The sequence below is a fragment of the Streptomyces thermoviolaceus genome (assembly GCF_045209695.1).
In the GTDB taxonomy this organism is placed as follows: Bacteria; Actinomycetota; Actinomycetes; order Streptomycetales; family Streptomycetaceae; genus Streptomyces; species Streptomyces thermoviolaceus.
In genome coordinates, this window is the sequence record NZ_CP109280.1 from 55,891 (window position 1) to 113,208 (window position 57,318).

51 protein-coding genes and 2 pseudogenes (1 of these 53 only partly in view) are annotated in these 57,318 nt (G+C 72.3%); 28 read left to right on the forward strand and 25 right to left on the reverse strand.

All coding sequences use genetic code 11. The features are described from left to right. Positions 1-224: 224 nt before the first annotated feature. The 4 genes from OG899_RS00295 to OG899_RS00310 all read right to left on the reverse strand — a co-directional run bounded on the left by OG899_RS00295 (position 225) and on the right by OG899_RS00310 (position 4,414). The gene (locus tag OG899_RS00295; protein WP_373296668.1) at positions 225-932 is read right to left on the reverse strand and encodes a restriction endonuclease; all 708 of its coding nucleotides are present in this window, start codon (positions 930-932) and stop codon (positions 225-227) included. 296 nt (positions 933-1,228) lie between these two features. Continuing rightward, positions 1,229-2,101: a carbohydrate ABC transporter permease gene (locus OG899_RS00300; RefSeq protein WP_125497230.1), complete on the reverse strand. Its 873-nt coding sequence runs from the start codon at positions 2,099-2,101 to the stop codon at positions 1,229-1,231. A gap of 11 nt (positions 2,102-2,112) precedes the next feature. Next, entirely contained in the window at positions 2,113-3,060 is a 948-nt protein-coding gene (locus tag OG899_RS00305) for a carbohydrate ABC transporter permease (RefSeq protein WP_168132151.1), read from the reverse strand. 13 nt (positions 3,061-3,073) lie between these two features. Further along, the gene (locus tag OG899_RS00310; protein ID WP_229814293.1) at positions 3,074-4,414 is read right to left on the reverse strand and encodes an extracellular solute-binding protein; all 1,341 of its coding nucleotides are present in this window, start codon (positions 4,412-4,414) and stop codon (positions 3,074-3,076) included. Between the two features lie 260 nt (positions 4,415-4,674). Between OG899_RS00310 and OG899_RS00315 the strand changes: the two genes are divergently transcribed. From OG899_RS00315 to OG899_RS00325, 3 genes are all read left to right on the forward strand, one after another. Further along, entirely contained in the window at positions 4,675-6,519 is a 1,845-nt protein-coding gene (locus OG899_RS00315) for a glycoside hydrolase family 2 protein (protein ID WP_125497232.1), read from the forward strand. A gap of 95 nt (positions 6,520-6,614) precedes the next feature. Further along, positions 6,615-7,634 (forward strand): LacI family DNA-binding transcriptional regulator, encoded by a 1,020-nt coding sequence (locus tag OG899_RS00320; protein ID WP_125497233.1) that lies wholly within the window; start codon positions 6,615-6,617, stop codon positions 7,632-7,634. Positions 7,635-8,067: 433 nt separating this feature from the next. Continuing rightward, entirely contained in the window at positions 8,068-9,021 is a 954-nt protein-coding gene (locus OG899_RS00325) for an alpha/beta fold hydrolase (RefSeq protein ID WP_229814294.1), read from the forward strand. A 145-nt stretch (positions 9,022-9,166) separates the two neighbouring features. Here the strand turns inward: OG899_RS00325 and OG899_RS00330 are convergent, their stop codons facing one another. Then, positions 9,167-9,826 (reverse strand): DUF4232 domain-containing protein, encoded by a 660-nt coding sequence (locus tag OG899_RS00330; RefSeq protein WP_125497235.1) that lies wholly within the window; start codon positions 9,824-9,826, stop codon positions 9,167-9,169. Between the two features lie 216 nt (positions 9,827-10,042). Between OG899_RS00330 and OG899_RS00335 the strand changes: the two genes are divergently transcribed. Next, entirely contained in the window at positions 10,043-10,285 is a 243-nt protein-coding gene (locus OG899_RS00335) for a bacterial transcriptional activator domain-containing protein (protein ID WP_229814425.1), read from the forward strand. Positions 10,286-10,292: 7 nt separating this feature from the next. Here the strand turns inward: OG899_RS00335 and OG899_RS00340 are convergent, their stop codons facing one another. The 6 genes from OG899_RS00340 to OG899_RS00365 all read right to left on the reverse strand — a co-directional run bounded on the left by OG899_RS00340 (position 10,293) and on the right by OG899_RS00365 (position 17,427). Next, the gene (locus OG899_RS00340; RefSeq protein ID WP_229814298.1) at positions 10,293-11,288 is read right to left on the reverse strand and encodes a carbohydrate kinase; all 996 of its coding nucleotides are present in this window, start codon (positions 11,286-11,288) and stop codon (positions 10,293-10,295) included. Beyond that, positions 11,285-12,694 carry a sugar porter family MFS transporter gene (locus tag OG899_RS00345; protein WP_125497237.1) on the reverse strand — a complete coding sequence of 470 codons (1,410 nt, stop codon included), beginning with the start codon at positions 12,692-12,694 and terminating at the stop codon, positions 11,285-11,287. The genes OG899_RS00340 and OG899_RS00345 overlap by 4 nt, the downstream gene beginning before the upstream one ends. Positions 12,695-12,708: 14 nt before the next feature. Next, complete coding sequence (locus OG899_RS00350; RefSeq protein ID WP_125497238.1) at positions 12,709-13,707, reverse strand: zinc-dependent alcohol dehydrogenase family protein; 999 nt, start codon at positions 13,705-13,707, stop codon at positions 12,709-12,711. 794 nt (positions 13,708-14,501) lie between these two features. Next, the gene (locus OG899_RS00355) at positions 14,502-14,975 is read right to left on the reverse strand and encodes a hypothetical protein (protein ID WP_125497239.1); all 474 of its coding nucleotides are present in this window, start codon (positions 14,973-14,975) and stop codon (positions 14,502-14,504) included. A 156-nt stretch (positions 14,976-15,131) separates the two neighbouring features. Continuing rightward, positions 15,132-16,622, reverse strand: coding sequence for a Na+/H+ antiporter NhaC (gene nhaC / locus OG899_RS00360; protein ID WP_229814300.1), 1,491 nt, complete (start codon positions 16,620-16,622; stop codon positions 15,132-15,134). A 145-nt stretch (positions 16,623-16,767) separates the two neighbouring features. Further along, positions 16,768-17,427, reverse strand: a complete 660-nt coding sequence (locus OG899_RS00365; RefSeq protein ID WP_125497240.1) for a GntR family transcriptional regulator — start codon at positions 17,425-17,427, stop codon at positions 16,768-16,770. Between the two features lie 227 nt (positions 17,428-17,654). Here OG899_RS00365 and OG899_RS00370 point away from each other — a divergent pair, with 227 nt between their 5' ends. Beyond that, a complete protein-coding gene (locus OG899_RS00370; protein WP_229814302.1) occupies positions 17,655-18,599 on the forward strand; it encodes an asparaginase in 945 nt (314 codons plus the stop codon). A 148-nt stretch (positions 18,600-18,747) separates the two neighbouring features. Here OG899_RS00370 and OG899_RS00375 read toward each other — a convergent pair whose 3' ends face one another. Next, positions 18,748-19,965: an FAD-dependent monooxygenase gene (locus tag OG899_RS00375; RefSeq protein ID WP_168132149.1), complete on the reverse strand. Its 1,218-nt coding sequence runs from the start codon at positions 19,963-19,965 to the stop codon at positions 18,748-18,750. 563 nt (positions 19,966-20,528) lie between these two features. Between OG899_RS00375 and OG899_RS00380 the strand changes: the two are divergent. Next, positions 20,529-21,198 (forward strand): annotated as a pseudogene (locus tag OG899_RS00380) (glycosyl hydrolase family 95 catalytic domain-containing protein); the annotation flags it as partial. Next, complete coding sequence (locus OG899_RS00385; RefSeq protein WP_125497248.1) at positions 21,195-22,421, forward strand: SGNH/GDSL hydrolase family protein; 1,227 nt, start codon at positions 21,195-21,197, stop codon at positions 22,419-22,421. The pseudogene OG899_RS00380 and the gene OG899_RS00385, both read left to right, overlap by 4 nt. A gap of 185 nt (positions 22,422-22,606) precedes the next feature. Here OG899_RS00385 and OG899_RS00390 read toward each other — a convergent pair whose 3' ends face one another. Together OG899_RS00390 and OG899_RS00395 are read right to left on the reverse strand one after the other, a co-directional pair. Next, on the reverse strand, positions 22,607-23,518 hold the full coding sequence (locus OG899_RS00390) for a pyridoxamine 5'-phosphate oxidase family protein (RefSeq protein ID WP_168132148.1): 912 nt from the start codon (positions 23,516-23,518) through the stop codon (positions 22,607-22,609). Between the two features lie 54 nt (positions 23,519-23,572). Further along, positions 23,573-24,034 carry a VOC family protein gene (locus tag OG899_RS00395; RefSeq protein ID WP_125497250.1) on the reverse strand — a complete coding sequence of 154 codons (462 nt, stop codon included), beginning with the start codon at positions 24,032-24,034 and terminating at the stop codon, positions 23,573-23,575. Positions 24,035-24,173: 139 nt separating this feature from the next. Here OG899_RS00395 and OG899_RS00400 point away from each other — a divergent pair, with 139 nt between their 5' ends. Further along, entirely contained in the window at positions 24,174-24,752 is a 579-nt protein-coding gene (locus OG899_RS00400) for a CGNR zinc finger domain-containing protein (RefSeq protein ID WP_229814427.1), read from the forward strand. A gap of 63 nt (positions 24,753-24,815) precedes the next feature. On the opposite strand, the gene OG899_RS00405 is transcribed toward OG899_RS00400, so the two are convergent. The 3 genes from OG899_RS00405 to OG899_RS00415 form a co-directional block, all read right to left on the reverse strand. Further along, a complete protein-coding gene (locus tag OG899_RS00405) occupies positions 24,816-25,538 on the reverse strand; it encodes a TetR/AcrR family transcriptional regulator (protein ID WP_125497252.1) in 723 nt (240 codons plus the stop codon). Between the two features lie 145 nt (positions 25,539-25,683). Further along, positions 25,684-26,583, reverse strand: coding sequence for an SDR family oxidoreductase (locus OG899_RS00410; RefSeq protein WP_168132146.1), 900 nt, complete (start codon positions 26,581-26,583; stop codon positions 25,684-25,686). A 145-nt stretch (positions 26,584-26,728) separates the two neighbouring features. Next, a complete protein-coding gene (locus OG899_RS00415) occupies positions 26,729-27,472 on the reverse strand; it encodes an SDR family oxidoreductase (protein ID WP_125497254.1) in 744 nt (247 codons plus the stop codon). 374 nt (positions 27,473-27,846) lie between these two features. Here OG899_RS00415 and OG899_RS00420 point away from each other — a divergent pair, with 374 nt between their 5' ends. Both OG899_RS00420 and OG899_RS00425 read left to right on the forward strand, forming a co-directional pair. Beyond that, positions 27,847-28,854 carry a helix-turn-helix domain-containing protein gene (locus OG899_RS00420; protein WP_168132145.1) on the forward strand — a complete coding sequence of 336 codons (1,008 nt, stop codon included), beginning with the start codon at positions 27,847-27,849 and terminating at the stop codon, positions 28,852-28,854. 130 nt (positions 28,855-28,984) lie between these two features. Continuing rightward, entirely contained in the window at positions 28,985-29,311 is a 327-nt protein-coding gene (locus tag OG899_RS00425) for a hypothetical protein (protein ID WP_125497256.1), read from the forward strand. A 167-nt stretch (positions 29,312-29,478) separates the two neighbouring features. Here the strand turns inward: OG899_RS00425 and OG899_RS00430 are convergent, their stop codons facing one another. The 3 genes from OG899_RS00430 to OG899_RS00440 form a co-directional block, all read right to left on the reverse strand. Next, a complete protein-coding gene (locus OG899_RS00430) occupies positions 29,479-30,435 on the reverse strand; it encodes a hypothetical protein (RefSeq protein WP_125497285.1) in 957 nt (318 codons plus the stop codon). 2 nt (positions 30,436-30,437) lie between these two features. Further along, positions 30,438-31,046 carry a TetR/AcrR family transcriptional regulator gene (locus OG899_RS00435; RefSeq protein ID WP_125497257.1) on the reverse strand — a complete coding sequence of 203 codons (609 nt, stop codon included), beginning with the start codon at positions 31,044-31,046 and terminating at the stop codon, positions 30,438-30,440. A gap of 92 nt (positions 31,047-31,138) precedes the next feature. Then, the gene (locus OG899_RS00440; protein WP_168132144.1) at positions 31,139-32,053 is read right to left on the reverse strand and encodes an MBL fold metallo-hydrolase; all 915 of its coding nucleotides are present in this window, start codon (positions 32,051-32,053) and stop codon (positions 31,139-31,141) included. A gap of 141 nt (positions 32,054-32,194) precedes the next feature. Here OG899_RS00440 and OG899_RS00445 point away from each other — a divergent pair, with 141 nt between their 5' ends. The 3 genes from OG899_RS00445 to OG899_RS00455 are packed head-to-tail and all read left to right on the forward strand — an operon-like array spanning position 32,195 to position 34,439. Beyond that, positions 32,195-32,404, forward strand: coding sequence for a hypothetical protein (locus OG899_RS00445; RefSeq protein WP_125497259.1), 210 nt, complete (start codon positions 32,195-32,197; stop codon positions 32,402-32,404). Further along, positions 32,391-33,821, forward strand: a complete 1,431-nt coding sequence (locus OG899_RS00450; RefSeq protein WP_125497260.1) for an amidase — start codon at positions 32,391-32,393, stop codon at positions 33,819-33,821. The genes OG899_RS00445 and OG899_RS00450 overlap by 14 nt, the downstream gene beginning before the upstream one ends. Before the next feature lie 54 nt (positions 33,822-33,875). Further along, positions 33,876-34,439 carry a TetR/AcrR family transcriptional regulator gene (locus OG899_RS00455; RefSeq protein WP_125497261.1) on the forward strand — a complete coding sequence of 188 codons (564 nt, stop codon included), beginning with the start codon at positions 33,876-33,878 and terminating at the stop codon, positions 34,437-34,439. Between the two features lie 69 nt (positions 34,440-34,508). Here the strand turns inward: OG899_RS00455 and OG899_RS00460 are convergent, their stop codons facing one another. Both OG899_RS00460 and OG899_RS00465 read right to left on the reverse strand, forming a co-directional pair. Beyond that, the gene (locus OG899_RS00460) at positions 34,509-35,276 is read right to left on the reverse strand and encodes an N-acetyltransferase (RefSeq protein WP_125497262.1); all 768 of its coding nucleotides are present in this window, start codon (positions 35,274-35,276) and stop codon (positions 34,509-34,511) included. Positions 35,277-35,683: 407 nt separating this feature from the next. Beyond that, the gene (locus tag OG899_RS00465; protein ID WP_373296091.1) at positions 35,684-35,995 is read right to left on the reverse strand and encodes a VOC family protein; all 312 of its coding nucleotides are present in this window, start codon (positions 35,993-35,995) and stop codon (positions 35,684-35,686) included. Positions 35,996-36,440: 445 nt separating this feature from the next. Between OG899_RS00465 and OG899_RS00470 the strand changes: the two genes are divergently transcribed. The 4 genes from OG899_RS00470 to OG899_RS00485 all read left to right on the forward strand — a co-directional run bounded on the left by OG899_RS00470 (position 36,441) and on the right by OG899_RS00485 (position 43,064). Next, positions 36,441-38,585, forward strand: coding sequence for an amylo-alpha-1,6-glucosidase (locus tag OG899_RS00470; protein ID WP_168132143.1), 2,145 nt, complete (start codon positions 36,441-36,443; stop codon positions 38,583-38,585). 278 nt (positions 38,586-38,863) lie between these two features. Next, a complete protein-coding gene (locus OG899_RS00475) occupies positions 38,864-39,967 on the forward strand; it encodes a glycosyltransferase family 4 protein (protein ID WP_206345788.1) in 1,104 nt (367 codons plus the stop codon). Between the two features lie 347 nt (positions 39,968-40,314). After that, on the forward strand, positions 40,315-41,814 hold the full coding sequence (locus OG899_RS00480; RefSeq protein WP_373296092.1) for an MFS transporter: 1,500 nt from the start codon (positions 40,315-40,317) through the stop codon (positions 41,812-41,814). 242 nt (positions 41,815-42,056) lie between these two features. Beyond that, on the forward strand, positions 42,057-43,064 hold the full coding sequence (locus tag OG899_RS00485; RefSeq protein WP_189343412.1) for a zinc-dependent alcohol dehydrogenase family protein: 1,008 nt from the start codon (positions 42,057-42,059) through the stop codon (positions 43,062-43,064). A gap of 52 nt (positions 43,065-43,116) precedes the next feature. Here the strand turns inward: OG899_RS00485 and crcB (OG899_RS00490) are convergent, their stop codons facing one another. The 3 genes and pseudogenes from crcB (OG899_RS00490) to crcB (OG899_RS00500) all read right to left on the reverse strand — a co-directional run bounded on the left by crcB (OG899_RS00490) (position 43,117) and on the right by crcB (OG899_RS00500) (position 44,350). Continuing rightward, positions 43,117-43,491, reverse strand: coding sequence for a fluoride efflux transporter CrcB (gene crcB / locus OG899_RS00490; RefSeq protein ID WP_125497265.1), 375 nt, complete (start codon positions 43,489-43,491; stop codon positions 43,117-43,119). Further along, a pseudogene (locus tag OG899_RS00495) lies at positions 43,488-43,883 on the reverse strand (DUF190 domain-containing protein). Before OG899_RS00495 ends, crcB (OG899_RS00490) begins: the two are co-directional and overlap by 4 nt. Beyond that, positions 43,868-44,350, reverse strand: a complete 483-nt coding sequence (gene crcB, locus OG899_RS00500) for a fluoride efflux transporter CrcB (protein WP_168132141.1) — start codon at positions 44,348-44,350, stop codon at positions 43,868-43,870. Before crcB (OG899_RS00500) ends, OG899_RS00495 begins: the two are co-directional and overlap by 16 nt. Before the next feature lie 427 nt (positions 44,351-44,777). On the opposite strand from crcB (OG899_RS00500), the gene OG899_RS00505 reads away from it, so the two are divergent. The 11 genes from OG899_RS00505 to OG899_RS00555 form a co-directional block, all read left to right on the forward strand. After that, positions 44,778-45,335: a DoxX family protein gene (locus tag OG899_RS00505; RefSeq protein WP_125497267.1), complete on the forward strand. Its 558-nt coding sequence runs from the start codon at positions 44,778-44,780 to the stop codon at positions 45,333-45,335. A gap of 305 nt (positions 45,336-45,640) precedes the next feature. Continuing rightward, positions 45,641-45,964: a putative quinol monooxygenase gene (locus OG899_RS00510; protein ID WP_125497268.1), complete on the forward strand. Its 324-nt coding sequence runs from the start codon at positions 45,641-45,643 to the stop codon at positions 45,962-45,964. A gap of 519 nt (positions 45,965-46,483) precedes the next feature. Continuing rightward, positions 46,484-49,792: a GH92 family glycosyl hydrolase gene (locus tag OG899_RS00515; protein ID WP_373296669.1), complete on the forward strand. Its 3,309-nt coding sequence runs from the start codon at positions 46,484-46,486 to the stop codon at positions 49,790-49,792. A 211-nt stretch (positions 49,793-50,003) separates the two neighbouring features. Next, positions 50,004-50,810, forward strand: coding sequence for an SAM-dependent methyltransferase (locus OG899_RS00520; RefSeq protein WP_373296094.1), 807 nt, complete (start codon positions 50,004-50,006; stop codon positions 50,808-50,810). A 160-nt stretch (positions 50,811-50,970) separates the two neighbouring features. Further along, positions 50,971-52,194 carry a Tm-1-like ATP-binding domain-containing protein gene (locus tag OG899_RS00525; RefSeq protein WP_125497269.1) on the forward strand — a complete coding sequence of 408 codons (1,224 nt, stop codon included), beginning with the start codon at positions 50,971-50,973 and terminating at the stop codon, positions 52,192-52,194. A gap of 202 nt (positions 52,195-52,396) precedes the next feature. Next, positions 52,397-53,224, forward strand: a complete 828-nt coding sequence (locus OG899_RS00530) for a phosphoenolpyruvate hydrolase family protein (protein WP_125497270.1) — start codon at positions 52,397-52,399, stop codon at positions 53,222-53,224. Positions 53,225-53,588: 364 nt separating this feature from the next. After that, a complete protein-coding gene (locus OG899_RS00535; protein WP_168132140.1) occupies positions 53,589-53,768 on the forward strand; it encodes a hypothetical protein in 180 nt (59 codons plus the stop codon). Then, complete coding sequence (locus OG899_RS00540; RefSeq protein ID WP_168132139.1) at positions 53,765-54,736, forward strand: ThiF family adenylyltransferase; 972 nt, start codon at positions 53,765-53,767, stop codon at positions 54,734-54,736. Before OG899_RS00535 ends, OG899_RS00540 begins: the two co-directional genes overlap by 4 nt. 121 nt (positions 54,737-54,857) lie before the next feature. After that, positions 54,858-55,244 carry a VOC family protein gene (locus tag OG899_RS00545; RefSeq protein ID WP_125497272.1) on the forward strand — a complete coding sequence of 129 codons (387 nt, stop codon included), beginning with the start codon at positions 54,858-54,860 and terminating at the stop codon, positions 55,242-55,244. 192 nt (positions 55,245-55,436) lie between these two features. Next, complete coding sequence (locus OG899_RS00550; protein WP_168132138.1) at positions 55,437-56,912, forward strand: aminotransferase class V-fold PLP-dependent enzyme; 1,476 nt, start codon at positions 55,437-55,439, stop codon at positions 56,910-56,912. Between the two features lie 198 nt (positions 56,913-57,110). Then, on the forward strand, positions 57,111-57,318 hold the start of the coding sequence (locus tag OG899_RS00555; protein WP_168132137.1) for an RNA polymerase sigma-70 factor. It continues 734 nt past the right edge of the window; 208 of the gene's 942 nt are visible here — the first part of the coding sequence; it begins with the start codon at positions 57,111-57,113; its stop codon lies off the right edge, out of view.

Sequence of the window (57,318 nt, forward strand, 5' to 3'; positions counted from 1 at the left end):
GCGCGGTGCTTTGGGTGCCTGAGAGTTCTCGAGGTGCCTGAGAGCAGAAAGCCTGCCGGTCAGGCCGAGGGCGTCGCCTGCTGCCGTCGCCGCGCCCGCTCAGCGGGAGCAGGGACTCCAGGTAAGCGCCTTTGACCACGGCGCCCAGCAGGTCGCGGTGCGCGGCGACGGTGTCCTGGCGGTGTGCCGGGCCCAGCGCGTCCTTCGTGAACGCGCGGCCGTGGTTACGAACACCGCACGTCGGCGCCGTGTTCGGGACGGGCGGTGCCGACGGACTTGTGCATGTCCTGCGAGGACACGCTCCGGTGCGGCGCGTACTTCTTGCACTGGACGACCAGCTTACGACCGTCGGCCAGACAGCCGGTGACATCCGCGCCCAGGTCACCGCGTCTGCCGGTGACAAGGACGTCCGTGCACCCGTCCCGACGGCACAGCCGACGACGACGTCGACGAGAAGGAGCACCAAGCCATCGCACCTGGCCGAACAGTACGTGGTGGCTCGGTGACCGTTTCGGAGCCCTTTCTGTCTCCACGTCGTACGCGCTCCGCGCCGCGATGACCGCACCAGCGCTCACACCGTCGAATGCCGACTCGTCCCACCCTGACGGCCCGAGCCGCCCCGGACGACGATCGGCCCGCCGAGCACATCGCCGCGCCGGCCGACAGGGCGCGCCATTCCTCCAGGCCGTACCATCGGCCGATGCGACAGCAGACAGAAGCCGACGATCGTTCGACGCCTGCACCACCGAACTGCGACGTCTGCAGCCCGCGCAGCAGTGGCGATGGTGGAAGAGGTTGGTGCCGCTGTGCCGCGGGAGTTCACCGCTGACAATCACCAGGTCTTCGTGGAGATGGTCGCCAGGCCGCTGGCCGGTGGATTCCCGCCTCGCCGGCCGCTGAGGCAACTCCCGGCCGAGCGCTGCCCGGAACACGCATCCACGCTGTCACCCCGGTCGGACCGCCACAGCGCTGGGTCGACCTCTTCCACGACAGTCTCGAATCGGCGGCCTGCGACCCCCGGACGGAACGGCACAGCTCGCTCGCGGACATGTCGCCCGCCAGGTGGCGCGGGCCATTGAGGCCGGCAGGCCGGGCCGGGTCCGGGAGCACATGACGTTGCTCCCGGACACACCGCTTGACGGCGCGGCAGGTGTGCCGTCTCTGTACCGTCTGCGGGCACCGTCCGGGTGTCCCGCGCGGCGCCGCCCGTCCTGCCGATGCAGCGACATCACTTGATGCCGGTCGTGGTCACACCCTCCACGATCTGCCGCTGGAAGATCAGGAACACCGCGATCAGCGGGAGGAACCCGAGGACCGAGGACGCCATCACCTCGGCGTACTGGATGTTGGTGTTGCTGAGCAGGGAGGCCAGACCCACCGGAACGGTCTGGGACTTGGTCTGGCTGAGCACGAGCAGCGGCCAGAGGAAGGAGTTCCAGGTGGTGATGAACGTCAGGATGGCGACCGTGGACAGGGCGGGACGGCACAGGGGCATGCAGACCCTGGCGTAGATCCGCCACCAGCCCGCTCCGTCGATGCGGGCCGCCTCGATCAGGGCGACGGGGATGCCGGCGAAGAACGACCGGAAGACGAACACCGAGATCGGCGCGGCGATGGACGGCAGAACCAGGGCCCAGAAGGTGCCGAGCAGGTGCAGCGAGCGGTACTCGATGAACTGCGGCAGCACCAGGGCTTCGCTGGGCAGCATCAGCCCGGCCGCGACCAGGGCCAGTACGACGTTCCGGCCGCGGAAGCGCAGGAACGCCAGGGCGAAGCCGGCCATGGAGCAGAAGGCCACGGTGAAGATCACCGCGAGGACCGAGATGACCAGGCTGTTGAGGTACCAGGTGCCGATCGGATACGTGTCCCAGGCGTAGGAGTAGGCGTGCAGGGACCATCCGCCGGCGAACGGTGAGGTCGGTTTCTGGGTGATCGACGCGTCCGAGCGCAGGGAGGTGGCGATCGCCCAGAAGAAGGGCACCAGCCATATCAGGGCGAACAGGGTCAGGCACACGGCGCACAGGCGGTTGAAGAGCGTGGCGCCGTGGGTCGGCGGCGCGTTTTTCGCCGTGGCCGGCCGCGGCTGGGTGATGGTGGTCATGATTCCTCCGCTCAGGCCGCGGTGCGGGTCGCACGGCGGTGGCGCAGCCCGTACCAGGCCGCCGAGATCACGACGATGACGACGAAATAGACCAGGGTGGCGGCGGCACCGTAGCCGCCCCGGTACGAGGTGAAGCCGGTGTCGTAGATGTACTCGATGACCGGGCGGGTGGACTGGTCGGGGCCGCCGCCCAGCAGCAGGTAGATCTGGTCGAAGACCTTCAGCGAGGCGAGGATCTGCAGGATCAGCACCAGGCTGGTGGTCCGGCCCAGCATCGGCACCGTGATGTGACGGATCTGCTGCCAGGGACTCGCGCCGTCGATGGCCGCCGCCTCGTACACGTCGGACGGCACGTCCTGGATCGCGGCGGTGTAGAGGACGAAGTTGAAACCGAAGGTCCACCACAGGGTCATCAGCGTCACGGCCGTCCAGCCGCCGGAGGTGGAGCCGATGAAGTCGGGCACCGGCAGTCCGACCGCGTCGAAGATCTTGGGGATGAGGCCGATCTGCGGGGTGTACATCCACAGGAAGATCAGCGCGACGATGGAGGACGGCACCACGTAGGGGGCGAAGAACGCCAGGCGGTAGAAGACGCGGCCGCGGCGCACGCGGGAGGCGAGGATGGCGGCGGCCATGGTCAGGATCACCAGCGGGGGTGTGGTCAGCAGGGTGAAGAGCACCGAGTGCCACATGGCGTCCCAGAACTGGGGATCGCCGATCACCTCGGAGTAGTTGGACAGGCCGACGAACTCGCCCAGGCCGTCCTTGACGGTGGTGGTGTTGAAGAAGCTGAGCACCACGCCCACGAGGAGTGGGCCGATCAAGAACACGAGGTGGATCACGAAGAAGGGTGCGGTGAGCAGTGCACCGGCCCGGCGTTCGGAGCGGTGCGGCCGGCCGGCCGGGTGTGTCCCGGTGTGTGCCGTGGGTGCCGGTCGCGTCGCGGCGACGGTCGTCATGGGTGACTGCCTCCTACTTCATCGTGACCGGCGGTCGGGCCGTGGTGAACCGCTCGAGATCGGCGCGCAGGGCCGACACCGTGCCCCGGGGGGTGATCCGCCCGGCGAGGGCCTCGATGATCGTTCCGCCCACGACGTTCTGGAAGTCCGATCCGGCGCCGGTGTACCAGGCCTCCGGGTCGTACTGGGCGTCGAACGCGGCCTGCACGTAGTGGCGCTGGGGAGAGAGGTCGAGGAAGGCCTTGCTGCGCTGGGTGGGCAGCCAGGCGGGGATGTGTCCGCCCTCGGCCCACACGGCGCTGTTGTCGAGCAGGCCCTTGATGAACAGTGCCGCGTCGCGGGTGCGGGTGTCCGAGCGTGCCGTGTTGCGCGGGACGACCAGGGCGTGCGAGTCGGCGTAGGCCACCGGTTCCGGGCCCAGCAGCGCCGGGAACGGCACGACGTCGAAGCGCAGGCCCTTGACCTGCCGGTACGACGGTATCTGCCATTCGCCGTCGAACAGGAAGCCGGCCTTGCCGGTGCTGAACAGGGCGTTGGCACCGGAACCGTTGAGGTTGCCCGGCATCAGTCCGCCGCCGGTGAGGCGCTGCAGGAAGGCGACGGTCTCCTGGACCGCCTCGTCGTCGAGGGCGATCGTGGTGCCGGAGTCGGTGACGACCGGGCCGGCGAGACCGGAGTAGATCATGCTGAAGCAGCGCCATGCCGTCGACGGGTCGGCGGTGATCGACATCACTGCCCCGTACTGGGCTCCGCCCGCGGTCTTCATGGCCCTGACCGCGGCGACGAAGTCGTCGGCGCCCTGGAGCCGGACGAGGCTGCCGCCGGAGTCGAGCAGCCCCGCCCTGCGGGCCAGGTCGACGTTGTAGTAGAGGACGAAGGGGTGGGTGTCCAGGGGGACCGCGTACACGGTCCCGTCGACCGTGGCCTTGCGCCAGGCCGCGGGGGTGAACTTGTCGGCGGTGACACCCAGTTCGCTCAGCCCGGTCCGTTCGATGGGCTCGAGCAGGCCGGACGCGGCCAGCAGCGGGAGCCGTGACAGGTGCGCGACGCCGACGTCCGGCGGCGTCCCGCTCGCGGTGGCCAGGGCGAGTTTCGTGTAGTACGGGTTGCCCCAGCCGAGGACGGTGGCCTCCACGGACGTGCCCGGGTGGTCCTTCCGGAACCGGTCCTCCATCGCCACCATGTTGGCGCCGTCTCCGCCGGTGAACAGGTTCCAGAAGATGACGTCCGCGGTGTTGGGCTGGGAGCCGGTCAGGCCGGATGCGAGCGGGGAGGAACATGCCACGAGCCCCCCGGTCAGGGCAAGCCCGCCGCCGAGGGCGAGGAGCCGCCGGCGCGCCATCGCTCCACTCATGAAAGTGTGCACCTCGTTGTGTCGGAAGTGGCGTCGATGGCGCAGACCCTGGCACACACCTTTACATCGATGCAATAGATCGCCCGCAAGAAGTCAGGTCTCGGATGCGCATCGAAAACGACACTGCGGGGCTACCTGGCCGACCACCACGGTTCTCCGTCCGGACCGCTCTTGCATCGATGTAAACGATCACCCATGATGTCAGCACTTCGACCGTGGCACGCCGACGCCGGGTTCGCCGGGCGGCATAAGGAGGATCTGTGGAGTTGAGCCAGCAGGACGGGACGTATCCGAGGCCGATCCTGCAGCGGGAGCAGTGGCACAGCCTCGACGGCGTCTGGGAGTTCGGCTACGACGACACCGACGAGGGCGAGGGCGCCGAGTGGTTCGCCGAGGGGGTGACGGGCGCCTTCGACCGGGAGATCACCGTTCCGTACCCGCCCGAGTCCCCCGCCTCCGGCATCGGCGAGACCGCACCGCACCCGGTGGTCTGGTACCGCCGCCGCATACCCCACGACGTCCTCGCGGCCGGCGACGGCCGGCGGACGCTCGTGCACTTCGGTGCCGTCGACCACCGGGCGAAGGTGTGGCTGGACGGCCGGCTGGTGGCCGAACACGTCGGCGGCCAGACCCCGTTCACCGCGGATGTCACCCATGCTCTGCGGTCCGGTGCCGACGAGCACCTGCTCGTGGTGCGGGCCGAGGACCAGCCGGCCGACCTGGCACAGCCGCGCGGCAAGCAGGACTGGCAGGACCGGCCGCACGAGGTCTGGTACGAGCGGACCACCGGCATCTGGCAGACGGTGTGGGTGGAGACGGTGCCCGCCCAGCACGTCACCGACCTGGCCTGGATCCCCGATCCGGCACGCGGTGTGGAGGCCGAGGTCACCCTGGCCCGGGTGCCGGACGCCCCGCTGCGGGTGGAGATCGAGCTGAGCCTGGACGGGAAGGTGCTGGCCGAGAGCACCACCACCGTGCGCACTCCGCGCAGCCGGATCGACCTCGTGATCCCCGCTCTGCGCAACGGCATCGACCGTGAGCAGCTGCTGTGGAGCCCGGAGCGGCCGACCCTGCTGGACGCCCGGGTGACGGTGCGCGACGCCGTCACCTCCGCGGTGGTCGACACGGTGGACAGCTACGTGGGTCTGCGCAGCGCGGGTGTCGGCCGCGGTGCCTTCCTCCTCAACGGCCGCCCCTACTACGTCCGTTCGGTGCTCAACCAGGGCTACCGTCCCGACACCCTGATCGCCAACTCGGGCACGCAGGAGCTGCGCCGCGAGGTGGAGCTGATCAAGGCGATGGGTTTCAACGCCGTCCGCGTCCACCAGAAGGCGGAGGATCCGCGTTTCCTGTACTGGGCGGACCGGCTGGGTCTGCTGGTGTGGGGCGAGACCGGGGCCGCGTACGAGTTCGGCACCGAGGCCGTGGAGCTGCTCACCCGTGAGTGGCTTGAGCTGGTGCGCCGGGACCGCAGCCACCCGTCGGTCGTCACCTGGGTGCCGATCAACGAGAGCTGGGGTGCCTCGGACATCCCCCGCGACTCCGCGCAGCGGCACTACTCCCTCGCCCTGGCGAACCTGACCCGGGCGCTGGACCCGACCCGGCCGGTGATGTCCAACGAGGGCTGGGAGCACACCGACAGCGACATTCTCGGCGTGCACGACTACTCCTCCGACCCGGCCGTGCTCACGGCCCGCTACGGCGACGCCGCCGCGGTCGGCCGGCTGCTCGACGGTCCCGGTCCGCAGGGACGTGTGCTGTCGGTGGGCGAGACGCAGAAGCAGCGGTACGCCGCCGGCGACGTCCCGTTGATGATCACCGAGTTCGGCGGTCTGTCGGTGAACGCCGACGACGACGCCTTCACCTACACCCGGACCGACTCCGCGGCGCAGTACGCGGATCTGCTGGGCGAGCTGTTCGGTGCGCTGCACGCCAGCCCGGTCGTGGCCGGCTTCTGCTACACGCAGTTCATGGACACCGCGCAGGAGACCAACGGCCTGCTGTCCGCGGACGGTTCGCCGAAACTGCCGCTGGAGACCGTCCGCCGCATCGTCACCGGCGCGCAGCCGGCCCACGAGGAGAAGGAGTCCGGGTCCGCCTCCTGACCGCCACGCAGCCTCGCGTCCGGATCGTGCCCGGGAGCCCGGCGCGATCCGGACGCGAGGCTCTAAGATCCCACCGGAGCGGAAGGAAGTGGAGCGTGGCGACCAGGCCCAGGATCAAGGACGTCGCGGAGTACGCCGGCGTCTCCCCCAAGACGGTCTCCAACGTGATCAACAACTTCGAGCATGTCTCGGAGCACACGCGGGCCGCGGTCCGGGAGGCCATAGAAGCCCTGGGGTACCGGGTCAACCTGGCGGGCCGGCAACTGCGTCAGGGGCGCACCGGCATGATCACGCTGGCGGTCCCGGAACTGGACGTCGCGTACTTCTCGGAACTGGCCAAGCATGTCATGGCGGCGGCCGACCGGCGCGGCCGCACCGTTCTGCTGCACCAGACCGGTGCCGTGCGGGAGCGCGAGCTGTCCGCTCTGCACGGGTTCGACGCCCAGTTCACCGACGGGATCATCCTCAGTCCGCTGTCGCTCACGCCGCGCGACCTGGCCACGCGGGACGCCCGGCTGCCGCTCGTGCTCCTCGGAGAACGTCAGGCACCGGGGGCGGTGGACCATGTCGGCATCGACAACGTCGCCGCCGCCCGTGAGGCCACCGAGCACCTGCTCGCCCGCGGGCGGCGCACCATCGCCGTGATCGGCGGTGCCCTGCGGGGGCGGCAGGGCACCGACAGGCTGCGTACCCGCGGCTACCAGTCGGCGCTGCGCGCCGCCCACGTCCCGTTCCGGCAGGACCTGGTCGTTCCCGTGGAGCACTACCACTGGCAGGACGGCGCCCGGGCCGCGGCGGCCCTGCTGGCCCGGCAGCCACGGCCGGACGCCCTGCTGTGTCTGAACGACCATCTCGCCCTCGGTGCTCTGCGCGCCCTGCACGAGGCCGGACTGCGTGCCCCGGACGATCTCGACGTCGTCGGCTTCGACGACATCGAGGCGGCACGTTTCAGCGTGCCCAGCCTCACCACGATCGCTCCCGACAAGGAGGCCATCGCGGACGTCGCGGTGTCCCTGCTGCTGGACCGGATCGACAATCCGGGCACCAAGGAACCCTCCGACCACATCGTCGACCACCGGTTGACCGTGCGGGAGAGCACCGGGGGAGGCGTCTGACGGGCCCCGTGGGCACGGTCCACCGGCGTTTCCACCGCACCTCGAACCGGTGGAGGCACGCCCCTGAGCCGCGACCGGGGTGCCGGCCGGGCCCCGGCCTCCGGCATCGGCGGTACCTCCCTCCCCCGGATCAGGCAGGCCCCGCCCGACCTGGTTCCAGGGCGATCACCGAGACCGCTCCGGGGTGAGCACAGGCGCACTGGCCGGTCGGCGCCGACCACCGAGGATCGCGGCCGGTGTCGCGCTCCGATCGGACACTCGCTCACCGGTATGCCGACTGCCACTCCGACGCCGTAGCGGATTCACCCGACCGGGCGTCACCGGCGGGCCGCAGGGGCCCGGTCGCGTGAACGCTGGGGGTTCCGTGGACCCTACCCGGAGCGAGGCCGACATGACGGAACCTGCGATACATGCCCGACGGATGCGCGGCAGCGTGCGGCGTGCAGCGGCGGCGGGGAGCGCGGCGGCCGCCCTGTGCGCCCTGACCACGGCGCCGGTGGCAGCGGACAGCGCCCCCGGTGCCGCCGCTTCCGGTGCCCCGACCGTCGTGCTGGTGCACGGGGCCTTCGCCGACGGCTCCAGCTGGAACGGTGTGATCGAGCGGTTGGAGAGCCGTGGCTACAGGGTGATGGCGCCGGCCAATCCGCTGCGCGGCCTGTACAGCGACGCCGCGTACATCGCCTCCGTCCTGAAGACGGTCGAGGGCCCGATCGTGCTGGTCGGGCATTCCTACGGCGGTGCGGTGATCAGCACCGCGGCGGCCGGGAACGAGCAGGTGAAGGCCTTGGTGTACATCACCGCGCTGATGCCCGACGTCGGGGAGAGCGCCATGTCGCTGTCCGCCCGCTTCCCCAGCGACCTGGGCACCGCCACGACCTCCGTGCCCTACCGGACCACCACCGGCAGCGGCACCGACGTCTACCTCAAGCGGGACAAGGTGCACCCGGTGTTCGCCAACTGCCTGTCAAAGGAGCAGGCGGACCTGCTGGGCGTCACCCAGCGCCCGGCCGCCACGGCGGCGCTCGGCGAGACGGCCAAGGTCGCGGCGTGGAAGGAGATCCCGTCCTGGGCCCTGGTGGGACGGCAGGACAGGACCATCAGTCCCGAACAGGAACGCTTCCAGGCCCGCCGGGCCCACTCCCGCACCGAGGAGATCGACTCCTGCCACACGGCCCTCATCGCCCGGCCCGACGCCGTGGCCGACCTCGTCCTCGAGGCGGCGGACACGGTCCGGGGCGGCGGATCGGTGCCGGAGCTGGCGAGCAGCGGAACCGGGCTCCCGAAGGCGCGGACCGTCGCGCTCGGTGCGCTGGCAGCCGGTCTGCTCGCCTCCGGTGCGACGGTGCTCGCCGTCCTCGGCCGACGGGCCAGGCCCTTCGGGCGCTGACCGGGGAGCCGTACGGCAGGGTGCCGCTGACCGACTGCGTGCCCGTGTGACCGCCCCGGGACGTTGCCGGACAGCAGCCGGCCTCGGGACGCGTCGGCGAACCGCTGACGCGTCCCGAGGCCGGGCCCGGTGGGTGGACGTCCCGTCAGAAGTCGTACGGCTTGCGCGTGCTCCAGTTCAGCACGTCGGCGTGGTCCCAGCTGAACTCCTGCTGGTCGCCCTTGACGACGACGGAGTAGTAGGGGCCGACGCGGCCGTCCGTGCCGCGCAGCGCGAAGGCGAGCGCCCGCGCCGAGTGGCTCGCATTGCCGTAGTTGTAGAGGTTCACCGCGCTGTAGACGGTGTCTCCCGGCTGGAGCGGCATGTGTGTGTCGCCGCCCGGGGCGTCCTTCTTCGCGTGCGGCAGGGGGACGTTGTCGACGTTCCAGTCGAGGACCACGGCCGGGTACGAGGTGACCCAGCACGGATCGGTTCCCTGGTTCACCGCGGTGAGCAGCAGGTGGTCGCCCTGCTGTCCGGCGAACCGGTGGACGGCGGTGACCAGCAGCTCGTCCCCCCGGCACGGCTGCACGCCGGTCGTGGAGGCGACCGCTTCGACCTCGTCCTTCCCGCCCGGGACGTTCGCCGGTCGGGCGTTCGTGCCGGAGGCGGACCGGCTGTGGGCGCCGCCGCTGTCGTGGTCGCCGCCCGCCGCAGCTGCGGTGTTGTCAAAGCCGCCGCAGGCGGTCAGACCCAGCGCCAGAGCGGCGGTGACGGCGGCCAGAGCCGCGGCGCGGACGGTGCGACGGACGTGATGGGTGGTCATGAATACGTTCCCCCTGGTCGATCCGGGCGCGGCGGATCCCCCTCGTCGACGGGACGGCCGGCCTCGGCTGTGGTGCGGTGCACCTCTGTGTGACTCTTGCACCCGTGGAGATGCCGCCGGTGCGGGCGTCGGTTCGCTCGGTTGTGTCCGGATTCCGTAACAAGGCCGTCCGGGACGATACCGGGGTGCGAAACGCTGCGTCGGAGCGTGCGGCGCGTGCCTCGCGCACGCTGGACGGCGGAGCCGCTGCGGGAGAGCGCCCACCGGGAGATCGCCGCGATCCACCTCGCGGAGGGCGACACCGCGCAGGCGTTGCGGCATTTCAGCGCCTACCGGCGTCGGCTCCACCGGGAGCTCGGGCTGTCCCCGTCCCCGGGGTTCCGCCGTCTGCTCGCGTCCCCGGAGTTCCGCCGTCTGCTCGCCCCCTGTCCGGGGCATCGGGCCGTCGGCGGAGTGTGACGCCCGGCTACCGGGCGGGCAGCGGGTCCGGCTGCGTGCCCTGGCCCGCCGGGGCCGTGGCGTCCAGTTCCGCCAGGTCGGGCGGCATCGCTCCGGTCCGGCCGACCGTCACCGCGGCCGCCCGGGCGGCGCGGTCCACGATGCGGGTGAGCGCGTCGGCGGACAGTGCGGCCAGGGCGGGCCGCCGGTCGCCGCCGAGGCACTGTTCCCGGGCCAGGGAGTCCAGCAGGGCCGACATGAAGGAGTCGCCGGCGCCGACGGTGTCGACCACGTCGGCGGGCGCCGCGGGTCGGGTGACCGTGGCGGCCCGTCCGGCGGCGTACGAGCCGTGGGCGCCGCGGGTGACGACGACGAGCGAGGCGCCGAGGTCCAGCCATGCGGCCGCGACGTCCTCGACGGGGCGCTCGCCGTAGAGCGCGCGCAGGTCCTCGTCGCTCGCCTTGACGACGTCCGACAGGGCGACGAGCTGTTCGGTCCGCGCACGGGCGGTGCGGGGATCGCCCATCAGGGCGGGCCGGCAGTTCGGGTCGAAGGAGATGGTCGCCCGGCCGCGGTCCCGCTCCGTTACGAGCAGCGCGCGGACCTCGGAGGCGCCCGGTTCCAGCGCCGCCGCGATCGAGCCGGTGTGCACGGCCGCCGTGTCACGGGGAAGCGGGCCGTGGGCGGGCAGGTCCCAGTCGATGCGGAAGTCGTACCTGGCAGCGCCCTCGGCGTCGAGCGTGACCGTGGCCAGGCTGGTGGCGAGGCCGGGCTCCGGCGGAGCGAGGAGGTCGACACCGGCCCGGTGAAGGTGGTCGCGGACCAGCGCGCCGAACGTGTCGTCCCCGATGCGGGTGAGCAGCGAGGTGGGCCGGCCCAGCCGGGCCAGCCCGTACGCCACGTTCAGAGGACTGCCGCCGGGGTGGGCGACGTGGATCCGCCGGTCGGCGCCGGCGACGAGGTCGACCAGCGCCTCCCCCACGACGACGATCCGCCGGGACGGCACGGTGCCGGGGGCGTTCACCTGGCGGCTCCCACCGAGGCCGGTTCGCTGTCCTCGACGGCCGCCGGGGACGTGCCGCCCCGCAGCAGGGACTGCTCGATCTCCTCCAGGCTGCGGCCCTTGGTCTCCGGCAGCAGCGACCGGACGAAGAGGAAGGCGAGCGCCGTCGTCACCGCGAAGAACAGGAAGTTCAGGCCCGCGCCGACGGCCTGCAGCAGCGACGGGAACAGGAGCGCCACGATCATGTTGAACAACCAGTTGAACACCACGCACAGGCTGACCGCGGCGGCCCGGATGCGCAGCGGGAACAGCTCGGGCAGCATCACCCACTGCACGGGGCCCCAGGAGACCGCGAACGAGGCGATGTACAGGCCGATGCCGAGCAGGGTGAGGGTGGACAGCAAGGCGCCGTAGCCGAGGCCCGCGAGGTTGGTGACGGCGAGCAGCACCATGGCGGCGCACATGCCGAGCGCGCCCCACAGCAGCAGCGGCTTGCGTCCGGAGCGGTCGATGAGCCGCATGGCGGGCAGCGTCATCAGCATGTTCAGCGCGCCGACCCCCATGGTCGCCATGATGGCGCCGCTGTCGCCGAAGCCGATGTCGGACAGGAGGGTGGGGGCGTAGTAGATGATCGTGTTGATGCCGACGAAGTTCTGGAAGAAGACCAGCAGCATCCCCACCAGGAAGACGCGGCGCAGTCCGGGCGACAGCAGGTGGGACAGGGTGAGGGACTCGTTGAGGGCGCGTTCGCCGCGCACGGTCTCCTCGATCTCCGCGAGTTCGGCGTCGGCGGCCGACGCGTCGCCCCGCAGGTTGGTCAGCACGCGGCGTGCCTCGTCGCTGCGTCCCTTGCCGACGAGCCAGCGGGGGCTCTCCGGCTGGACGGTGATGCCGATCGCGAGGACCGCGGCGGGAATCACGCCGAGGCCGATCATCCAGCGCCAGGCGCCGGAGTCGTGCAGCAGGTAGTCGGCGACGTAGGCGAGGAAGATGCCGACGGTGACCAGCAGCTGCATCAGGGAGGCCAGCCCGCCGCGGATGCGCTTGGGCGCCAGCTCGGTGAGGTACAGCGGTACGACGACCGAGGCGATGCCGACGCCGACACCCAGGACGAAGCGGAAGACGATCAGCATCCATGCCTGGGTGGCCAGGGCCGCGGCGAGGGTGCCGAGGATGAACGTGCCGGACGCCGCGAGGATCAGCTTGCGGCGGCCCCAGGCGTCGGAGAGCTTGCCGGACAGGCCGGCGCCGAGCATGGCACCGACCAGCAGTCCGCTGACCACCATGCCTTCGAGGAGGGGGGTGAGTTCGATGTCCTTGCGGATGAAGAGCATGGCACCGGAGATCACGCCGGTGTCGTAGCCCCAGAGGATGCCGCCGAGGGCGCCGAACACCCAGATCATGGCGTTCTTCAGGCGGGTGTTCACCGTGCTTCCTCCCCTCAGGACCGGGCCGGCGCGATCTGGATCTTGCGGCCCTTGCCGGCCCGGAAGGCGGCCACGGCGTCGTCGAACGCGTCGAGCGGGAAGACGTCGCTGACCAGCGGGTCGAGGTCGAGGCCGGAGGAGAGCAGATCGATGGCGGGCTGGAAGCTGTTGTGCACCGCCATGGAGCCGATGATGTCGATCTCGCGGTTGTAGACGCGGAACGGGGAGAACGTCGCGGTGGCGGCGGCGTCGGTGACCCCGAACTGCAGGAACGTTCCGCCCTTGCGGACGCGGCCCAGGCCGTCCTCGATGGCGGCGATCACACCGGTGGCGTCGATGACGACCTCGAAGCCCTGCGGCCGGCCGAGCTCCTCGGCCCGGGGCGCGACCGCGTCGGCGCCGAAGGACGCGGCGAAGGCGAGCCGGTCCTCGTTCGGGTCGACCATGGAGACGGACGCGGCGCCCGCCTGGCGCACGACGGCGGCCATCATCAGGCCCATCGTGCCGGCGCCGTAGATCAGGTAGTGCGAGCCGGGGCGGCGCGGCAGCCTGTTCAGGCCGTGCACCGCGCAGGACAGGGGCTCCACCAGGGCGGCGGCCGCCGGGGACAGCGAGTCGGGCAGCACGTAGCAACAGCGTGCGGGCACCGCGACCAGTTCGGCGAAGCCGCCGTCCTGGGTGACCCCGATCGCGCTGTAGTCGTCGCAGAGGTTGCCGCGGCCGATCCGGCAGTAGTCGCACGTGCCGCACGGCATGTTCGGGTCGACGGCCACCCGGGTGCCGGCCTCGAGTCCGGTGACCCCCTCCCCCACGGCGACGATCTCGCCGGCCAGCTCGTGGCCCGGCACACCGGGATACCGTGCCGACGGCAGTTCGCCGGCGAGGATGTGCATGTCGGTACCGCACAGGCCGCACGAGGTCACCCTGACGACCACCTCGCCGGGTCCCGCTTGCGGGTCGGGGAGGTCGGTCAGGACCGCACTGCCGGGCGCCGTGACAACGACTGCGCGCATCGGGTGTTACTCACTTCCTTGTGGGTTTGGGCAGGAGCGGGAGACAGGGACGCGCACGAGCAGCGTGCGCACAAGCGTGAGGACTCACGCGTCCCTCGGCTCGTCTCCCCTCCGGCCGAGACCGATGCCCGTTCGGGCTTGTCACTCGATTGAACACGCCCGTTCACCTGCTGGCCAGCCTGAGCAAGACCTTGATCATGACCGTTTGCGTGAGCCGAGGGACTGACATTTACGCAGGTCAGAGGCTTGTGTTGCCCTGTTCCGGGCGCAGGGGTGCCCGCATCCGGGCCCGAGCGGGCCTCCTTCGTGCCCGTTTGGTCCGTGCCCGTTCGGGCGTGTGCTGTGAGGTCCGCAACACCGGACAGGTTGTCGCCGGAGGGGTGGCATGGTCCGCCGGTGCCGCTGCCGGGTGTGCCGGTGGCGCGGCGAGCAGCCGGGAGCGGTGGATGCCGGGCTGCCGGGCGGTCCGGGGTCGTCCCCACGGGGGACGACAGGGGTTGGGGAGACGACGATGGCGCGCCTCGGCATCGTGTCGGGTCAGGGGCGGGTGCCGGGACGCGCCACCCGGAAGGAGCGATCGCGGGCGGGTGCCGCTGCGCGACGACACGAAGACACGGACGAGGTTCTGTCGTCCTGCGGGCGCACCGCCCGTCGGCTGCGGATGCGCGCGCCCGCAGCACTCGTACGTGTCCCGCAGCACTCGTACGTGTCCCGCAGTACTCACACGTGTCCCGCCGTACTCACACGTGTCCCGCCGTACTCATACGTGTGCGGCCGTGTCGAGCACGGCGGATTCAGGCGCGGCGGTAGCTGTCGACCGGGCCGCCCCAGCCGCCGGAGGGTCCGTCGAACTCGATGGCGAGCTTCGATGCGTCGTCGTTCAGCTTCACGTGCCCCAGGCCGCGGTTGCCGTCCTGGCCGCCCTCGCAGGTGTAGGTGATGGTCGCGGTCTCCTTGCCGTCCTTCGTCTCCGGCTTCAGGGTGCCGGTGCACGACAGCTTCGTGCCCTCGGCGGTCACCGTGCCGTCCTGGACGACGAGCGTGTCCAGCGAGGTGTCGCTGGGAGAGGCGGTGCTCTTCCAGGTGCCGGCGGCTCGCTCGACGAGCGTGCCCTGAGCCGGAGCCGTGCGGGCCGGCTTGTCGGCCACCTGTGTCGCGGAGCCTTTCGAGCCGTCCGCGGCCTTGTCGTCCGCCTTCTCGCTGCCGCACCCGGCGGCCAGCATCACCGCGGCGAGCGTCGCGACCGCCGTCCATCGCGCTGTGCGCACAACACCACCCGTTCCTGTAGCTGCGTCGTGTTACGCCGGTAACCTAACAGGTGACGGACGGTGAGCTGCCCGCTTCCGTTCCGACGTCGGTGACGGCCACGGCCGCCGGGGCCGAGGTGCCCGGCGGCCGTGGTGCCGTTGCGGACGTCGCGCCGGTCAGGCGGAGGCCGGCGACGGCTGTTGGGCCGTGGCGGACGACTTCTTGATCCGGGCGATGCCGAACCCGGTGAAGCCGCAGATGATCGCGAACACCGCGCCGAGGTAGTTGAGGAACGCGTACGGGGCGTAGGCCAGCGTCGCCACCCCGAGCGTCGTCGACATATACATGCCTGCCTCGGTCCACGGCACCAGCGGCACGAAGACCGTGCCGGAGTCCTCCAGGGTCCGCGAGAGGTTCTTGGCGGCGAGGCCGCGCTCCCGATAGACCTCCTTGAACGCCTGGCCGGGGATCAGGATCGCCAGGTAGGACACGCCCATGGCCAGCGCGGTGCCCAGCGAGGAGATCGAGGTGGCCAGGATGATCCCTCCGGTGCGGCGCACCCGGCGCAGCAGGTGGTGCATCAGCACGTCCATGCAGCCGGCCTCGGTGAGGATGCCCGCGAGCGCGAAACCGACCAGACCGATGAGGATGGTCTGCGCCATGGAGGTCATGCCGCCGCGGTTGAGCAGCACCTGGGCCGCCTCGGGCAGCTGCGCGGGGTCGACACCGTGCCCGGCCAGCATCGTCACGTCGAAGCCGGTCGCGGCGGCGTCGCTGACGTCGTGGATCGTGAAGCCCTGGAAGACCATGCCGAGGACGGCCGCGACCACCGAGGAGAGCACGATCGTCGGCACCGGGGGCTTCTTCATGATCGCGCCCGCCAGCACGACCACGGGTGGCAGCAGGAGCAGGACGTTGAAGTCGAAGGCGTGGTCGAGCACGGTCCTCAGGGCGTCCGAGCGAGCGGCGGCGTGCGCGTCGGTGTCCTGGGCCAGACCGAGGACGAGATACACGGCCGCCGAGACGACGGCTGCCGGGACCGTCGTGTAGAGGAGGTGGCGGATGTGCTCGAAGAGTGTCGATCCCGCCACCGCCGGCGCGAGGTTGGTGGTGTCGGACAGCGGGGACATCTTGTCGCCGAAGTAGGCGCCGCTGACGACCGCTCCCGCGGTCATCGGCAGTGAGGCCCCGAGTCCTCCGGCGACGCCCATGAGCGCGACACCGACGGTACCGACCGAGCCCCACGAGGTGCCGGTCATGGTGGAGACCACCATGGTGATCAGGAACGCCACCAGGATGATCCAGGACGGCTGGATGACCCGCAGGCCGAAGTCCACGATCATCGGGATGGTGCCGCACAGCGTCCAGGTGCCGATCAGCATGCCGATGGCGACGAGGATGAGCAGCGCCGGCATCGCCGAGTCGATCTTCTCCCGGATGGCCCGGAGCATCTCGTCCCAGGTCACACCCAGCCAGCGGGCGATGATCCCGGCACACGTACCGGCGGCGATCAGCAGGACGACCGGGTTGAGCCGGAGCCAGATCGAGCCGGGTATGACGAGCCCCAGCATGATCACCACTGGCAGGGCCGCCTGGAAGAGCGTCGGCGTGCGGCGTGGACGGTGTGGCGGCGCCTCGGCGGCGCCCATGGCGGGTGTTGCGGACATGAGGGGGTACTCCTCGGGGCCGGGCACACGGGCCTACGGGGGACGACAGCGCGGGGAAGGGGGGCGCGCTGAACGGACGAGGGAGGGGGGAACGGCGGCGCCGGACGTGCGGCACCGCGACACACAAGGCGCCGGCCGGGACGGGTCAGGCGTCGGCGGTACCGGCCATGGTGGTGATCATCTGCCGAAGGACGCGCTGGAGGTGACGCTCCATCAGTTCTGCGGCGTGGTCGGCCTTGCCGTCGGCGACGGCATCGGCCAGCTCCTCGTGGTCGGCACCCGAGGCAGCGGTGTACGCGGGGGACACCTGGTGCCGACTGCGCACCACGATGATCTGTTGCTGCACCCGCCGTACCTGTTCGGCGATGCGGGGGCTGCGTGCGGCCTCGAGCAGGGCGCCGTGGAAGTCGAGATCGCTGCGGTGGACCTGCTTGCGGCCCGTGGCGAGGGTTGTCCTCGCCCGTTCGCAGGCGCGGCGCAGTGCGGTGATGTCCTTGCGGGTGCGCCGTTCGGCGGCCAGGCGTGCGGCCGCGGTCTCCAGGGCGGAACGCAGCTCGAAGAGCGCCGTGACCTCGTCCTGATCGGCCTCGAACACGACGGCGCCCTTGTTGGGGCGGTGCACCAGGAGGCCCTCGCTGACGAGATACCGGATCGCCTCGCGCAGGGGTCCCCTGCTGATGTCCAGCTCACGGGCGATCGCGACCTCGTTGATGCGGGTGCCGGGGGCGATCTGGCCGCTGAGGATGCGTTCGCGGAGGGTTTCGGCGATCGGGACGGCAAGGCCGCGCGGGAGCGTGTCGGGCAAGGGTGCCTCCCGTCCTGTCGAGCCGACCGCCTCAGGCCGGCGAGCTGATGTCCGGTGTCGACGACCGCACGAAGTGTCGACAGATGACAGTCGACAGGGCGGATCCCGGATCTGTCAATACCTTGCCGGCTGTCGACGCCAGGCCGGGCGAAGTGATAACTGTTGACAGTTCGAGCCGCCCGGCCGGGATCCGGCCGAAGAGATGGGAGCACACTGTGCACGAGGTCGTGGCAGAGGTCTGGCGCGGAGATTTCCTGGAGTCCCTGCACCACGGAACGGTGTACGCGGCCCGCCCGGGCGGCGAGACCGTGCTCAGCATCGGCGACGTGGACCGCCCGATGTATCCGCGGTCGTCCAACAAGCCGATACAGGCACTCGGCATGCTGCGAGCCGGACTCGATCTGGACGGCGAGCTGCTCGCACTGGCGTGCGCGAGCCACTCCGGCGAGAGCTTCCACCTCGACGGTGTGCGCCGCATCCTCGAGGGTGCCGGACTCACCACGGAGGCGCTCCGCTGCACGGCCGCCCTGCCCATCGGTGAGGACGCGCTGCGCTCCTACCTCGCCGACGGCGGTGTTCCGACCCCGCTGACGATGAACTGCTCGGGCAAGCATGCCGCGATGCTCGCCACCTGCGTCGTCAACGGCTGGGACACCGAGACGTATCTGGATCCGGAGCACCCGCTGCAGCGCTCGCTGCGGGCGACGCTGGAGGATCTGGCCGGCGAGAAGGTCGCCTCGACCGGTGTGGACGGCTGCGGTGCGCCGCTGTTCGCCGTCTCCTGCCGTGGTCTGGCGAAGGCGTTCGCCACGCTCGCGACCGGTGAGGCCGGTTCGCTGGAGCACCGGGTCGCCCGCGCGATGAACAGCCACCCCGAGTACGTGGGCGGTACCGGGCGGGATGTGACCCGGCTCATGCGCGCCCTGCCCGGGTCGGTGGCCAAGGACGGTGCGGAGGGTGTGTACGCGGTGGCGCTCCCCGACGGGTCGGCCGCCGTGCTGAAGATCGCCGATGGTTCCCAGCGTGCGCGCCCGGTCGTGATGATGGCCGCGCTGCGGCGGCTGGGCATCGACACGAAGGCCGACGAGACGCTGGACAGCATGTCCACGGCTCCGGTGCTGGGCCACGGCAAGCCGGTCGGCGCCGTGCGCCCCGCGGGTCGTCTGCGGTGACACCTGCCCGTCGGTGCCGCTCCGTCTCCCCGCCGAGGGTGCCCGGTGTCGGATGCCCGATCCGGCACCGGGCGGGCCGGCCGGCCGAGGCCTGCACGGGACGCCACCTGCCGCTGTACCGTTCAGTGCCGCCCCGGCCGCCGCTGCCTCAGCCGAGGCGGACGGGTGGCAGGGTGAGCGCCGTATGGGCCGGCCGCCCCTGGTCGGAGGGGAGGCTGCTGAGGGAGCGCAGTCTGCTGTTGCGGCGCTCCAGGTCCTGGCGGGTGACCGGGAAGAGGGCGGCATCGCCCTTGCCGACCAGCGCCTGGTTCTGGGTCACGAAGTCACGGGTGTCGCGCTCGTAGGCCGCGAAGCCCTTGACGTGGTCCCCCTCGGCCAGGGACGCCGCGAGCATGTAGGCGCCGACGAGCGCGATGCTGGTGCCCTGGCCGGTGAGGAACGACGGTGCGCAGGCGGCGTCGCCCACCAGGGCGACCCTGCCGCTGGACCAGCGGGGCAGGTGGATCTGGCCGACGGTGTCGAAGAACGCGTCGTCGGAATCGCGCAGGGCGGCCAGCATGCCGGGTACCTCCCATCCGGCGTCGGCGAAGACACCCTCGAACAGCTTCTGTCCGGCTTTCCGGTCGTCCAGGACGTCGGTCGGCGGCTCCGGCCGCGCGAAGACCAAAAAGGCGTGCAGCTCCTCGCTGTTCTCGACGGCGCAGAGGACCGCGGCCCTGCCCGGGCTGTTCCATATGACGTTCTCGCCGGACAGCCCGAGCGTGTTGCGCATGCCGAACACGGCGAAGCAGTAGCCGAGGTAGCGGTGGTACTGCTTCTCGGGGCCGAACAGGAACCGCCGGGTGCGCGAATGCACGCCGTCCGCCCCAAACACCAGGTCGTACGTGCGGGTGGCACCGCTGCGGAACGTGACGTCGACTCCGTCGCCGGACTGCTCCAGTGTCTCGACGGAGTCGTGGAACACGATCTCCACATCGTCGCGGACCGCCTCGTACAGGATGCGGGTCAGATCCCCGCGTGCGATCTCCACGTCCCGCCCCGCGACGCTGCCGGTGACCGTGTGCGCGGGGACCGAGGCGACCTCGCTGCCGTCCGCGTCGAGGAAGATGTTCCGGCGTATGCCGACCTGTGCCTCCCGCACCTGCGGCAGGATCCCCATCCTGTCCACGACGTCCAGGGCGGTGCCGCGCACATCGATGGGGTACCCGCTGGCGCGGAGTCCGGCCGCCTTCTCCACCACTGTGACGGCATGTCCGCAGCGGTTCAGCCAGTACGCCAGGGTGAGGCCGGCGATACCGGCTCCGGACACCAGAACACTGCGACCCGCTGCGGCACGGCTGCCGGACGGCTGATCAGAACGGTTCACGTCTCGACTCCTCGGTCTCGGTGGGGTGATGGGCAGGGCCGGCGCCGTGACGACGCCGGGCAGAAGGAAGAAGGTGGTAGTGGCTTCGGCTCCGGATCCGTGTCCGTCGTCGCCGAAGCATGTGGCTGCATGGCCGGTGAGGCCGTACGCCGTTCGATGACCACCCGTCCCATGGTTCGGGCGACCGGTGCCATGGCAAGGCGGCGCGCTGAAGACGTCCGGTGACGCGGTGAAGAAGCGGTACGGCGTCGGCACGGGTGCGGCGTGCGACGCGCTGTACCGGACACCCGGATCGGCAGCCGGCTGCGCCGGCCGGTGCCTCGCGGTGGGGCTGCGGGCGCTGACGGTCTTCTCGGCGCGGGCCGGTGACCGGTCGGGTCCGGGTATCACCCGGAGATGTCGTCGTCCACCACCATGTCCGGTCTCCTTGACGCTTGGATGACAGTGGCGGCGATTGTAGCAGACGCCCGGGGCGTCGCGGCCGACGCAGCCGGGTGTGCGGGCCGCGGTGCATCTTTCCGGCAGCAGCCGCTACTGAGCGGATCGCGGCCCCGCGTGAGAAGCCGTATCCGCCCCGGGTCAGCCCCACGACGGGCCGGCTGGAGGAGTGGATGTCGCCGGACGACCTCGGTGCGACCACGCACCGTCATCTCTCCCCGCGTGTGGGTCTCTTCCCCGGCGACCGGATCCGGCCCGACGGCTCCCCCCCCGCAGGAGATCAGCGACGGGGCCACGGCGCTGCTCACCGCCGGCGGCATGGACGGCCACGGCTGGGCGAACGCCTGGCGCGCCCTGTGCTGGGCCCGGCCGAGGAACGCCGACAAGGCCCACCGGCTCGTCGTGAACAATCCGCGGCCCTCCACCGGAGGGAGCAACGGCACGGCCTTCGATCTGTTCGACATCTACCGGACCGAGCCCGTCCGGGGCCCTTTCCGGATCGACGCCGCCTTCGGCGCCCCGGCGGCGGTGATCGAGGTGCTGCTGTACGCCCGGCCGGGTCACGTCGAGCTGCTGCCCGCCCTGCCCGACGCCTGGGCCGCCTCCGGCGCGCCCACGGGCGCTCCCGTCCGCGGCGGCTTCGCCGTGGACCTGCGTTGGCGGGACGACAGACCCTCACCGGTGCGCCTGCACAGCACAGGTGGCCGAACGACGACGGTGACGTACGGCGGTCTGTCCCGCAAGGTGGTTCTGGAACCCGGCGCGTCCGTCACGTTGAAGGAGTTCACGCGATGAGGGCTGGAACGATGAGATGGGCGGGTCTGCTGGCCGCCGCGCTGACGGCCACCGCGGTGCATGTCGCCGTCCCCGACCGGGCGGCCGCGGCGCCTTCCCGGCACGAGGTGGTCACCTGGGCGGCGAGCGCCGACCGCCTCGGCGACGGCACACCCGATCTGGCGTACCGCCTGGTGGTGCACACCAGCGCCGCCGGAAACGACCTGCGGATCCGGCTGTCCAACGCCTTCGGCGACCGGCCGGTGACCTTCGACAGCGTCTGGGCCGGAGTGCGGAAGACGGGGGCCGAACTGCGCCCCGGCAGCAACCGACGGCTGACCTTCGGCGGGCGGACATCCGTCACCGTGCCGGCCGGACGGACCGTGTTCAGCGATCCGCTGCCCGGGCGGCTGCCCGCCGCCACCGACCTGGTGGTCAGCCTGCACAGCCCGGACGCGGCCGGTCCCGCGACCGGCCACACCATGGCCCTGCAGACGTCCTACCTCGCCCAGGGCGACCACACCGCCGAGGAGAGCGCGGCCTCCTGGACGCGGACCACCAGCTCGTGGTTCTACCTGGACGCCGTCGTGGTGCGCACCGATGCCCGCACCGGCGCGGTGGCCGCGCTCGGCGACTCCATCACGGACGGCTGGGCGTCCACCGCCGACGCCAACCGCCGCTGGCCCGACCATCTCGCCCGACGGCTCCAGCAGGCCCGTACCGCCGTCAAGGGCGTGGCGAACGAGGGGATCTCCGGCAACAAGGTGCTGGCGGACGGCGCGGGTCAGAGCGCGCTGAACCGGCTCGACCGGGACGTGCTGTCCCTGCCGGGTGTGCGGACGGTGTTCCTCTTCGAGGGCGTCAACGACATCAAGGCCCACACCGGAGTGACGGCCGCCGACATGATCGCCGGGTACCGGGAGATCGTCGCGCGGGCGCACGCCGCCGGGAAGTGTGTCGTCGGCGCCACCGTGGCGCCGTTCAAGGGCTGGTCCGACTGGGACGAGGCGGCCGAGGAGGTACGGCAGCAGGTCAACGACTTCATCCGGGACAGCGGGGAGTTCGACGCGGTGGTCGACTTCGACCGCGTGCTGCGCAGCCCCGACGACCCGGCGCGCATGCTGCCGTCCTTCGACAGCGGCGACCATCTGCACCCCGGGGACAAGGGTATGCAGGCGATGGCGGACGCGGTGGACCTGACGGCGCTGGACTGCGCCGGCGGCCCGCGCACCGCCGCCGGCTGAGTCTCCCGACGTCCGGGTCCCCGTCGGCTGAGTCCGCGTCCGCCCGCCGTGGGACGTGTCCAGGTGTCGTGCGGCGGGCACCGTGCGGGCGGGAGCGGGTCCCGTGGGGTCCGGCCTGCGTGTGGGGGGCCTGCACCGGGAGGCAGAGGGTCCGGTGTCCGGTGGCCGGCCCGACGCGACGCGTCTCAACAGGTCAGGGCTACGGGCGGGTTGGAACGGGAGAGCTGCGGTGCGCTCCAGCGCAGCGGACTGGCGTGGGCGATCTCCACCACGGAGGTGACGGTGAACTCCACGACCCGCTGCGCACCGGGAAGGATCGCGGCGGCCGCGGGGTCCCAGTCGGTGCGTGCCGTTCCCGTCAGCTGCACGGTGGTGCCGGTGTCCCAGTCCAGGAAGAGCAGGCCGGCTCGCGCGTCGACCTCCAGGTTCCCCAGGGTGTTGAACATGGCGTTGCCGGTGTAGTCCGGCCAGCGCAGCCGGGTGGGTGACAGCACCTGGACGAAGCCGGGGTTGCCGCCGCGGTGCGAGGCGTCGGCATGGCCGTCCCGGTCCGTGGTCGCGATGAAGAAGGTGTCGGCGCCGGCGACGAGGGACTGAAGGTGGGCCGGCAGCTGCGCCCAGGTCTCCTCGGGCGCGGGGGTGGCAGGTCGCCAGCACGGCTGCCGCTGCTGCATGTGTTTCGGGCAGTTGGCGTACACCTGGTCGAGGGTGATCCGCGCACCGTCGCCGTCGGGCACGCTGCGGCCGTTCAGGCGCATCCGTCTGCGGGTCGCGAAGTCGACGGCGACCGTTCCGACCGGTGCGGGTGTGCCCAGCCGGGCCCGCAGCGGGTCCCCGGGGGCGGGAAGCCCCGAGACGGCGAGCACCGTGTCGCTCTCCGCCCGCAGGAACCCGGGTCTCCCGGAGACCGGGGAGGCCCACATCCTGCCCTGTGCGTCCGCGGCGCCCAGCACGAGCATCATCTGCCCGGCGAGGAAGTCCCGGGCCACGGCGGGGATCGCCGAGCGCACGATCCGGGAGACGGACTCGCCCTGGCGGTGCAGGCCCGCGCGAAGCTGGACGGTGCGCTCGCCCTCGTGGTAGACGTCGACCGCCATCGCGGCTCCTTCCCTCCGGCAGGTGTCCGGGGTTCGTCAGGTGTGTCGGGTGTGTCAGAAGAAGCCGCAGGTGGGTGCGGCGCCGTAGGGGGCGGCGGCGGTGTCGGCGCCGTCCGGTGCGTAGATCTCCAGGCGGATGCCGTCCGGGTCGGTGAAGAAGATCCCTCCGGAGGCCGTGTTCTCGCCGTGCGGGACGACGCCGCCGTGCAGGATCTCGGCGCCGAGATCGCGCAGGACCGCCTCGGCCGCCCGTACCTCGTCCAAGGAGGCCGCCTGGAAGGACAGGTGGTGCAGGCCGGCCGAGGTGGCGGCGAAGGACGTGTGACTTCGCTGCCACAAGGTCAGCACGAGCCGCCCGTCACGTTCCAGGAACGCCCAGCGCCGCCCCTGGTCCTCCCCCTCGGTCTGCACGCGGAGTCCGAAGACACGTGTATAGAAGGGCACCGAACGGTCCAGGTCGGTGACGTTCAACCCGATGTGCCCGGTCTGCAGGATGCCGTCGGCGGTTGTGGTCATGGTCCACCTCCACGCAGTACCTTTTCTAACCACTGAAACGACCGTAGGCGGTGAGCACCACACAGTCAACCGGCAAAAGCACGATTGGGGGGTAGAATGGCGGTGTCGCTGGACTCAGGAGAGAGCTGGAGGAGACGCAGTGCCGACGTCGTCGCCGCAGGTGTGCGCGGACCCTCGTCCGCTGACCGGGGAGCCGCTGTGCCTGGACCTGCTCAACACCCGATGGGTCGGCGGCGCGGGCGAGAAGGATCTCCTGGACTCCGTCGACGGGCTGGCCGTCTGGCTGCGGTCGGCGGGACTGGCCGACCGGGCCACGGCCGACGAGGTGACGCTCGCCGCTCTGCGGGAGACCCGCGACGCGCTTCTCGCCGTGGTGGACGACGGTTCCGGCACGGCGCGCGACGCCCTCAACCGTGTCCTCTCTCATGGTGTGCTGCGTCAGAGCCTCGGGCCGGAAGGACCACTGACCTGCCCGGAGGTCGACGACGCGGCCTGGCTGCCCGCGTGGCTCGCCGCGAGCGACTATCTCCGGCTCGTCGCCGCCGATCCCCGCCGGATCAAGCGATGCGCCGCACATCCGCAGTGCATTCTGCACTTCCACGACACCAGCAAGAACAACACCCGCCGCTGGTGCTCCATGGCCGCGTGCGGCAATCGGGCCAAGGCCGCACGTCACTACGCCCGCAGCAAGAGCAGCGGCGGCGGGTCGCCGGCCTGAGGGCGCCCTCGGCGACGGGCGGGCACGCGAATTCCCCTTGCCGTCACGGCGGGTCTTGTCGGATCAGGACGTGACGGTGTCCTGCGACGTGGTGGTGTCCTGGGCGAGCCGGGTGAGCCATTCGGCCAGCAGGGCGCGCTCGGCCGCGGTGAAGGACTCCGGCGGGTCGGAGCGCAGCAGGGCCGCGAGAGTGGTGGCGGCCCGAGGGACGGTCACGGACTCGGCCGGAGTCCGGTGGGCGGGTCCGGGAGTGAGGACGCCCGCCAGGACGATCTCTCGCACCTGTCGCGACAGTCCGATGTCGCGCTGCTCGTCGGGGCGGGCGAGCAGCGCGAGGGCGACGCCGGTGTTGGCGGACATCACGATCTCGACGGCCCGGCCGGGTTCGACGGCCAGCCGTCCGGCCTGGGCCACCCGTTCCAGGACGCCGCGCAGCAGCGTACGCATCTCGCCGATGGCCCGGGGCGCCACGGTCGGGCCGGGCGCGGTCATCAGGTGGTAGAGGTTGGGGTGTTCGAGGGCGAACTGGGTGTGCTGGTCCCAGCCGCGACGGAGGTCGGCCACAGGGTCCGCGCTCTCCTCGGCGGCGCGCTTGGCGCCGAGGTACTGCTCGAAGCCGTGGTCGACGACCGCGGCCAGCAGGCGGTCCTTGTCACCGAAGAGGCGGTAGATGACCGGCTGCTGCACGCCGGCCTTCTCCGCGACGCTGCGCGTGGCCACCTGACCGGTGGGAGAGGCCTCGAGCAGCTCGGCCGCCGCTTCGATGATCTTCGACCTGTTGTCCATGGTGTCAACGCTATCAAGCGAGGTGAACGGCCTGTCGGGTTCGCGAAGTCGGCATCCTGGGCGGACGCCGACGCGGGGAACGGGCCCGGAAGGGCCCGCTCCCCTCAGCCGATGGGAAGCGCCGCGACGCAGGTACCGGGCGGGGTCACTTCCGGACGGTGAGCAGGTCGGCCAACCCCACCCGGGTGAGCAGGGTGCGGCGGACGCGGTCGGAGACCTGGGACACCTCTTCCGAGCCGTCGTTCGACGGGTCGATGTGCACGCGGTAGGGACGCTCGCCGTGGGGCAGTGCGACGATCCGGGCGATCTCCTCGGCGACCATCGAGACGTCGGCGTCCTCCGGCTCCAGCTCGGCCAGCTTCTCCGCGACCTGCTCGACCAGCCCCGGGTAGTGGGTCTCGTACTCGGTCTCCACCGCGGTGTCGGCGGGGCGGCCGGAGTTGACGAAGTGGTTGGTGCCGGAGGTGAAGGCACCGGGCACGACGATGGAGGTCTCCACGCCCCAGCGGGCCAGCTCACCGGCGTAGCTGACGGCCAGTGAGTCCATGCCGGCCTTGGCCGCGAAGTACGGGGCGAGGTACGGCGGGGTACCGCCCTTGACGCTGGAGCTGGACACCCACACCACGAGCCCTCGTCCCCGGCGCCGCATCCCCGGCAGCGCGGCCCGGTTGACGCGCTGGGTGCTGAGGACGTTGACGTCGTACAGCTCGGCCAGCTGCTCGGGAGTGAAGGCCTCGGCGGGGCCGGTGACCATGTGGCCGGCGTTGTGGATCAGGACGTCGATGCGTCCGTGCTCCCCCTCGACCCGTGAGACGGCCGCGTCGACGGAGGCCTGGGAGGTCACGTCGAGTTCGACGGGGCGCAGGTCCACCCCGTGGTCCTTCGCGTAGTCCAGGGCCTGCTGCACCCGCGGGGCGTTGCGGCCCTCGGTGTGCCGCATGCCGGCCCAGACCGTGTGGCCCGCGTCCGCGAGGGCGCGTGCCGTCAGGGCGCCGAAGCCGCTGGAGGCCCCGGTGATGAGGACGACGGTGCCTGTGCTGGTCATGACGTACTCCTTGCGGTGAGCGACGTGAACGAGGTGTGAGGAGGCGACCCGGCCCGCAGGAGGACGCCCGGTGAGGCAGGGACCGTATGACGGATCGTCGGGGTTGCGGAGCGGCGGACGGCGGATGGCAGCGCCGGTGCACCTGTCATGCGGCGCCGCCGTTGGCGAAGAGCGTCTGACCGTTGATCCAGCGCCCGGGACCGGCCAGGAGGGAGACGACCTCGGCGACGTCCTGCGGGGTGCCGAGGCGCTCCAGCGGGGTCATCTTGGTGAACCGCTCGATCGTCGCCTCGTCCTTGCCCTCGAAGAACAGGGCGGTGGCCACCGGGCCGGGTGCGACCGCGTTGACGGTGATGTCACGGCCGCGCAGCTCCCTGGCCAGCACCAGGTTGATCGCTTCGACGGCGGCCTTGGACGCGGCGTACGGCGCGTAGCCGGGGCTGGAAAGGCGGGTCTGCGAGGTGGAGAAGTTGATGAGCGCGCCGCCGCTGCGCAGCCGGCGTGCGGCCTGCTGGGCCACGACGAAGGCGCCGCGGATGTTGGTGCGGTGCATGCGGTCCAGATCGTCGAGGTTCAGCTCGGCGACCGGCGACAGGATCATGATCCCGGCGGCGTGCACCACGACGTCGACTCCGCCGAAGGCGGCCTCGACCGCCTCGAAGGCCGCGGTCATGTCTCCCTCGTCCGCCACGTCGCCGCCCACGGTGACGGCCCGGCCTCCGGCCGCGTTGATCTTCGCGGCCAGCTCCTCGGCGGCGGCCTTGTTCCCTGCGTAGTGGACGGCGACGGCGAGGCCGTCGGAGGCCAGCCGCTCGACGACGGTCCGGCCGATACCTCCGCTGCCACCGGTGACCAGGGCGACACGGGGGGTGGTGTTCTCGACAGTCATGGGGAAGCTCCTGAAAGGCACGAGGCAGATCATCGATATCCGCCGTTGTGTAATCGACGATAACACCGCGACGAAGCGATGACAACACAGTCGCGTTATCAATGAATCGCGCAGTCGTTCCTGCCGCTGCTCCTGGCCCCGATGCCTCCGCCCGGGGAGCGCGGAGACGGAACCGGCCGAGCAGCGGCAGCACGGTGATCGCGGCAGGAGGGCGGGTTTGAGCAGCACGGAGCCGGTACGGGGCCGGGAGCGGAGCGCGCCCCGTCCGTTCCCGCGGGAACGGGAAGTGACCGACGTGCCGCTGGACTGGACCGGCATGCCTGTGTCAGGTTCGACGCCGCGCAGGGGTGACGTGAGACATCGGGGGTGGGGGCATGCTGGTGACCGACTTCAGCACGGACGTCGTGGCGGCACCGGAGAGGTTCGCCCTGTTCGAGGAGGTGGCAGCGCAGTCGCACATGCGCAACCGGCTGCGCAGCGACGACCAGGGCGACTTCCGGTCCCGGATGCGCATCGTCGATCTGGGCGAGGTCCAGGTGTCCGCGCTGTCCTATCCGCATCTGCAGATCGCGCGGACGACGAAGCTGATCCGGCAGTCCGATCCGGACGTGTATCAGATCAACTACTTCGCCGGCGGGGAGGGGACCATCTCACTGGCCGGGCACGACACGGCCCTGCACGCCGGTGACCTGGTGGTGATGGACAGCAGCCGGCCGTATCTGGGCGACGTCCGTGCCGTTCCGGACAGACCGTCGCATCTGACGGTGCAGATTCCTCGCGGCCTGCTGTCGCTGCCGGACAGAACGGTGCGCGATCTGCTCGCCGTTCCCATCGACACGAGCCGTGGCATGGGTGCCGTGTTCGCCCGTTGGCTGACCGACATCGCCGCCCGCGCCGACCAGTTCACTCCCGCCGACGTCCCCACCCTGGCCTCGGTCACTCTGGATCTTCTGGCCTCCCTGCTCGGCCGGTGCCTGGACACGGAGGACACGCTGGACCCTCAGGCCCGCAGGCGCGCCCTGCGGATACGCGTCCTGGACCACATACGGCAGCGGCTGGCCGACCCCGGTCTCACCCCTGAGTCCGTCGCCGCCGCCCACCACATCTCCGTCCGGCATCTGTACACGCTCTTCGACGACCAGGGCGTCACCGTGGCGGCCTGGATACGGCAACGCCGTCTGGAGCGCTGCCGCCGCGACCTCGCCGACCCTCTCCAGTCCTCCCGTCCCGTCCGGGAGATCGCCGCCCGCTGGGGTTTCGCCGATCCGGCGCACTTCAGCCGGGCCTTCCGCACGGCCTACGGCACGTCTCCGAGGGAGTACCGCCAGCAGTGCCTGCACGCACACCGTGCGCAGAACGCGACAAGTGATGAGCAGGGATAGTCAAGAGCGGGCCGTGTCCGGGGCGGCATTCTGATCGGGCGCCGCATCGCACCGGGCTCATCGGCCCGGGTGTGGGCGTGCGACAGCGGTGCGCCACCATCACCACCGGCAGCCCACGAACGGAGGATCGATGTCCGCCCCACGTCGTCTGGTCACCGTCCTGGCGGCCACCGCCGCCTGTGCGGCCATGGTCGCCGGCCCCGCCCACGCGGCGACCTCCGTCGCCGGGGCCGAGCGCGCTCCGGCCGGTTCGTCGTGCAGGTCCATCGTGTCCCAGCCCATGGCCTTCAAGTCAGGCACTCCCGTGCACGAGTACCTGGCGGGCAGCTCCGATGTGATGTTCTACCTCGACGCCGGCTCGTACCTGGTGAACGAGGCCTGCGTCAGCGCGGCCGGCAATCTGTGGTGGCACCTGGTGAACAGCGGCTACGTCTACGACGCCTACCGGATCGACTGACCGGCGGGCTTCGGTGTCCGCACATGCGGACCGGTCCGAGGGGGGAGGGGTCCGGTGCCGGCCGGCAGCAGTCGGCCGGCACCGGGCCGTCGGCACATGTCCGCAGGCGGGGCTCGGCTTGCGACCCGGTGCGGGGGTGCGGGTCGATGCCGTGGCCCAGGACGGCGTCAGGCGGGGTTCCGCCTCGGCCGTCCGTAGGCGGTGCTCATGGCCTGGAACACCTTCTTCGGTTCCCAGGTGGTCTCGTCGAGCATGCGGACGACACCGTAGGAGGCGAGGTCGCGGTCACCGGGTTTGTCGTAGTCGGCGAACGAGAACCACAGCGCGGTGTCCACACCTTCCTCTTCGAAGATGCCGAGGAGTTCCTCGAAGTAGCGGACCTGCTCGTCCTCGTCCGGGACCGCCCCGTGCGGTGGCTGCCAGGCCAGGCCGCCCAGGTCGCCCGCGCCGCGGTAGGCGCAGGTGCCGTACTCGGTGACGGCGACGGGTTTGCCGTGGCCGCGGCCCTCGCGCAGGAGTTCACGGAAGGTGGCGGCGTTCTGCGCGCTGCGGTAGGCGTCGATGCCGACCAGGTCGAACGGGGTCCAGTCGACGGGCTCCCAGGAGCCGGAGGCGTAGGTGACCGGCCCGGCGAAGCGGGCGCGAACCGTCGTCGCCGCCTCGTCGAGGAAGCTGTTGAGGCGTTCGGGGACCGGCCCGAGGGACGTCCACCATGCGAGGTCGGCGGTGGCCATGGCGTGGAGGCGGTCGCGGTGGGTGGCGCCGGGGAGGAAACCGTCGGCGAAGGCGCTGAGTTCGCAGCCGGCGACGAACACCACCGGGGCACCGTCCCGCCGGAGGGCCTCGGCGCGCTGCGCGCAGTCGGCGAAGAACGGCAGGACGTCCTCGGGGGGAAGATCGACGGGGAAGGGGGAGAACCACACCTCGAGTCCGGCGTCGGCGGCATGCCGGGCCGCGATGCCCAGCCGGTCGGCGTCGCCGCCGGAGACACGCACGGCGTCGCAGTGCAGCTCGTCGGCGATCACGGTCATCTCGTGCCGGACCTGCTCGGAGCTGAAGGTCTTCCGGGTGAGCAGACGACCCGGGAAGGTTCCGGTGTCGTAGGTGATGCCGCGTGCGCGCACGGTCATCGCCCTTCCAGATGGCTGATGCCGCGTTCCAGCAGGTCGAAGGCCAGCTCGACGTCCCGGGCCAGGGCACGGCCGGCGTCCTGGGCACCGGCACCGGACAGCAGGTGCCCGAAGTAGCTCTCCTGCAGAGTGGTCAGACATGCGGCGATCTGAGCGGCCGTCAACGCGGCCGCCCTCGGGCCGTACTCGTCGGTCAGGACCTGCGCCAGAGCCTGACGCTGCCGGTAGAGCAGGCTGTTGGCGGCGTCGCGCAGGACCGGGCTGTCCTGGATCACCCGCACCCGGGCGAGCAGTGCGTCGAGGTCCGTGTCCGGTCCCTGCTCGGCGGCGAACGCGCGGTAGTGGGCGCGGAGCGCCTCCAGCGGTGTCCTGCCGGCCGGGCGCCGGGCGACGATCCCGGCCAGGTCGTCGCCGCCCACGCCGTCCAGGGCGAGTGCTTCCTTGGTCGGGAAGTAGCTGAAGAGGGTCGCCTTGGCCACGTCGGCGGCCTCGGCGATCTCGTTCACGGTCACGGCGTCGAACCCGCGCTCGGCGAACATGCGCGCCGCCACCTCGGCGATCCGCTGTCTGGTCTGTTGCTTCTTGCGCTCACGCAGCCCTGTCATGCGGACACAATAACCATACTCGGTTCATGAATGAACTCGGTATGGTTTTCCGCCGGCTGGGGACACGCCCCCGGCGCGCGAAGCGACGAGGGTCAGCGCCGGCCGGCAGGCGCCGGCAGGAGCCGGTAGGTGCCCTCGTGGGTGAGGACGCGGCCGGCGGTGGGCGGTGCGAAGTGGGTGCCCAGGAGGAGGGTGTCGGTGTCGGCGAGCGACCGGAGCAGTTCCCGGCGGGTGGCTTCGGACCGCTCGGGGTCGATGTCGACGCAGGCGCCGATGCCGGGGTGGGCGAGCTGGACGGGGTGATGGATGCAGTCGCCGGTGATCAGCGCTCTCCTGCCCCGGCTGCTCAGTTCGACGGCGAGGTGACCGGGGGTGTGTCCCGGGGTGGGGACCAGACGCACGCCGGGAACGACCTCCAGGCCGTCGCCGGGGACGTCGACGAGGTCCAGCAGCCCCGCCTCCTCGACGGGCAACACCGAGTCGCGGAACATCTGCTCGCGCGCCTCGTCCATGGCGTGTCCGGCCCAGAACTCCCGCTCGGCGCGGGCGGTGAGGTAGCGGGCGGCGGGGAAGGTGGGGACCCAGGCGCCCTCCAACCGGCGGGTGTTCCAGCCGACATGATCGGTGTGCAGGTGGGTGAGGATCACCAGGTCGACCGAGTCCGGGGAAAATCCGGCGGCGGTCAGGCGCCGGAGGTAGTCGGTGTCGAGGTCGTGCCAGGCGGGGGCGGCGCGCTTCTTTCCGTTGCCGATGCCGGTGTCCACCAGGATGCGCCGCCCGGCGACGGTGAGCGCGAAGCTCTGGCTGGCGAGGCGGAGGACGCCCCGGTCGTCGGCGAAATCGGGGCGCAGCCAGTCCTGCCCCGCGACGACGTCCGGGGTCGCGCCGGGCAGCAGCCACGCTCCGGTGGCAGGCGGCAGCAGGATCTCGTCGACGCGGTGGACGGTGATGTCTCCCACGGTCCAGGAGGGGACGACGGACGGGTCGGGAGCCGGTCGAGCGGTCATGGCGGTGGTGTCCTCACAGGCACTAAAAGCAATTGGTTTGCGTTAGGACACCGTAGGCTCTACAGTCCACTAACGCAAACATTGAGCTTTTGCGGCTGGATCGCTCCCTTGCAGCGTCCGAGAAGGGAACTGCTGAACCTCATGTCCTCACCCGACCTCACCCCGCCGGAGGCGGCCCGCTGGGCCGACCGCGCCGGGCTGCCGCTGCCGCCCGACCGCCATGACGCGGTCGCGGCCGCCGCTCGTCACATCCACCGCGTCGTCGCGGTCCTGCGCGAGCTGGACGTCGCGGACGTCCCGCCGGCCTCCGTCTACCGCGCGGAACAGGAGGCGCCCGGTGCAGCCGTATGAACTGACCCTGGTGCAGGCCGCCGAAGCGCTGCGGGCCCGGCGGCTGTCCCCCGTCGAGCTGCTGGACTCCGTCCTGCAGCGCATGGAACAGGTGGAGCCGCACCTGCAGGCCTACGCCACCGTCACCGCCGACCGCGCCCGCCGGGCGGCACGTGCGGCCGAGAAGGAGATCGCGGCCGGCCGTCACCGCGGTCCGCTGCACGGCATACCGATGGGGCTGAAGGACCTGATCGACGTCGCCGGCCTGCCGACATCGGCCGGTTCCCGGGTCAGGGCCGGACACCGCGCGCGGACCGACAGCACGGTCGCCGCACGGCTGGCGGCGGCCGGAGCCGTACTGATCGGCAAGACCCACACCCACGAGTTCGCCTACGGCCTGATCACCCCGCAGACCCGCAACGCCCACCGGGGCGACCGGGTGGCCGGCGGCTCCAGCGGCGGATCCGCCGTCGCCGTCGCCGCGGGCACGGCGACCTTCGCCCTGGGCACCGACACGGGCGGCTCGATCCGGGTGCCCGCCGCGCTCAACGGCGTCGTCGGTCTCAAGCCCACCTACGGCCTGGTCTCCCGGCACGGCGTCACCCCTCTGTCGTGGTCGCTGGACCACGTCGGTCCGCTCACCCGCACCGTGGAGGACGCCGCCCTGGTGCTGACCGCCCTGGCGGGGCACGACCCGCGCGATCCGGCCTGCCTGCCCGGGCCCGCCGAGAACTACCGGCCCGGGGAGGACACCGACCTGACCGGCCTGCGGGTGGGGGTGCCGCGCTCGTACTTCTTCGACCGCGTCGACGGCGAGGTCGAAGCCGCCGTCCGTGCCGCCCTCGGCCGGCTGGAGGACCTCGGTGCCCGTCTCGTCGAGATCGAGATCCCTCTGTCCCGCTACATCCAGGCCACCCACTGGGGCCTGATGGTGCCCGAGGCCACCGCCTGCCACGAGGACACCCTGCGCACCGTCCCCGGCCTCTACCGGTCCGACGTCCGCGTCCTGCTGGAGGCCGGTGCGCTGATGTCCGCCGCCGACCATCTGCGGGCCCAGCGCTCACGCGCCCTCATGCGCCGGGAGTGGACACGTGTCCTGGACGAGGTCGACCTGGTGGCCGCCCCCACCGTCCCGGTGACCGCGGTGAAGGCCGGCCAGGAGACGATCACCTGGGCCGACGGCACCGTCGAAGGAGTCGCCGAGGCCTATGTGCGCCTGTGCTGCCCCGCCAACATCACCGGGTTCCCCTCCCTGTCCGTCCCCGTCGGCCACGACGAGGCCGGGCTCCCCATCGGCATGCAGCTTCTCGCCCGGCCCCTCGGCGAGAGGGTGCTGCTGCGGGCCGGCCACGCCTACCAGCAGACGCAGCCGGCACCGGCAGGGGCGCTCGCGCCGGTCGTTGGAGACCGCAGTACGGCCGGGTCGTGCGGCACCTGAGGCGGTCACACCGTCACCAGCAGACGCACAGACGTGGCTTTTAAGATGAGCCCCATGAGCAGGCAGATGGTGCGTCCCGGCGGGCGCAGCGCCCGGGTCCAGGCGGCCGTGCACGCCGCCGTGCGGGACCTGTCCGCGGAGGTCGGCCGTGACGCCCTGACGGTCCCGCTGGTCGCCCAGCGTGCGGGGGTGACACCGTCGACGATCTACCGCCGGTGGGGGGATCTGCGGGAGCTGCTGTCGGACGTCGCCGTCGAGCGCCTGCGCCCCGAAGGGACCCCGGAGGACCACGGGTCTCTCCGGCGTGACCTGACCGCCTGGGCCGAGCAGTTCCTCGACGAGATGGGCTCCCCCACCGGCCGCTCCTACATCCGGGACGCCCTGCTCGGCGACCCCGACGGTGGCAACGCGGGCCGCTGCTCCGCGTACGCCGCCGACCAGATCCGCGTCATCGTCACCCGTGCGGCCGACCGCGGGGAGGAGGCCCCGGACGTCGAGACGGTCATGGACGCCGTCGTCGCCCCGCTGATGTATCGCATCCTGTTCCGCCCCGACGGACTGGACAGCGCCTTCGCGCGCCGCCTCGTCGCACGGCTTCTCGGCACCGACGAGGTGTGAACGGGCGTCCGTCGCCCGGTGGGTGTGCACCGGGCGGCAGGTGTCGTCACGCGGTCGGCCCGCCCGATGTCACGCGGTCGTCGGTTCCACCTCGTGCCGGACCCACACGTTCGGCTCGACGTAGACCGCCCGGTCGTGTGCGGTGTCGCAGTGCACCGGGACGAGGGCGCCCGGCACCTCGACGGGACCGTCCTCGGTGAAGGGCAGGCCGGTCCACTCCCGCCACTGGGCCAGCGATCCGCCGACCGTCATCGACGCCGGCGCGATCCTCACGATGCTGCCGCCCGCCTTGACGTGGACCCGGAGCCACGGGTCGGCCGGCAGGCCGTCGTCGCGCCGGCGGCCGACGTAGTCGGGCAGGGCGACGCGCGGTTCGCGATGTTTGGCGTTGGGACGCACCGGAGCCATCAGGACGTCGTGTCCCTGCCGGGCGACGGCGTCCTTCATCGCGGCCAGCATGCGGTAGGACAGTCCGCGACCGAGGTACTCCGTGTCGATGGTGATCTCCAGTGCGCCGGCCGCGGTCGTCGGGCATCCGCGGCGCCGATCGCGGAACGCCCACACCAGCACCTGGTCCCAGCCCGTGTCCGGCGTCGGAACACGCCCGTCGCCGTGGGCGTCGAACGGCACGCTCAGGCCGCGGGCCACCACACGCTCACCGTCCGTCGCGACCACACAGTGGTCCGGGAACTCCCCGGGCACCTGGTGCAGCAGCGCCGCCCCGACCTGGTCGTGCGCGATGAACTCCGGCCAGGTGTGCGTGATGTCGTAGATCCGGGGCACCAGCGACGGGCGCTCGGCCAGCGAGGTGATCACTATGTCGTCCACAACGGTCATGCGAGGACGATGACACGCGCACACCCTTGGCGGCCAGGGAGTTTCGCGCACACCCTTGCCGGCCAGGGAGCTTCGTGTGCGAGGCGCGCCGCGTCACACGTGGTCGCCGCGGTCCCGGACTGCGTCGGGTGCCTGGATCGCCACGGGTCCGACCTCGAAGCCGTCGACGTTCTCCAGGTGGGCGGCGTGGTGCCGGGCGCCGCCGGCGCGGGGGGTGCCGGGGACTCCTCGACCACCACACAGGTCGGTCCGAGGCGCCGGCTGCGGCCGTGGTCCCAGCGCTGGACGAGGGTGTGGCCCAGTGTTTCCGGCAGCCGGCCGATCGAGGCCACGGCGCGGTCGAGGTCGGGCACCCACAGTTCGAGATGGTCCAGGGTGCCGTGGGCCGGCAGGGTCATGCGGTTCTCTCAGCGGCGTCTGCGGACGGCGAACTCGTTGCCGTCCGGATCGGCGAGCACCCCATGCGGTTCCTCCGGGAGCTGTCCGATGCCGATGTGGCGGGCGCCCAGCTCGAGCGCCCTGGCCACCGTCTGCCGCCGGTCCTCCCAGGACGTGCTCGTCGGATCGACGTGTGCCCGGTTCCGGCCGGTCTTCGGCTCCTGGCTCGGCGGGAAGCGGAGACGGAACCCGGCGGCGTCCGGGGGGACGGATCGCGATGCCGTCGTCCGGGTCGTCGGCGGGCAGCCGGCCCAGGACGCCGGACCAGAACCGCGCCCCATCCTCGGGCCGGGTGGCGGTGGAACAGATGGCGTACATCTGACCGGTCGTACCCGTGTGGTCCCTCCCCCGGCGCAACGCGCCCCGCCCGATCGGTGCGTGCGGTGTACGTCGTGCCTCCGGCACGACAGGTGGTGCGGCGGGGGAGCCGGTCCGGCAGGCCGGGCGTCCCGGCGCGGAAGCGGTGCGCTACCGGTGTGGGACCGGCTTCCCGGTGTTCCCTTCCGGCCGGGCCGGTCCGCCGCGGCACACGAGACGCCCTCAGGGGCGTGGGTGCACCCGGCGGTCGTCGCAGGCCAGGCGGCGTTCCGAGGGGCACGGGAGGCCCACGGGACGCGACATCAGTCGGGGCGACTCCGCATTGTCCCAGGCTGGCTTGCAGGAAAGTTGAGCTGCGTCGTATAAGAAATCCCGGTCGAATCGTCTTTCTCCTGAGGAAGGTGATCGATGGGCGAGGGCTGGACGTTCGCCGGCGAGGCGTCAGGCAGCAGCGACCTGGTGACATTGCTCGAAGGGTCGTCGTTCTGCCTGTCCGAGCGGGGCGGGGATCTCGTGGCGGGCACCCCTCAGGGGCTCTTCCACCGGGACACCCGCATCCTGTCCGCCTGGCACCTGCGCCTGGACGACGCGGAGGTCGATCCCCTCACCGTCATCGCGCAGGAGCCCTACGAGGCACTGTTCCTCGGCCGGGCCCGGCCCCGCCCGGGACGCAGCGAGGCCACCGTGCTGGTGGAGCGTCACCGGTTCGTCGGGGCCGGCATGCGGGAGGACCTGGTGCTGCGCAATCTCGGCAACGAGGCCGCCGCCTGTCATCTGACGCTGCGTGTCGAGGCCGACTTCGCCGACCTGTTCGAGGTGAAGGAGGGCCGGGTCGAGTCGCGCGGCCAGTACGGTGTCGATTACGGCGACGGCGTGCTGGCGATGACCCGTCACCATCACGGGCAGAGCCGCGGGGTGCGCATCGTGGCCAAGGACGCCGTGTGCTCCCCCGGGCAGCTCACCTTCCGTCCGGTGGTGCCGCCGCGCGGCACCTGGCGGGCGTCCGTGCTGGTCACGCCCGTCGTCGACGGTGTGGAGACGCCGACCTCGTTCCCGCTGGAGCGTCCGCTGGAGCAGGCCGCGCCGTCCGTGCGGACCAGTGCCTGGCGTCAGTCCGGTCCCCGTGTCCACACCCGCGACGAGTCGCTGTCGAACACCCTGCGCCGCAGCTGCCAGGACCTCGGGGCGCTGCGGATCTTCGACCCGGAGCGCCCGGACACCCCCGTGGTGGCGGCCGGAGCCCCCTGGTTCATGGCGTTGTTCGGCCGTGACTCCGTTCTCACCGCGCTGATGGCACTGCCGCTGGATCCCCAGCTGGCCCTCGGCACGGCACGTGTCCTCGCCCGTCATCAGGGCACCGCCACCGACCCGGTCACCGAGGAGGAACCCGGGAAGATCCCGCACGAGCTGCGGTTCGGGGTGGAGGCGTCCCTCGCGCTCGGCGGCACGGTGTACTACGGCACCGTCGACGCCACCCCGCTGTTCGTGATGCTGCTCGGCGAGCTGTTCCGGTGGGGCGTCGACGCGGACGCGGTACGGGAGTTGCTGGCGCACGCGGACCGGGCGCTGGCCTGGATCGAGAAGTACGGCGACCGCGACGGCGACGGGTTCGTGGAGTACCGCAGGTCCACCGACCGGGGCCTGGCCAACCAGGGCTGGAAGGACTCCTGGGACGGCGTCAACGGCGCCGACGGCAGGATCGCCGAACCGCCGGTCGCCCTGTGCGAGGTACAGGGGTATGTGCACGCCGCCTACCGTGCGCGGGCCCTGCTCGCCGAGCACCTGGAGCACGACACCGCGGGTGCGGCCCGCTGGCGGGAGCGGGCGCGGCAGCTCAGGGAACGTTTCGACGCCGCGTTCTGGCTGCCCGACCGCGGCTGGTACGCCGAGGCGCTGGACGGTGCCAAACGTCCAATCGACGCGCTCGCGTCCAACATGGGGCACTGTCTGTGGACCGGCATCGTCGATTCGGGGCGCGCGCGGACCGTGGCCGAGAGGCTGCTGTCGCCGGAGATGTTCAGCGGCTGGGGTGTGCGCACCATCGCCACCACGATGGCCGCCTACAACCCGATGAGCTACCACAACGGCTCGGTGTGGCCGCACGACAGCGGCATCGTCGCCGCCGGGCTGATGCGCTACGGCTTCACCGCGCACGCCCGCCGGATCGCCGAGGCCGTGCTGGACGCTGCGGCGGCCTTCGGCGGGCGGCTGCCGGAGCTGCTGTGCGGCTTCGACCGGGCCGAGTACGCCCGCCCGGTGCCCTACCCCGCGGCGTGCTCGCCGCAGGCCTGGGCCTCGGCGACCCCGCTGCATCTGCTGCGGGTGCTGCTGGGTGCCGAGGTGTGCCTGCCCCACGGGGTGCTGCGGGTGCGCCCGAATCTGCCCGACGCCTTCCTGCCCCTGCGCATCACGGACGTCCCGCTCGGTGTGGCCCGCGCGAACCTCACCGTGCGCCGCGGCGGCCGGGTGGAGATCGACGGCCTGCCGTCCGGGCTGCGGCCGACCGACGAGGCCTGCCCGTGCACGGCCGTCGACCCACCGCCCGCCGCCTGACGGCCCTCGCCCGAAGACCTTCTGTCGCTGTCGCATCCGTGTGCCGGCGCCGACCGGCCGTGTGCGACCCCGCGCCGCGGCCGACGCCGTCCGCGGCCCGCCTACTCACCATCCACTCGCCCCTGCTCGCGGACAGGCCACGGCACGCCGTGGCGCGGCGGAACCGTGCCCTGCCCGCGGTCGGCGGGCGCGCGTCCGCCGACTCGTGGCGCTCCGGCGGCTCCGACGACGCCCCGGAGCGACCCGGCCGGCGGGCCGAGGACGAAAGGAGTCTTTCCGTGAGCAACCGGCCGCTTCGTATCGCCATGGTCGCGCCGCCGTGGTTCGAGCTTCCGCCGCGCGGCTACGGAGGCATCGAGGCGATGTGTGCCGACCTCACCGGCGCCCTGGTCGACCGCGGCCACGACGTCACCCTGATCGCCGCCGGCCGCAACGGCACCCGGGCGCACCGGATGCTGCGCACCTACGACCTGCCGCAGGGTTCGCGGCTGGGTGAACCGCTGCCGGAGGTGCTGCACGCCGCGGCCACCGCCCGGCTGCTGGAGGACCTCGACGTGGACGTCGTGCACGACCACACGCTCGCCGGTCCGCTGCTGGCCCGCGGTCACCGGGTGCCCACGGTCGTCACCACCCACGGGCCGCTGGACGGCGAGCCCGGCGACTACTACCGGCACCTGGGCGACAGCGTGCACCTGGTGGCGATCTCGCAGTCGCAGCGGTCCCAGGCACCCGACCTGAACTGGGCGGGCACCGTGCACAACGCGCTGCGCGCCTCCGACTTCCCCTACCGCCGCGACAAGGAGGACTGGGTCTTCTTCCTGGGCCGCTGCACCCCCGACAAGGGCATGCACCTGGCGATCGACGCGGCCGTCGCCGCCGGCCGGACGATCAAGCTGGCCGCCAAGTGCAACGAGCCGGCCGAGCGCGCCTACTTCGAGGCCGAGATCGAACCGCGGCTGGGCCCGGGCGTGGAATGGCTGGGTGAGGTCACCGGTGACCGCAAGAAGCGCCTGCTGGCGCGGGCGCGCTGCCTGGTGTTCCCGCTGCAGTGGGAGGAACCGTTCGGCATGGTGATGATCGAGGCCATGGTGTGCGGCACTCCTGTGGTGACGCTGCGCCGGGGCTCGGTGCCGGAGGTCGTGGTGGACGGGGTGACCGGCCTGGTCCGCGAGGACGCCGCCGACCTGCCCGACGCGATCGAACAGGTGTCTGCCATCGATCCGCGGGCCTGTCGGGACCATGTGATCGACCACTTCCAGCCGGAGACCATGGCGGCCGGCTACGAGGCCGTGTACCGCAAGGTGCTCGAGGCCCGCACCCCGGCTGCGACGGCCCCGCTCAGCTCTCCGCCGGCCCAGCGGGACATGCGTCCGGTGGCCTGACCGGACAACCCGGTGGTGCGCCGGGCGGCGCCGGAGCGCCGCCGGTGTACCACCGGGGTGCCGGGCGGCGCGGTGTGCGTGCGGTGCGTGTGGTCGTGCGGGCCCGTGCGGGCCCGGACCGCCGCGCGCCGTGCCGGGCGCGGAGACCGGCCGGCCGGGGTGCGGTCCCGGACCGGCCGGTGCACGGGGTGTCCCGTGAATCCGCCCGCACCGGCAGCGGGCAGCCCGGGGCTCCCGGGCCCCGCGGGGTCTCGGGCCGCTGTGGCGGCCGGGCCGCTTTCGCGGTAGACCGGTCTGCAGCGCCGTCTCCCTCCCCCGGCGCTCCCGGCGGCGGAAGGCCGACGATCGTGGACCACTCCCCTGTCCCGGCTGTCCCGGCTCGGGTGCGGGTCTCCAGCCGCACCGGCCGCTGGATCCTGGTGACCACGGTCCTCGGTTCGAGCATGGCGCTGCTGGACTCCACCGTCGTCAATGTCGCCCTGCCGCGCATCGGCCGGGACCTGCACGCCGACCTCGCCGTGCTGCAGTGGACGGTCAACGCCTATCTCGTCACCCTGGCCGGGCTGATCCTGCTCGGCGGCTCGCTGGGCGACCGCTACGGCCGGCGGAGGATCTTCGTGCTCGGGGTCTGCTGGTTCGCCGCGGCCTCCGCCCTGTGCGGGCTGGCCCCGAACGCGACCGTGCTGGTGGTCGCCCGCGCCCTGCAGGGGATCGGCGGCGCCCTGCTCACCCCCGGCTCCCTGGCCCTGATCCAGGCGTCCTTCCATCCCGACGACCGGGGCCGGGCCGTGGGTCTGTGGTCCGGGTTCGGGGGCATCGGCGCGGCGATCGGACCGTTCCTCGGCGGCTGGCTGGTGGACGGTCCGGGCTGGCGCTGGGTGTTCCTGATCAACGTTCCGGCGGCGCTGGTGTGTGCGCCGGTCGCGCTGCGGCACGTGCCGGAGTCCTCCGGTGAGCGCGGGCACGGCCGGTTCGACGTGCTCGGCGCCGCCCTCGGCGCGGCGGCCCTCGCCCTGGTGACCTACGCCCTGATCCAGGCCCACAGCGGTGCCGTGGTCGTCGCGTCCACCGCGGCCGCCGGAGTCGTCGCCGCCGTCGCCTTCGTCCTGGTCGAGGGCCGCGTGTCCGACCCGATGATGCCGCTGGAGGTCTTCTCCTCCCGGCAGTTCAGCGCGGTCAACGCGGTCACACTGGGCGTCTACGCGGCGTTCGGCGGTTTCTTCTTCCTGGTCGCCCTCCAGCTGCAGGTGGTCTCCGGCTACTCGCCGCTGCGCGCGGGCATCGCCCTGCTGCCCACGACGGTGCTCATGCTGCTGTTCTCGGCCCGCTCCGGCGCGCTGTCCGACCGGATCGGGCCGCGTCTGCCGCTGACCGTCGGTCCGGTGCTGTGCGCGGCGGCGATGCTGCTGATGCTGCGGGTCGGCCCGCACGCGCACTATCTCACCGAGGTGCTGCCGGCTGTGGTGGTCATGGGTGCCGGCATGGTCACCCTGGTGGCTCCGCTGACCGCCTCGGTCCTCGCCTCGGTGGACAGCTCCCGCGCGGGTCTGGCCAGCGGCATCAACAACGCGGCGGCCCGCGCCGCCGGTCTGCTCGCGGTGGCGGCACTGCCGCTGGTGTCCGGGATGGGCCCGCAGTCCTACCGTTCGGCCGAGGCCTTCGACGCGGCGTTCCGGCGGGCCATGCCGGTCTGCGCGGCGCTGCTGGTGGCGGCCGCGGGCCTCGCCTTCGCCACGGTCCGCCGCCCGACCCCCGGCTGCCGGCGGCCGCAGTGCCGCACCCACGGCTTCGTGACGGCGCCGCCGCTCGAGGACGGCCGCGACGGCCCGGCGCCCCGCGCACGGTGACCGACCTGCCGGAGGCTTGTCGCCGCCGCGACGGCGGCAGCGGCAGGACGCAGGAAGGTCCGGCCTGGCCTCGCCCACCGGAGCGGACCGCGGTCTCATGGGACATGGGGGCGGACGCGGTCGCCCGGACGGACGGGGACGCGGTGGCACAGCGAGGCGGGACACGGTCACATGGCCGGGCGAACACGGTCGCACGGTGGGACAGGGAGGTGCCGCGCATGGGTACGACGATTCCGTCGGTGATGCGGGCCTGGGTGGTCTCCGCGCAGCGCCCGGGCACGGTCGAGCCCGCCGAGCTGCCGGTTCCGGTCCCCTCGGGCGACGAGCTGCTGGTGCGGGTGACGGCGTGCGGGGTGTGCCGTACCGATCTGCATGTGCGGGACGGCGACCTGCCCGCGCACCGGGAGCGGGTGGTGCCGGGACACGAGGTGGTCGGCGAGGTCGTCGCGGCGGGCCCGGACGCCGTCGGGTGGGAGCCCGGTACCCGGGTCGGAGTCGCCTGGCTGCGCCATACCTGCGGGACGTGCACGTACTGCGTGCACGGGCAGGAGAACCTGTGCCCGTCGTCCCGTTACACCGGCTGGGACGCCGACGGCGGCTACGCCGAGTACACCACCGTCCCCGCCCCCTACGCCTACCGGCTGCCGCCCGGGCGCCCCGCGGAGGAGTCGGCCCCGCTGCTGTGCGCGGGGATCATCGGCTACCGGGCGCTGCGGCGCGCCGAGCTGCCCGCCGGCGGTCGCCTGGGGATCTACGGCTTCGGCGCCTCCGCCCATCTCACCGCGCAGATCGCTCTCGCCCAGGGCGCCACCGTACATGTGTTCACCCGGTCCCCGGCCGCGCAGGAGCTGGCGCTGCGCCTGGGTGCCGCCTCGGCGGCCGGCGCCACGGACCCTCCGCCGCGCCCGCTGGACGCCGCGATCCTGTTCGCCCCGGCCGGTGAGCTGGTCCCCGTGGCCCTGGAGGCACTGGACAGCGGCGGTACGCTCAGCATCGCCGGGATCCACCTCAGCGACATCCCGGCCCTGGACTACCAGCGGCATCTGTTCCGCGAGCGGACGGTGCGCAGCGTCACAGCCAACACCCGCGCGGACGGACGGGACCTGCTCGCCCTGGCGGCCGAGCGGCCGCTGCGCGTCGAGGCCGCTCTCTACGACTTCGAGCAGGCGCCCCGGGCCCTGGACGACCTGGCCGCGGACCGCGTCACCGGGGTGGCGGTCCTGCGGGTCGCGTCACCGCCGCGGTCCTGACCGGCTCGGCACGGTCGTCGCCGGGGCACGTCCTCCTCCGCGCCCGCACACGTCACGCCCACAGGGCGCCGGCGAGCGACGCCCCGAGAAGCGCCGCACCGAGCCCCGCCACCACACTGGCGACGGCGTTGGCCACGGCGAACAGGCGTGCCCCGGTCTCGGCCAGCTTGAGCGTCTCGTAGGAGAACGTCGAGTAGGTCGTCAGCGCCCCGCACAGCCCGGTGCCGATCAGCAGCTGCACCTGCGGCGAGGCCACCCCGGCCGCCACGGCGCCCGTCAGCAGGCCGAGGACGAGGCTGCCGGCCACGTTGACCGTGAAGGTGCCCCACGGGAAGACGGTGTCGTGCCGCCTCTGTACCGCCCGGTCGGTCAGATACCGCAGGGGTGCGCCGACCATGGCGCCGACGATCACGAGCACCCAGTTCACGCGTCCTCCTCGCAGTCCGGGCCGGATGTCTCCCCGCGCGGGCGCAGCGGGGGCCGGCTGAGGACGACCTCGCACTCGTCCAGTACGACCAGTCCCTGCGTCACCAGCTCGTCCAGCTCGGGCAGGAAGGCCCGCACCTTCTCCTCGATGTCCACGATCACGATCGCCACGGGCAGATCCTCGCTCAGCGACAGAAGCCGCGAGGTGTGGATCAGCGAGGAGGCACCGAACCCCTCCATCCCCCGGAAGACGGACGCGCCGGCGAGCCCGGCCCGGTGTGCGCGGTGCACGATCTCGCACTAGAGAGGCTTGTGCCGCCAGACGTCCTTTTCCCCGACGAAGATCGTCAGGCGCAGGGCACCACCCGCCGTTCCGGTCACCGCTGCCTCCATGCCACCAGGCGGCGCGTCACCGTCGCCGCCAGCCACACCGCCGCCAGCGCCGCGCACAGCGTCAGGGCGAGGTAGGCGAATCCGGTCCGCGGCCGGCCGCCGTCCAGGAGCGTGTGCGCGTCCACGGCGTAGGTCGAGAACGTCGTGAACCCGCCCAGCACCCCGGTGCCGAAGAAGGGCCGCAGCAGCGGATGGACCGGGCGGACCTCCGTGATCAGCACCATGAACACCCCCATGACCGCGCAGCCGACGACGTTGACCCACAGCGTCGTCCACGGGAGGGTGCCTGCGGCCGTGGGCCACAACAGCGACGCCCCGTACCGGGCGGAGGCTCCGACAGCACCGCCGAGCGCCACCGCCACGACCGTCGGCGCCTGGTCCCATCGGGGACGACGGCCCGCGGGCGTGCGGGGAAGGGCGTCCGCGCGGGCGGACGTGCCGGTGGTGCCGGATCGCGGGGCTGTCATGAACGTACGTCTCCTACTCGCCGGGGCCCGACGGCACGGGCCACACGTCATCGCAAGCAGGGACTGTTGGCGGCACCCGTGCCGCGGTTCGGATACGGCGAGCCCCACCGCCGCGCCGCGGTCGCGGACCGCAGCCACCCACCACCTTATCGTCCTTGTCCCGACTGCCCGGCGCCGAGCCCGGGCAGTCGGAAGGACCGGCGACGGGCCGGTCGCCCGGCCGTGCACACGGCGCACCGTGCTGGTGCCTGACGCCCGGGCGCGAGTGGTCCGTGTGCTCCGGATGCGTGAACCCGGCCGGTGCGGAAGCGTGGGCAAGGGGACAAACCCACTGTGTGCGCGGCGGCACGCGCGGCCGGTCGCCGCCCGGTGACGCGCCGCCTCCGTCGAGCGAGGGCCGAACTCGGTGGCTTCCCGGGAGATTCCCATGATCGTCAAGCGCAGCATCCTTAGGCCGCCGGTGTCCGCGGAACCGGCGGCGCATCCCGCCGCGACGGCCGGGTCGTCGGCCGCCGCATGGGGACTTGTGCTGATCAGGCTGACGTTCGGACTGCTGATGGCCGGCCATGGGGCGCAGAAGGTGTTCGGCTGGTTCGGAGGCGGGGGCCCGGCGGCGACCGGCCGAGGGTTCGAGGCCCTGGGCTACCGCCCGGGAGAGGTCTTCGCGGTGATCGCCGGCCTGTCCGAGATGCTCGGCGGCCTCGGCCTGGCGCTGGGGTTCCTCACTCCGCTGGCGGCCGCCGCGCTGATCGGCGTCATGATCAACGCCGTGGTGACGGTGACCGGGCCCCGCGGTCTGTGGGTGATGGACGGCGGTGCGGAGTACAACGTCGGCATCGCGGTCGTCGCCCTGGCGATCGCCGCCGTCGGTCCCGGCCGGCTCGCCGTCGACCGGTTCTTCCGGTGGCGCGACGGCGGCTGGACGGCTGCCGCCGTGGCTCTGGCACTGGGTGGTGCGGGTGCCGCTCTCAGCCTGGGGCTGTGACCCCGCGACGGCCGCCGCGGCAGCGGAACAGGCGACCGTTCGAGCGGGTCGGCGGAGGGCCGGCGGCCACGCGTCCGGCACCGCCTTCGGTGAAGATCGACTTCACGGGTACCCTCGTGAGCAGCCGCATCGTCCTGTGCGGGCCGGTAGGGCCCGCAGCCCGGGAGCAGGTGCGGCCGCACCCGACCGCGTACCCGCTCGGCCGGCGCCGGGACGGCCGGCCTGGACGCCGGTCGGGTCCGCGAACCCATGGCCACCGAGGCCCGCAGCCGGGCCCGGTCCGGCCGGCACGGAAGGAGAGTCCCTTGATTTTCATCACGGCGAAGTTCCAGGTGCTCCCGGAGCACGCGGACCAGTGGCCGCAGATCACCGAGGAGTTCACCCGCGCCACCCGCTCGGAGCCCGGGTGCCTCTGGTTCGACTGGTCCCGCAGCCTGGACGACCCCTCGGAGTACGTGCTCGTCGAGGCGTTCCGTGACGACGAGGCGGGCGCCGCGCACGTGCAGTCCGACCACTTCCGCGCGGCGCAGGAGAAGCTGCCGCGCTACCTGGTCGCCACGCCGAAAATCGTGAACACGACGATCGACCAGGACGACTGGTCGGAGCTGGGCGAGATGGCCGTCAAGTAACAGCTGCCCGGCCCGGTGTCGCCCCCGGCGGCGCCGGCGTCCCTCGGCCCCCGGTCCGTACTCCGCTGCGGACCGGGGGCCGACGGCATACCGGGCCGGACGGACCCGGGCCCGCAGGGTCCGTGGACGCCTGCCGCCGTGCCGCGGCCTCGGCCGCTCCCTCCGCGACGCCACCGCCCGACCGACCCCTCCCCGACCGACACTGCCTCGACCGGCACCTCCCCGACCGGCACTGCCTCGACCGCCGCCGGAGCGCCCGCAGCCGACCGCCTGCCACAGTCCTGCCCGCCCCTCGGCCGAACGTGAACGCCTGCTTCCGCGACTCTTGACATCGTTCCCGGCGCGGGAGAGCATCCTCGCGGTGTTTTGACAACGTTGTCTACAGTCCGCGCGGGAGCGCCAACACGCCGTCGAACGGCGTGCTCTGACCTTCTGTCGGACGTGAAGGGCAGGAGCGCGGTGTCAGGTCCATCGATACTTCTCACGCAGGCGAAAGGCAGACCGCGTCACCGACGGCGCGTGCTCGGTGTGGTCGCCGCGGGTGCCCTGGCGATCGCGGCGACGGCCGTGACCGTCACCCCCGCCTCGGCCGCGGCGGCGGGCCACGGCGCGGTCGGGGACCCGGCCGCCTATGTCGACCCGTTGATCGGCTCGTCCAACGCGGGCAACACCTACCCGGGCGCCGTGCGGCCGTTCGGCATGCTGGCCTGGAGCCCCCAGAACACCCGCGGCAACCAGGTCTCCACGCCCGCTCCGGGCGGGTACCAGTACGACGCCACGAAGATCCGTGGCTTCAGCCTCACCCATCTCAGCGGCGTCGGCTGCTCGGGTGCCAACGGCGACATCCCGATCATGCCGATCGTGGGCGACGTCGACTCCTCGCCCACCGCCGACACCACCGACTCCCGCTACGCCGACACCTTCTCGCACGACAACGAGTCCGCGGCGGCGGGCTACTACAAGGTGCGCCTGGACAGCGGCGCCCTTGTCGAGCTGACGACGACCGAGCGCACCGGCTCGGGGCGGTTCGGCTTCCCGGCGGACAAGCCGGCGAGCATGCTGCTGCGCACCTCCAACTCGGAGACCGGCTCCACCGACGCCGAGGTGACGGTGGACGCCGCCAGACGGACGGTGACCGGTTCGGTCAGCGCGGGCAACTTCTGCGGACCGCAGAGCGCCAACAACCGCAAGGACCTGTACACGCTGTACTTCACGGCGCACTTCGACACGCCGTTCGCGAAGGTCGGCACCTGGACCGACGGCACCCTGCATCCCGGCGCCACCACCGCCTCGGGCGGCACGGGCTTCAGCTCCTCGGGCAACGCACAGGCCGGCAAGGGCTCGGGGGCGTACGTCACCTTCCCGTCGGGCACCACCCAGGTGCAGGTGAAGGTGGCGATCTCCTACGTCAGCCCGCAGAACGCGGAGGCGAACCTGCGCGCGGAGAACCCGCCCGGCAAGACCTTCGACGCCGTGCGGTCCGCGTCCCACGCCGCCTGGAAGCGCGCGCTGAGCGCGATCGAGGTGAGCGGCGGCACCGACGCCCAGCGCACCACGTTCTACACGGCGCTGTACCACTCGATGCTGGAGCCGACCCTCACCAGCGACGTCGACGGACGCTATCTGGGCGCCGACCGCAAGCCGCACCGGCTCGCCAAGGGGCAGAAGGCGCAGTACGGCACCTTCTCCGGCTGGGACCAGTACCGCGCCCAGGTGCAGCTGATGACGCTGCTGAACCCGAGGGCGGGCAGCGACTACGCGCAGTCCCTGTTCAACTATGCGCAGCAGCGCGACGGCGAATGGGACCGCTGGCTGCTGGAGAACGGCAAGACCAGCGTGATGTCCGGTGACCCGTCGGACCCGGCACTGGCGAGCATCTACGCCTTCGGCGGGCGTGACTTCGACGTCAAAGGTGCGCTGAAGTCGCTGGTGACGGCTGCGACCGTGCCGACGGAGAACGACCTGAGCAGCGCCGGCTGCAACGTGGAGTGTGTGGGCCAGCGCCCGGCCCTGGACCAGTATCTGAAGCTGGGTTACGTACCGGCCGACGGCTGCCACTGCTGGGGCGGTGCCGCCGAGACGCTGGAGGACGCGATCGCCGACTTCGGCATCGCCTCGCTCGCCGAGCAGATCGGCGACCACGCCACGGCGAAGACGTTCCTGGAGCGCAGCGGGGCCTGGACGAAGGTGTTCGACCCGAACGCCACCCCGCAGGGCGGCTACATCCGCGACCGCAGGTCCGACGGGACCTGGGCGGGCACGTTCACCCCGGACACCGGCAGCGGGTTCGTGGAGGGCACCAGCGCCCGCTACACGTGGATGGTGTACTCCGACGTGGCCGGTCTGGCCCGGGCGATGGGCGGTGACGAGGCGGCCGTGGCCCGTCTGGACGCGTTCTTCCGCACCCCGGACGGCGCCTTCGACTTCTCCGCGAAGGACGGCACCCGCTACGACCCGACGAACGAGCCCGACATCCACGTCCCGTACCTGTACGACTACCTGGGCGCGCCGTACAAGACGCAGGAGACGGTCCGGGCCGAGATGGACCAGCTGTGGACGGCCGGCCCGGGCGGCATTCCCGGCAACGACGACGCGGGCACGATGTCGTCCTGGTACGTCTTCTCGGCGCTGGGCATGTACCCGGCGGTTCCCGGCCGGGCCGACATGGTGCTGACGGCGCCGCTGTTCCCGCACGCCGTGATCCACACCGGCAACCACCGGACGATCACCATCGACGCACCCGGGGCGTCGGCGGCCAACATCTACATCCACGGTCTGAAGGTCGACGGCCGTACGTCCGGCAAGCCGTGGGTGCCCGCGTCGTTCGTCACCCGCGGCGGCACCCTGCGGTACACGCTCGGCTCGCGGCCCGACACCTCCTGGGGCAGCGCGAAGGCCGACCGGCCACCGTCGTTCCCGAGCGGCACCGCGACGTACTTCACCGGCATCACCCCCTCGTCGCTGAAGACGGAGCCCGGCGGTGACGCGGCCGCCGCGACCGTCAAGGTGCAGTCGCTGCAGGACGAGACCACCGAGGTGCACTGGCGGGCGACCGCACCGGAGGGCATCACGGTGACCCCGTCCGAAGGGGACATCACCGTGCCCGCCGGCGGTGCCGCCGAGGCACACCTCACCGTCTCCGCGGCGGCCGGGACGGACGAGGGTTTCCACACGATCCCGGTGACGCTGACCACGGCGTCCGGCACCCGGCTGCCGAAGACGTCCGCGTCGGTGACGGTCGCCGAGAAGAACAGCATGCTGTGGAACGCCAACAACAACGGCATCTCGGCGGACGACTCCGACCCGCGGGCCAACTTCGACGGAGAGGGCTGGAGCTACTCGGCCGCCGCACTCGCCGCGGCCGGTGTGGAGCCGGGCGGAACCGTCTCCGCGGGTGGGTTCGAGTTCACCTGGCCGAAGGCCGCCGCCGGGGAGCCCGACAACATCGAGGTCGTCGGGGGCGGTCAGGTGCTGGCCGTGCAGCCTGTCGACGGTGCGACGAAGCTGAGCTTCCTCGGCAGCGCCGCCCAGGGCGCGGCGAGCGGGACGGTGACGCTCACCTACACCGACGGCACCACCCAGCAGGCCACCCTCGGCTTCAGCGACTGGACGCTGGGCGGCGGCACGCAGCAGCCGTCGTTCGGCAACATCGTCGCGGTCCACACCGAGTACCGGGACATCCAGGGCGGCGGCAGGGACCCGGTGGGCACCGAGGTGTTCGCCAGCGCACCGATCACGCTGCAGGCGGGCAAGCAGCTGGCGAGTGTGACGCTGCCCGCCTCGACGGACGGCGGCGTTCTGCACGTCTTCGCGGTGGCGACCGCCTGACGCGCTGCATCCCGGACGGCGACGTGTCCGCCGTCCGGCCGTGCCACGGGGCCGGTCCCGAGCGGGGCCGGCCCCGTGGCGTGGCGTGCGGGCCGCGGCAGGAGGGCGAGCGCCCCCGGTGCGCGGGCCGACGACGGAAATCGCGGGTCGGGCGCGGGAGTTGGCTGCATCCGATCATGAAAGTGCGCCGCGCGTGTGTGATGCTTCCGCCATGATGCACTCCGACGAAACCTGGCGCGCGCGCCTGCGGACCGACCGGCCCCACTCGGCGCGGGTGTGGAACTACCTGCTGGGCGGCAAGGACCACTATCCGGTGGACAGCGCGGCCGGCGAGATGATCCTGCAGAACTTCCCGCAGATCGCCGCGATCGCCCGTCAGCAGCGGGCCTTTTTGAAGCGGGCGGTGCGGTTCCTGGCCGCCGAGGCGGGCATCCGCCAGTTCCTGGACATCGGCACCGGACTGCCCACGGCGGACAACACCCATGAGGTCGCCCAGGGCATCGCGCCTCAGTCCCGCGTCGTCTACGTCGACAACGACCCGATCGTGCTGGTCCACGCCGAGGCGCTGCTGCGCAGCACGCCCGAGGGGGCGTGCGCGTACATCGACGCGGACGCCCGCGACACCGGCCGCATCCTCGCCCGCGCCGCGGACACCCTCGACTTCTCCCGGCCCGTCGGGCTCATCATGCTGGGCATCATGGGGCAGCTGCCGGACAGCGACGATCCGGCGGGCGTGGTGAAGCGGTTCGTCGACGCGCTGCCGCCGGGCAGCTATGTGGCGCTCAGCGACGGCACCGACACCAGCGAGGGCCTCAAGAACGCGATCGCCGCCTACAACAGCCGGTCCGCGAACTCCTACCATCTGCGGCCGCCGGAGCAGATCGAGTCCTTCCTCGACGGTCTGCGCCTGGTCGAGCCGGGTCTGGTCAGGACCGCGCAGTGGCGTCCGGACGAGGAGGCCCTGCGGATCGATCCGGAGGAGGACCACGCGGTCGCCGCCGTCGCTGTCAAGGAGTGATCTTCCGTTGAGGAGTCGGCGGGCGGCGGTTCTCCGTGGCCGCCGTCCGCCCCGGCGCACCGCGGGCCGCGCGGCCGCACGGCCTGAAGCGGAATCTGGCGGTCCGGCGGTGCGCCGGGAGAATGGGCGGGTCGGCTCGACGGTGAGCGGAGGTGGCTGAATGGCTACGGTGGTACTGGTCGGCACGCTGGACACCAAGGGCGCCGAGTACGCGTGGCTCGCGCAACGGTTGCGGGGGCACGGGGTGGACGTGGTGACCGTCGACGTCGGTCCGCTGTCGGACGCCGCCGCGGACGTCACCGCGGCCGAGGTGGCACGGGCGGCCGGCGCCGATCCCGCGGCCCTGCGGACGGCGGGCGACCGCGGCGCGGCGATGGAGACGATGGCGGCGGGCGCGGCCCGGGTCGTGGTGGACCTGCACGCCGCCGGGCGGCTCGACGGGGTGCTCGCGGTGGGCGGGTCCGGCGGCACGTCGGTGGCCGCCCGCGCGGTGCAGGAACTGCCGGTCGGCGTGCCCAAACTGCTGGTGTCCACGATGGCCTCGGGCGACGTCGCCCCGTACGTCGGCGCGGTGGACGTCACGCTGATGTACGCGGTGGTGGACGTGGCCGGGATCAACTCCGTCTCCGCGCAGGTGCTCGGCAACGCGGCCGCGGCGGTCGCCGCCATGGCACGGGAGCACGCGGCCCGCCGCGCGGCTCCCGCCACCGAGCACCGTCCGCTGGTGGGGCTGACGATGTTCGGTCTGACCACGCCCGCGGTGGACGAGGCCCGCGCGGAGCTGGAGCGGCTCGGCTACGAGCCGCTGGTGTTCCACGCCACCGGCGCCGGCGGCCGCACCCTGGAGAAACTCGCCGGCGACGGGCGGTTCGCGGGCGTGCTGGACCTGACGACGACGGAGCTGGCCGACGATCTGGTCGGCGGTGTGCTCAGCGCGGGACCGGACCGTCTGACGGCGGCGGGCGCGCGCGGTGTCCCCCAGGTCGTCTCGCTGGGCGCGCTGGACATGGTCAACTTCGGGCCGCGCGAGACGGTGCCGGCGGCGTTCGAGGGCCGCAGGTTCGTGGTCCACAACCCGACCGTGACCCTGATGCGCACCACGCCCGCGGAGATGGCCGAGCTGGGACGCCGGATCGGCGCCCGGCTGGCCGCCGCCCGCGGGCCGGTCACGGTGTTCGTGCCGCTGCGCGGGCTGAGCGGGATCGACCGGGACGGCGGCCCGTTCCGGGACGAGGAAGCCGACGCGGCGCTGTTCGCCGCGCTGCGTGCGGAGCTGGCCGGGTCGGCGGTGGAGCTGGTGGAGGTCGACGCGCACCTCAACGACCCGGGGTTCGGCCGGCGGGCCGCGCACCGGCTGCACGAGCTGATCGGCGCGACGCGGTGACCCGGGACCGGTGCGGTGGACCCCGGTCGCCGTGCGCGGCGGCACCACGGCAGCCGCGCGCCTGGGCGTGCCCGGGGCACGGCGGCGCGCGCAGGGGGTGCCCGGGGCGCACCGGTTCCACGACCGACCGGAACGACCCTGTGACGTGACCGGTTGCCTGGGGCACGAGAGGCAGAACACGAGAGCAGAAAGGCAGGACAACATGGACCGGGACACGGCCCTGCGGCGGCTGCGGGCGACGGTGGCGTCCGGCCGCCCGGTCATCGGCGGCGGTGCCGGCACGGGCATCTCCGCCAAGTCCGCGGAGGCGGGCGGCATCGATCTGCTGATCATCTACAACTCCGGGCGCTATCGCATGGCCGGCCGGGGCTCCCTGGCGGGCCTGCTGGCCTACGGCGACGCGAACGCGATCGTGATGGAGATGGCCGGCGAGGTGCTGCCGGTGGTACGGGACACCCCGGTGCTCGCCGGGGTCAACGGCACCGACCCGTTCCGGGTGATGGGCCGGTTCCTGGACCAGCTGAAGGACATGGGCTTCGCCGGGGTGCAGAACTTCCCGACGGTCGGGCTCATCGACGGTGTCTTCCGGCAGAACCTGGAGGAGACCGGCATGGGGTTCGGGCTGGAGGTCGAGATGATCGCCGCCGCGCACGAGCGGGACCTGCTGACCGCCCCGTACGTCTTCGACCCCGCCCAGGCGGCCGCCATGGCCGAGGCCGGCGCCGACATCCTGGTGCCCCACCTCGGCCTGACCACCAAGGGCACCATCGGCGCGACCACCGCGCCGAGCCTCGACGAGTGCGTCGAGCGGATCCAGGCGATGCGCGACGCGGCGGTGGAGGTCAACCCCGACATCATGGTCCTGTGCCACGGCGGGCCGATCGCCGAACCCGAGGACGCGCAGTACGTGCTGTCGCGCACACGCGGCGTCGTCGGGTTCTTCGGCGCCAGTTCGATCGAGCGGCTGCCCACGGAGACGGGCATCCGCCGGCAGACCGAGGCCTTCAAGGCGCTCAGCCTGCCGTCCTGAGCGACGATGGGCCGTCGTCGGCCGCCGGCCGTGCTGGGCAACGCCTTCCCGGCCGGCGACCGCACCGGCCAGGTTCCGTTTGGCCGTCGTCCGGTCGTCCTCCGGCGGTGCGGTCCCTCGGGCTGCCGGGCCGACGCCTGTGTGCCGTGCCGGCGGCCCCGTCGTGCCGGGATGCGAGGTGCGTACCGGGGAGTAGCGTGGGAAGAGCGGATGGGTCACCCGCAGCAGGTGTGCCCCGTCCGGTTCCGCGGTCCGCTCCGCGCATGCCGCCGACAGGCGGGTCGGGCGGGACAGAGCCGACCCGCGCACGGAGTGGAACACCGCGCACACGCCGTCGCCCCAGGGACCGGGAGGAGTGGTTCGCGTGGGTGCAGCACCGAACAGCCTGCAGCAGGCGGAACTGACCGAGGAACAGGCGCGCGAGAAGGAGCGCGAGTGGTTCCTCGACGCCGAGACCGGAGAGATCAAGCCGGACGAGCGTCCCGGCGACGACCCGAGGACGCGGCCGCGCCCGGTCCGGGCCGCACGCTGGACCTTCGATTGACCGAGCGCCCGGCCGAGCCGCTCCCCGAGAACCGTGTCTGGGCGCGGCATCCTCGGCGCACCGGCTCGGTCCTGATCGTCGGTGCGGGGGCGGTCGGCGGTTTCGTCGCCGAGGAACTCGCGCGGATCGGCTTCGGCCCGCTGCATCTGGTCGACCCGGACACGCTGGCGCTGGAGAACATCGTGCGCCACCCGCTCGGTGCGCCCGAGCTGGGGCAACCGAAGGCGACGGCGCTGGCCGCCCGGATCCGCCGTGACTTCCCGTCCTGTGCCGCCGTGGGCCACTGCGCCGACTTCATGGCGCTGCCCGACGAGGAGCGGTGGTCGCTGGTGCGGGAGGCCGACGTGCTGGTGGCGGCGACGGACTCGGCCGCGTGCCAGCGTGCGGTCAACAAGGCCGCGCTCGTGGCCGGCAGGCCGGCGGTCTTCCCCGCGGTGTGGGTGGATCCGAGGATCCGTGACGCGGAGGTCGGCGAGATCCTGTGGACGCTGCCCGGCAGGCGCACGCCCTGCTACGAGTGCGCCGCGACCTTCCGGCGGGCGGCGTCCGACACCCAGGCGGCGCGTGGCGCCCGGGTGGACATCCAGCTGATCGCCCTGGCGACCGCTCAGGTGGTGACCGCGCTGGCGCATCCCGACGACGCCCGCTCGGCGATCCTGGACCGCCGACGCACCGCCATCTACCTGCACGGTTTCACCCCCACCTCGCCGGGTGTGGAGGCCGTCTTCCCCACCGACGGGCTGAGCAGCCGCAGCGTGCGCGTGCCGTTCCCGCCCCGGCCCTGCCCCGTCTGCCGGGGCTGGCGGTACGTGGCCACCGCCGACGCGTCGGCGGGCCGGGACGGCGACCTTCCCGCTCCGCGCGGCGGCGCGGAGCCGCGGTGGCCGGTGGGCGCCGTGCTCACCGCGGTGCTGCTGCTCGTCACGGTGCTGTTCGTCGTCTCGCTCGCCCAGAGCACCCACGCGTGAGGCGGATCCTCCCGTGAGACGGCCCGGCCCGCGCGCCCGGCGTCCGGCGTACGGGACGGCCGCCGGCACCCGCACCGCCGACCCGGATCGTGGCCCCGGCAGCCAGGCAAGGAGGCCGAGCATGACCGTCGAGCTCAACCACACCATCGTCGCCGCGCACGACAAGTGGGCGTCCGCCCGGTTCCTCGCGGACCTGCTGGGCCTGGAGGTGTCACCGGAGTACGGCCCGTTCGCGCCGGTGCGGATACCGAACGGCGTGACCCTCGACTTCATGGAGACGAGCGGCCCGATCACGCCGCAGCACTACGCGTTCCTCGTCTCCGAGGACGACTTCGACACGATCTTCGCCCGGATCCGGCAGGCCGGCCTGGCCTACTGGGCGGACCCGCATCACCACCGACCCGGCGAGATCAACCACAACGACGGCGGCCGCGGAGCATACTTCGACGATCCGAACGGCCACCGTCTGGAGATCCTCACCAGGCCCTACGGCAGCGGGGCTGACTGAATCCGCACCGTCGTGCGGACGCCGCCTCTCTCCCGCCGGTCCACGGGCCCGGCCCGCCGGACCGGGCGGCTGCGCACGGCCCTTGCCGGTGCACGGCCCCTTGCCGGAGTGCCGGCGGCTGCACCATGCTGTGCGGCACCTGCACCTGGTGCCGCACCGTGCCGCCTGCCCCTTCCAGTCCTCGGGACGCGCATGACGCAGACGAACACACCGGCCTCGCTGCCCGCGGGCCGTCCGGTCGAGGAGCTGCTGGCCGAGCTGCGCACACTGCGCGCCGGTGACGCCCCGACCCGGGGCGGCCGGACCTTCGCCTACGTCTACGACTCCGGGGTGCCGCGGCTCGACGAGCTGGCCACCGCCGCCTACGGCGTCTTCGCCACCGTCAACGGGCTGGATCCCACGGTCTTCCCGAGCGTGGCCCGCCTGGAGAACGACATCGTCGCGATGGTGTCCTCCGTGCTCGGCGCGCCCGGCGCGCAGGGCAGTTTCACCAGCGGCGGCACGGAGTCGATCCTGCTGGCGGTCAAGGCGGGCCGCGACCACGCGCGGGCCGTGCGCGGGGTGATGCAGCCGCAGCTGGTGCTGCCGTCGACCGCGCACGCGGCGTTCCACAAGGCGGCGCACTACCTGGGCCTGGACACCGTGGTCGTGCCGGTCGACCCGGTCACCTTCCGTGCCGTCCCCCAGGCCGTCGCGGAGGCGATCGGTGAGCGGACGGCGCTGGTGGTGGCGTCGGCGCCGTCGTACGCGCACGGCGTGATGGACCCGGTGGCCGAGATCGCGGCCGCCGCCGCGCAGCGGGGTGTGCTGTGCCATGTCGACGCGTGCATCGGCGGCTGGCTCCTGCCGTTCCTGGCGCGGGCAGGACGGCCTGTCGAGCCGTTCGGGCTCACGGTGCCCGGGGTGACGTCGCTCTCCGTGGACCTGCACAAGTACGGGTACGCCGACAAGGGCGCGTCGGTCGTCCTGTACCGGGACGCGGAGCTGCGGCGCCACCAGTACTTCGCCCACGCGGGCTGGCCGGGCTATCCGGTGGTCAACCCCACGGTGCAGGGCACGAAGTCCGCCGGGCTGCTCGCCCAGGCCTGGGCGGTGCTGCACCACCTGGGCGCGGACGGGTACACCGCGCTGGCCCGCCGGGTCGCGGCGGCCGCGGACACGCTGCTGGAGGGGCTGCGGGCCATGGACGGCGTCCGGGTGCTCGGCGAGCCGGTCGGCGGACTGGTCGCGTTCACGCTGACCGGGGCGGGCGGTGCACCGGACCTGTCGCTGGTGCTGCACACGGCGGACGAGATGCGTGAGCGCGGCTGGTACCTGCAGCCGCAGCTGTCCTGTGCGGATCTGCCCCCGAACCTGCATCTGACCCTCACCCCCGCCACCGGCGACCAGGTGGATGGGCTGCTGACGGATCTGGCGGCGTCGGTCGCGGCGGCCCGGGCGAGCGAGCCGGTGACCGTGGACCCGGCGTCGGCGGAGCTGGCCGCCGGGCTCGATCCCGACACGCTCACCGGCGAGGAGGCGGCCCGGCTGCTGGCGTTCGCCGGGCTGGACGCCGCGCGGGGCCTGCCGTCCAGGACCGCTCCGGTCCTCGCCCTGCTGGACGCCCTGCCGCCCCGGCTGAAGGAGCGGATGCTGACCGAGTTCATCGGGTCGCTGTTCCGTGTCTGACGGCACCGGACGGCATCCGACGTCGTCCGGCGGCTGACGGCGCGGCAGGTGCCGGGCCGTCGCGTCCTTGGCCGGTGGGGGCCGCCGGTGTGTGCCGCACCTTCACAACGGGCGCCGGGGCGGACCACGCAGCCGCAGGCACCGGAGTGTGCCGCGAAGGGCAGGGCGGGGACCGCCCCCGGCCCGTACGATCCTGGCATGGCCCTGAGCGCGAGTGCCGTACAGCTGTTCCAGGCCGCCAGGCCGCGCCTGGAGGCCATCGCCTACCGTCTGCTGGGTTCGGCGAGCGAGGCCGAGGACGCCGTGCAGGAGACGTTTCTGCGCTGGCAGGGCGCCGACGTCGAGCGGATCGAGAAACCCGAGGCGTGGCTGACCAAGGTGCTCACCAACCTGTGTCTCAACCAGC

Coding starts and splice junctions, on each gene's coding strand:
- OG899_RS00300 (WP_125497230.1), bottom strand. CDS start 2,101: ATGACCACCATCACCCAGCCGCGGCCGGCCACGGCGAAAAACGCGCCG.
- OG899_RS00305 (WP_168132151.1), bottom strand. CDS start 3,060: ATGACGACCGTCGCCGCGACGCGACCGGCACCCACGGCACACACCGGG.
- OG899_RS00310 (WP_229814293.1), bottom strand. CDS start 4,414: ATGAGTGGAGCGATGGCGCGCCGGCGGCTCCTCGCCCTCGGCGGCGGG.
- OG899_RS00330 (WP_125497235.1), bottom strand. CDS start 9,826: ATGACCACCCATCACGTCCGTCGCACCGTCCGCGCCGCGGCTCTGGCC.
- OG899_RS00350 (WP_125497238.1), bottom strand. CDS start 13,707: ATGCGCGCAGTCGTTGTCACGGCGCCCGGCAGTGCGGTCCTGACCGAC.
- nhaC (WP_229814300.1), bottom strand. CDS start 16,622: ATGTCCGCAACACCCGCCATGGGCGCCGCCGAGGCGCCGCCACACCGT.
- OG899_RS00385 (WP_125497248.1), top strand. CDS start 21,195: ATGAGGGCTGGAACGATGAGATGGGCGGGTCTGCTGGCCGCCGCGCTG.
- OG899_RS00390 (WP_168132148.1), bottom strand. CDS start 23,518: ATGGCGGTCGACGTCTACCACGAGGGCGAGCGCACCGTCCAGCTTCGC.
- OG899_RS00395 (WP_125497250.1), bottom strand. CDS start 24,034: ATGACCACAACCGCCGACGGCATCCTGCAGACCGGGCACATCGGGTTG.
- OG899_RS00405 (WP_125497252.1), bottom strand. CDS start 25,538: ATGGACAACAGGTCGAAGATCATCGAAGCGGCGGCCGAGCTGCTCGAG.
- OG899_RS00410 (WP_168132146.1), bottom strand. CDS start 26,583: ATGACCAGCACAGGCACCGTCGTCCTCATCACCGGGGCCTCCAGCGGC.
- OG899_RS00415 (WP_125497254.1), bottom strand. CDS start 27,472: ATGACTGTCGAGAACACCACCCCCCGTGTCGCCCTGGTCACCGGTGGC.
- OG899_RS00420 (WP_168132145.1), top strand. CDS start 27,847: ATGCTGGTGACCGACTTCAGCACGGACGTCGTGGCGGCACCGGAGAGG.
- OG899_RS00425 (WP_125497256.1), top strand. CDS start 28,985: ATGTCCGCCCCACGTCGTCTGGTCACCGTCCTGGCGGCCACCGCCGCC.
- OG899_RS00435 (WP_125497257.1), bottom strand. CDS start 31,046: ATGACAGGGCTGCGTGAGCGCAAGAAGCAACAGACCAGACAGCGGATC.
- OG899_RS00440 (WP_168132144.1), bottom strand. CDS start 32,053: ATGACCGCTCGACCGGCTCCCGACCCGTCCGTCGTCCCCTCCTGGACC.
- OG899_RS00445 (WP_125497259.1), top strand. CDS start 32,195: ATGTCCTCACCCGACCTCACCCCGCCGGAGGCGGCCCGCTGGGCCGAC.
- OG899_RS00455 (WP_125497261.1), top strand. CDS start 33,876: ATGAGCAGGCAGATGGTGCGTCCCGGCGGGCGCAGCGCCCGGGTCCAG.
- OG899_RS00460 (WP_125497262.1), bottom strand. CDS start 35,276: ATGACCGTTGTGGACGACATAGTGATCACCTCGCTGGCCGAGCGCCCG.
- OG899_RS00465 (WP_373296091.1), bottom strand. CDS start 35,995: ATGGGGCGCGGTTCTGGTCCGGCGTCCTGGGCCGGCTGCCCGCCGACG.
- OG899_RS00470 (WP_168132143.1), top strand. CDS start 36,441: ATGGGCGAGGGCTGGACGTTCGCCGGCGAGGCGTCAGGCAGCAGCGAC.
- OG899_RS00485 (WP_189343412.1), top strand. CDS start 42,057: ATGCGGGCCTGGGTGGTCTCCGCGCAGCGCCCGGGCACGGTCGAGCCC.
- crcB (WP_168132141.1), bottom strand. CDS start 44,350: ATGACAGCCCCGCGATCCGGCACCACCGGCACGTCCGCCCGCGCGGAC.
- OG899_RS00505 (WP_125497267.1), top strand. CDS start 44,778: ATGATCGTCAAGCGCAGCATCCTTAGGCCGCCGGTGTCCGCGGAACCG.
- OG899_RS00520 (WP_373296094.1), top strand. CDS start 50,004: ATGATGCACTCCGACGAAACCTGGCGCGCGCGCCTGCGGACCGACCGG.
- OG899_RS00525 (WP_125497269.1), top strand. CDS start 50,971: ATGGCTACGGTGGTACTGGTCGGCACGCTGGACACCAAGGGCGCCGAG.
- OG899_RS00530 (WP_125497270.1), top strand. CDS start 52,397: ATGGACCGGGACACGGCCCTGCGGCGGCTGCGGGCGACGGTGGCGTCC.
- OG899_RS00545 (WP_125497272.1), top strand. CDS start 54,858: ATGACCGTCGAGCTCAACCACACCATCGTCGCCGCGCACGACAAGTGG.
- OG899_RS00550 (WP_168132138.1), top strand. CDS start 55,437: ATGACGCAGACGAACACACCGGCCTCGCTGCCCGCGGGCCGTCCGGTC.